Annotated in this window: 39 protein-coding genes and 1 pseudogene; 18 read left to right on the top strand and 22 right to left on the bottom strand. The window is 59.8% G+C overall.

What is annotated here, in order from left to right; genetic code table 11:
* The 4 genes and pseudogenes from KGB23_RS26435 to KGB23_RS26420 form a co-directional block, all read right to left on the bottom strand.
* A pseudogene (locus tag KGB23_RS26435) lies at nucleotides 1-195 on the bottom strand (IS110 family transposase); the annotation flags it as partial.
* Nucleotides 196-336: 141 nt separating this feature from the next.
* A complete protein-coding gene (locus KGB23_RS26430) occupies nucleotides 337-666 on the bottom strand; it encodes an amidase (protein ID WP_223433166.1) in 330 nt (109 codons plus the stop codon).
* Nucleotides 663-1,757 (bottom strand): serine hydrolase domain-containing protein, encoded by a 1,095-nt coding sequence (locus KGB23_RS26425; protein ID WP_223433165.1) that lies wholly within the window; start codon nucleotides 1,755-1,757, stop codon nucleotides 663-665. The genes KGB23_RS26430 and KGB23_RS26425 overlap by 4 nt, the downstream gene beginning before the upstream one ends.
* A 77-nt stretch (nucleotides 1,758-1,834) precedes the next feature.
* Entirely contained in the window at nucleotides 1,835-2,713 is an 879-nt protein-coding gene (locus tag KGB23_RS26420) for an acyl-CoA dehydrogenase family protein (protein WP_223433164.1), read from the bottom strand.
* Between the two features lie 154 nt (nucleotides 2,714-2,867).
* Here KGB23_RS26420 and olsB point away from each other — a divergent pair, with 154 nt between their 5' ends.
* Nucleotides 2,868-3,623: an L-ornithine N(alpha)-acyltransferase gene (olsB, locus tag KGB23_RS26415; protein WP_149629023.1), complete on the top strand. Its 756-nt coding sequence runs from the start codon at nucleotides 2,868-2,870 to the stop codon at nucleotides 3,621-3,623.
* Nucleotides 3,623-4,414: a lysophospholipid acyltransferase family protein gene (locus KGB23_RS26410; protein ID WP_223433163.1), complete on the top strand. Its 792-nt coding sequence runs from the start codon at nucleotides 3,623-3,625 to the stop codon at nucleotides 4,412-4,414. Before olsB ends, KGB23_RS26410 begins: the two co-directional genes overlap by 1 nt.
* A 101-nt stretch (nucleotides 4,415-4,515) precedes the next feature.
* On the opposite strand, the gene KGB23_RS26405 is transcribed toward KGB23_RS26410, so the two are convergent.
* Entirely contained in the window at nucleotides 4,516-5,091 is a 576-nt protein-coding gene (locus tag KGB23_RS26405) for an ACP phosphodiesterase (protein ID WP_076030010.1), read from the bottom strand.
* A 170-nt stretch (nucleotides 5,092-5,261) separates the two neighbouring features.
* Here KGB23_RS26405 and KGB23_RS26400 point away from each other — a divergent pair, with 170 nt between their 5' ends.
* From KGB23_RS26400 to KGB23_RS26390, 3 genes are read left to right on the top strand one after another with little or no spacing between them, the layout of a single operon-like run.
* Nucleotides 5,262-5,582 (top strand): ArsR/SmtB family transcription factor, encoded by a 321-nt coding sequence (locus KGB23_RS26400; protein ID WP_129441841.1) that lies wholly within the window; start codon nucleotides 5,262-5,264, stop codon nucleotides 5,580-5,582.
* A 3-nt stretch (nucleotides 5,583-5,585) separates the two neighbouring features.
* Entirely contained in the window at nucleotides 5,586-6,752 is a 1,167-nt protein-coding gene (locus KGB23_RS26395) for an MFS transporter (RefSeq protein ID WP_223433162.1), read from the top strand.
* A 21-nt stretch (nucleotides 6,753-6,773) separates the two neighbouring features.
* Entirely contained in the window at nucleotides 6,774-7,823 is a 1,050-nt protein-coding gene (locus KGB23_RS26390; RefSeq protein ID WP_223433161.1) for an alkene reductase, read from the top strand.
* Between the two features lie 217 nt (nucleotides 7,824-8,040).
* Here the strand turns inward: KGB23_RS26390 and emhR are convergent, their stop codons facing one another.
* Nucleotides 8,041-8,673 (bottom strand): efflux system transcriptional repressor EmhR, encoded by a 633-nt coding sequence (emhR, locus tag KGB23_RS26385; RefSeq protein ID WP_223433160.1) that lies wholly within the window; start codon nucleotides 8,671-8,673, stop codon nucleotides 8,041-8,043.
* A 265-nt stretch (nucleotides 8,674-8,938) separates the two neighbouring features.
* Between emhR and emhA the strand changes: the two genes are divergently transcribed.
* The 7 genes from emhA to KGB23_RS26350 all read left to right on the top strand — a co-directional run bounded on the left by emhA (nucleotide 8,939) and on the right by KGB23_RS26350 (nucleotide 18,892).
* Complete coding sequence (gene emhA / locus KGB23_RS26380) at nucleotides 8,939-10,096, top strand: efflux RND transporter periplasmic adaptor subunit EmhA (protein WP_223433159.1); 1,158 nt, start codon at nucleotides 8,939-8,941, stop codon at nucleotides 10,094-10,096.
* 3 nt (nucleotides 10,097-10,099) lie between these two features.
* Nucleotides 10,100-13,264: an efflux RND transporter permease subunit EmhB gene (gene emhB, locus KGB23_RS26375; RefSeq protein WP_223433158.1), complete on the top strand. Its 3,165-nt coding sequence runs from the start codon at nucleotides 10,100-10,102 to the stop codon at nucleotides 13,262-13,264.
* Nucleotides 13,261-14,721, top strand: a complete 1,461-nt coding sequence (gene emhC / locus KGB23_RS26370) for an efflux RND transporter outer membrane subunit EmhC (RefSeq protein WP_223433157.1) — start codon at nucleotides 13,261-13,263, stop codon at nucleotides 14,719-14,721. Before emhB ends, emhC begins: the two co-directional genes overlap by 4 nt.
* 275 nt (nucleotides 14,722-14,996) lie before the next feature.
* Nucleotides 14,997-16,256, top strand: a complete 1,260-nt coding sequence (locus tag KGB23_RS26365) for an OprD family porin (protein WP_223433156.1) — start codon at nucleotides 14,997-14,999, stop codon at nucleotides 16,254-16,256.
* 197 nt (nucleotides 16,257-16,453) lie between these two features.
* On the top strand, nucleotides 16,454-17,644 hold the full coding sequence (locus tag KGB23_RS26360) for an FAD/NAD(P)-binding oxidoreductase (protein WP_223433155.1): 1,191 nt from the start codon (nucleotides 16,454-16,456) through the stop codon (nucleotides 17,642-17,644).
* A gap of 22 nt (nucleotides 17,645-17,666) precedes the next feature.
* The gene (locus KGB23_RS26355) at nucleotides 17,667-18,050 is read left to right on the top strand and encodes a DUF1641 domain-containing protein (RefSeq protein WP_223433154.1); all 384 of its coding nucleotides are present in this window, start codon (nucleotides 17,667-17,669) and stop codon (nucleotides 18,048-18,050) included.
* Nucleotides 18,051-18,070: 20 nt separating this feature from the next.
* Nucleotides 18,071-18,892, top strand: a complete 822-nt coding sequence (locus KGB23_RS26350; RefSeq protein ID WP_223433153.1) for a methyltransferase domain-containing protein — start codon at nucleotides 18,071-18,073, stop codon at nucleotides 18,890-18,892.
* A gap of 150 nt (nucleotides 18,893-19,042) precedes the next feature.
* Here the strand turns inward: KGB23_RS26350 and pcaC are convergent, their stop codons facing one another.
* The 11 genes from pcaC to pcaR form a co-directional block, all read right to left on the bottom strand.
* A complete protein-coding gene (gene pcaC, locus KGB23_RS26345) occupies nucleotides 19,043-19,435 on the bottom strand; it encodes a 4-carboxymuconolactone decarboxylase (protein WP_033060940.1) in 393 nt (130 codons plus the stop codon).
* Nucleotides 19,436-19,445: 10 nt separating this feature from the next.
* Nucleotides 19,446-20,252, bottom strand: a complete 807-nt coding sequence (gene pcaD, locus KGB23_RS26340; RefSeq protein ID WP_223433152.1) for a 3-oxoadipate enol-lactonase — start codon at nucleotides 20,250-20,252, stop codon at nucleotides 19,446-19,448.
* A gap of 11 nt (nucleotides 20,253-20,263) precedes the next feature.
* A complete protein-coding gene (locus KGB23_RS26335) occupies nucleotides 20,264-21,628 on the bottom strand; it encodes a 3-carboxy-cis,cis-muconate cycloisomerase (protein WP_223433151.1) in 1,365 nt (454 codons plus the stop codon).
* A gap of 45 nt (nucleotides 21,629-21,673) precedes the next feature.
* Nucleotides 21,674-22,978: an MFS family transporter gene (locus KGB23_RS26330; RefSeq protein WP_223433150.1), complete on the bottom strand. Its 1,305-nt coding sequence runs from the start codon at nucleotides 22,976-22,978 to the stop codon at nucleotides 21,674-21,676.
* Nucleotides 22,979-23,168: 190 nt separating this feature from the next.
* Nucleotides 23,169-23,735 carry a protocatechuate 3,4-dioxygenase subunit alpha gene (pcaG, locus tag KGB23_RS26325; RefSeq protein WP_033060947.1) on the bottom strand — a complete coding sequence of 189 codons (567 nt, stop codon included), beginning with the start codon at nucleotides 23,733-23,735 and terminating at the stop codon, nucleotides 23,169-23,171.
* Between the two features lies 1 nt (nucleotide 23,736).
* The gene (gene pcaH / locus KGB23_RS26320) at nucleotides 23,737-24,441 is read right to left on the bottom strand and encodes a protocatechuate 3,4-dioxygenase subunit beta (protein WP_223433149.1); all 705 of its coding nucleotides are present in this window, start codon (nucleotides 24,439-24,441) and stop codon (nucleotides 23,737-23,739) included.
* Nucleotides 24,442-24,478: 37 nt separating this feature from the next.
* Entirely contained in the window at nucleotides 24,479-25,684 is a 1,206-nt protein-coding gene (pcaF, locus tag KGB23_RS26315; RefSeq protein WP_191623471.1) for a 3-oxoadipyl-CoA thiolase, read from the bottom strand.
* Nucleotides 25,681-26,463, bottom strand: coding sequence for a CoA-transferase subunit beta (locus tag KGB23_RS26310; RefSeq protein ID WP_223433167.1), 783 nt, complete (start codon nucleotides 26,461-26,463; stop codon nucleotides 25,681-25,683). The genes pcaF and KGB23_RS26310 overlap by 4 nt, the downstream gene beginning before the upstream one ends.
* On the bottom strand, nucleotides 26,460-27,317 hold the full coding sequence (locus KGB23_RS26305) for a CoA transferase subunit A (RefSeq protein WP_123719760.1): 858 nt from the start codon (nucleotides 27,315-27,317) through the stop codon (nucleotides 26,460-26,462). The genes KGB23_RS26310 and KGB23_RS26305 overlap by 4 nt, the downstream gene beginning before the upstream one ends.
* A gap of 173 nt (nucleotides 27,318-27,490) precedes the next feature.
* The gene (locus KGB23_RS26300) at nucleotides 27,491-28,837 is read right to left on the bottom strand and encodes an MFS transporter (protein ID WP_111450928.1); all 1,347 of its coding nucleotides are present in this window, start codon (nucleotides 28,835-28,837) and stop codon (nucleotides 27,491-27,493) included.
* Between the two features lie 141 nt (nucleotides 28,838-28,978).
* Nucleotides 28,979-29,821: a pca regulon transcriptional regulator PcaR gene (gene pcaR, locus KGB23_RS26295; RefSeq protein WP_008147316.1), complete on the bottom strand. Its 843-nt coding sequence runs from the start codon at nucleotides 29,819-29,821 to the stop codon at nucleotides 28,979-28,981.
* Between the two features lie 493 nt (nucleotides 29,822-30,314).
* Here pcaR and KGB23_RS30180 point away from each other — a divergent pair, with 493 nt between their 5' ends.
* From KGB23_RS30180 to KGB23_RS26285, 3 genes are all read left to right on the top strand, one after another.
* On the top strand, nucleotides 30,315-30,443 hold the full coding sequence (locus tag KGB23_RS30180) for a hypothetical protein (protein ID WP_263288751.1): 129 nt from the start codon (nucleotides 30,315-30,317) through the stop codon (nucleotides 30,441-30,443).
* A 47-nt stretch (nucleotides 30,444-30,490) separates the two neighbouring features.
* Complete coding sequence (locus KGB23_RS26290; protein WP_007935837.1) at nucleotides 30,491-30,691, top strand: hypothetical protein; 201 nt, start codon at nucleotides 30,491-30,493, stop codon at nucleotides 30,689-30,691.
* A gap of 376 nt (nucleotides 30,692-31,067) precedes the next feature.
* Nucleotides 31,068-32,543: an inorganic phosphate transporter gene (locus KGB23_RS26285; protein WP_223433148.1), complete on the top strand. Its 1,476-nt coding sequence runs from the start codon at nucleotides 31,068-31,070 to the stop codon at nucleotides 32,541-32,543.
* Nucleotides 32,544-32,714: 171 nt separating this feature from the next.
* Here the strand turns inward: KGB23_RS26285 and ccoM are convergent, their stop codons facing one another.
* From ccoM to KGB23_RS26275, 3 genes are all read right to left on the bottom strand, one after another.
* Nucleotides 32,715-32,828 (bottom strand): cytochrome c oxidase subunit CcoM, encoded by a 114-nt coding sequence (gene ccoM, locus KGB23_RS30280; RefSeq protein ID WP_010462558.1) that lies wholly within the window; start codon nucleotides 32,826-32,828, stop codon nucleotides 32,715-32,717.
* A 143-nt stretch (nucleotides 32,829-32,971) separates the two neighbouring features.
* Nucleotides 32,972-33,133: a hypothetical protein gene (locus tag KGB23_RS26280; RefSeq protein WP_095128014.1), complete on the bottom strand. Its 162-nt coding sequence runs from the start codon at nucleotides 33,131-33,133 to the stop codon at nucleotides 32,972-32,974.
* Nucleotides 33,134-33,233: 100 nt separating this feature from the next.
* Entirely contained in the window at nucleotides 33,234-33,575 is a 342-nt protein-coding gene (locus tag KGB23_RS26275) for an aspartate-semialdehyde dehydrogenase (protein ID WP_095128015.1), read from the bottom strand.
* Nucleotides 33,576-33,793: 218 nt separating this feature from the next.
* Between KGB23_RS26275 and rapA the strand changes: the two genes are divergently transcribed.
* On the top strand, nucleotides 33,794-36,640 hold the full coding sequence (gene rapA / locus KGB23_RS26270) for an RNA polymerase-associated protein RapA (RefSeq protein WP_223433147.1): 2,847 nt from the start codon (nucleotides 33,794-33,796) through the stop codon (nucleotides 36,638-36,640).
* 195 nt (nucleotides 36,641-36,835) lie between these two features.
* On the opposite strand, the gene KGB23_RS26265 is transcribed toward rapA, so the two are convergent.
* A complete protein-coding gene (locus KGB23_RS26265; RefSeq protein WP_223433146.1) occupies nucleotides 36,836-38,185 on the bottom strand; it encodes a spinster family MFS transporter in 1,350 nt (449 codons plus the stop codon).
* Nucleotides 38,186-38,473: 288 nt separating this feature from the next.
* Between KGB23_RS26265 and KGB23_RS26260 the strand changes: the two genes are divergently transcribed.
* A complete protein-coding gene (locus KGB23_RS26260) occupies nucleotides 38,474-40,756 on the top strand; it encodes a putative bifunctional diguanylate cyclase/phosphodiesterase (protein WP_223433145.1) in 2,283 nt (760 codons plus the stop codon).
* Here the strand turns inward: KGB23_RS26260 and KGB23_RS26255 are convergent.
* Nucleotides 40,647-41,543, bottom strand: coding sequence for an NAD(P)-dependent oxidoreductase (locus tag KGB23_RS26255; RefSeq protein WP_223433144.1), 897 nt, complete (start codon nucleotides 41,541-41,543; stop codon nucleotides 40,647-40,649). The genes KGB23_RS26260 and KGB23_RS26255 overlap by 110 nt on opposite strands.
* Before the next feature lie 198 nt (nucleotides 41,544-41,741).
* On the opposite strand from KGB23_RS26255, the gene KGB23_RS26250 reads away from it, so the two are divergent.
* A complete protein-coding gene (locus KGB23_RS26250; protein ID WP_223433143.1) occupies nucleotides 41,742-43,937 on the top strand; it encodes a hypothetical protein in 2,196 nt (731 codons plus the stop codon).
* The last annotated feature ends 166 nt before the right edge of the window (nucleotides 43,938-44,103 follow it).

Below are 44,103 nucleotides of genomic sequence, written 5' to 3'. Positions count from 1 at the left end.
TCGTGCCCATGCCTGAGCGCCTGGCCCGGTTTCCACCAACACCGTCACGCTCGCTGAAAGCTTATGAAGAAATGCCTGAAAGGCCTCACGTGACTTGATTCGATTCTCGAACAACACCTGACCGAGAGCATCCTCCCCGGCCAACTGAAAGACTCTTTTGGCAAGATCCACCGCAACTGTGGTGCATGCCGCCAGATCGGCTGACAAAAACTGATTGATCGTCGTATGCTTTTTCATGGCCTCGCCCTCGCTGTCGTTGGCTTCTATAAGAATGCCACCGTGGCGCACAGACGCCTCGGCTTGGGCGAGTCCATTCAATTACAGGGAAAGTGTCGTTCAGGGTGATAGGCGACAGCCTTGGCGCTCGCCGTCCCAGGTGGCGCTGTTGCTGCGGCCCATGCCGCTGACCGAAACGCGCTTGCTGGCGGGGTCATCGCTAAAGCCACTGCTCGGCAGCCACTGTTTCACATAGCCGTGGCAGTATTCGGCCGGGTTGTTCATCACGTAACGACACGAACAATATTCCTTGGCGGTATAGGCGCTGATGATGTCCGGGAACGCCCACAGCGCCACCCGTTCCTGCCAGATCCAGCCGAGCAAGGTGATCAGCAAGATCAACGACAGCGTACTGAACGGTCGCCGACGAACAATGTTGCGACGCTTCATGGCTGCCCCTTCGCGGCAAAGGCCTTGAGCGCGAGGTTGAGCAATTCGTTGTGCTGGTAGCTGCCGTCGCGATCATCGCCGTAGCGCACGATCACCAGGTTTTCGCCGGGAATCACGTACATCGCCTGACCCCAATGGCCCAGCGCGGCGAAGGTGTCGGCGGGTGCATCGGGCCAGGGTTTTGCGGCGCCTTCCACCGCGCGGTTAAGCCACCAATGGCCGCCGGGCACGGCGTCGTCCTGATTGGCTTGATAGTGGGCGAACGGTTCGCGGTTGAACGTCACCCAGTCCTTGGGCAGCAATTGCCGCTCGCCCCAGCGGCCGTCGCGTGCCATCAGCAGACCAACTCGGGCCAGATCCCTGGCGGTGAGGTAGGCATAGGACGAAGCGACGAAGGTTCCCGTAGCATCGCTTTCCCAGACGGCGTGGCGAATCCCCAAGGGCTCGAACAGAGCAGTCCATGGATAGTCCGGATACCGGCTCGGGCCGACGATGGTTTTCAACGCAGCAGCCAACAGATTGCTGTCGCCACTGGAATAACGGAATGCCTGACCGGGCTTGGCGTATTCACCGTGATCGGCGGTAAACGCGGCCATGTCCAGGTGACCGCGGGTGTAGAGCATCGCGACCACCGAGGATTTCAACGGCGCGTATTCATAGTCTTCCTGCCAGTCCAGGCCCGAGGCCCAGTGCAGCAGGTCGGCCATGGTCATCGTCGGGTGTTTTTCCAGCGGTGGATAAAATCTCTGCACCGGATCCTGAAGCTTGAACAGACCTTCGCCATAGGCCACGCCGAGGACTGTGGCCATCAGGCTTTTGCTGATGGACCAGGTCAGGTGCGGGGTGTTGGCCGTGGTCGGGCCGGCGTAGCGCTCGTAGATCAGTTGGCCGTCGCGGATCACAAGCAAGGCGTCAGTGCGGATGCCTTTTCGGGTGGCCTCATCACGGGGTGGGAAGGCGTAAGTCTCCAGCGCTTGAAGCGCCGGCCCAGTGACTGTCGGGCCGGTCGGCCATTGCTCGGCAGGCCAGTATTCGGCGTGGGCCGTGAGGCTGAGCAGGAGCATAAAAACCAGGGACAAGCCTTTGGACATGGAGGGTGCTCGGAAGGATGGACCTGCTGAGCCTAGTCGCAGTTGATGACAGTCTCTCAGCTCCTACATTGGGCGCTTCAAGCGCCAGCGAGTGCCTTTGCCAACCGCTTCCCCCGCGCACCCGCCGCCAAATCCAACACGCCCTGATCACGTTGCCACATAGCGGCCCAATGCTGCGGACCATCGGCCAGTGCCTGAGCCACCTCGGCCTTCAACCCATCGAACTGCGCAAACAAGCCACCGAGCAACACATGCCCGGACGGATTATTCGGCGCCTGCCGGCTGACTTCCGCACACCCGGCCAGCAGCGCCAGTAAACGCAGTTGCAAGGCTTGCGGCCAGTCGCTGTCCTGACCGACGCCGTACAGCCAGGCGGTCATGGCGCTCAGCACATAGATGTCTTCAAGGGTGCGGAACGGTTTGATGTAAGCATCCCAGCCATCCCCCGCCAACAGTTCGCACTGAGCGTTATCGAGAAACAGCCGACCATGACTGATGTCTGGCATCAACGGGATCGCCGGCAGTTTCTCCAGACGCACACCCGGTTCATCGGGATAAACCACCGCCAGACTCAGGCGCGGTTTTTCGTCGGGAGCTTCACTGCGGGCCGCGATCAGCAGCCAATCGGCGGCATCGCCTGCGGTGACAAAATCCTTGCGTCCGCTCAGACGCAAATCGTGCAGACGGGTCTGCATGTCCGTCACCCGCAGGCTGCGCTGTTCGGTCGCGCACAAGGCGCCGAGGCTCAGCGGCGCGCTCGGCCAGAGCATGCGCAACGCCGCCTGATAGCCCACCAGAAACGCCAGTCCCGGCGTCGACATCAAACGCCCGCCGGCCACCGCCAGTTCGAACGGTGTGACGTTGCCCAACTGGTGCAACAAGGTCGCGAAACCCTCGCCCAGGTCCGGGTTGGCGGGCAGACGATCGCGGCGGCGCAGCAGGTTTTGCCAGGGCATAAGAGGCTCCTCGTGGGCTGTCATATAAGCATCACCAAAGCTTCATGGCGATGACACCGGGGCTACATAGCCTGACTTTGCACAACACGGCTGCATAAAGAAAGTCGATCGGCTGCAACCCAAGACGGGTGACCGGCCCGTACGGAGATTCGCAATGACTCAGATCGCCCGCATCAGCGACACCGGCAATGAACGCCGCCTGCAAGCCGAACGCCTGGTGGGCGCCGAGGCCTTGCAGGAAGCCCAGGCCTTGCGCTTCAACGTGTTCAGCGGCGAATTCAACGCCAAGCTGAAAGGCGCGGAGCTGGGTCTGGACATGGATGACTATGATGTTCACTGCGCCCACATCGGCGTGCGTGACTTGAACACCGGGCGACTGGTGGCGACTACCCGTTTGCTCGACCATACGGCCGCCAGCAGCCTGGGCAAGTTCTACAGCGAAGAAGAATTCAGCTTGCATGGCCTGCTTCATCTAAAAGGCCCGATTCTGGAAATCGGCCGCACTTGCGTCGACCCGGCTTACCGCAACGGCGGCACCATCGCCGTACTCTGGGGCGAACTGGCCGAAGTGCTGAACCAGGGCGGCTACAGCTACTTAATGGGTTGCGCGAGCATTCCGATGCAGGACGGCGGCATTCAGGCCCACGCGATCATGCAGCGCCTGCGCGAACGTTATCTGTGTACGGAACACCTTCGGGCCGAACCGAAAAAACCGCTGCCGAGCCTCGACATCCCGTCCAACGTCATCGCCGAAATGCCACCGCTGCTCAAGGCCTACATGCGTCTTGGCGCGAAGATCTGCGGCGAGCCGTGCTGGGACGAAGACTTCCAGGTCGCCGACGTGTTCATTCTGCTCAAGCGCGACGAACTCTGCCCGCGTTATGCCAAGCACTTCAAGGCGGCCGTGTGATGAGTCGGTTACGGGTGTACGCGCGGATTGCACGAGTGTTGGTGGTGGTGGCGCTGGGTTTGAGCATGGCCAGTCTGTTCGGGTTGTTCGAACGTCTGGGGATTGCTCATTCGATGGTCCGTCGCCAGCGCTGGTCGCGATTTTTCATGGCGCGCCTGAGCAATGCCTTGCCCTTTCGCGTGACCGTACACGGTGAATTGCCGAAGGCGCCGATGCTCTGGGTCAGCAACCATGTGTCCTGGACCGACATTCCGCTGCTGGGCATGCTCACACCGCTGTCGTTCCTGTCCAAGGCCGAAGTGCGCACCTGGCCGGTGGCGGGCTGGCTGGCGGCCAAGGCCGGCAGTTTGTTCATTCGTCGAGGGTCGGGCGACAGCCAGTTGATTCGCAAACAGATGACCCGTCATCTGGAGCAGGAACATCCGCTGCTGATGTTCCCGGAAGGCACCACCACTGATGGCCGTTCGTTGCGCACTTTCCACGGTCGATTGCTGTCTGCGGCGATCGACTCCGAAGTGAAGTTGCAGCCGGTGGCGATTCGTTATCTGCGTGACGGAGCACTCGATTCACTGGCGCCGTTCATTGGCGATGATGATTTGCTCTCGCACTTGATGCGCTTGTTTGCCAATGATCGGGGTGAGGTGGAGATTCATTTGCTCAAGCCGATCGCGTGTGAAGGTCGAGAGCGTGCGGCACTGGCGTTCGAGGCACAGCAAGCGGTGCAGAAGGCGTTGTTTGGGGCGATTCCGCAGGCGCAACCGGAACCGCTGCGCCCCGCGATCGCGGCTTGATACAAATCCCCTGTGGGAGCGGGCTTGCTCGCGAATGCGGTTTGACAGTCAGCACATGTGTTGAATGTGAAGCAGCCTTCGCGAGCAAGCCCGCTCCCACATTAAATTCGCGGTGTCGCAGCGAATGCCTGCAACTCGGGATAAAACAACCGGAAGTCATCGCTCAACGGTTCATACAACACCCGCAATTCCTGCATCGCTGCGGCCAGTTCCTCGGGTCGCGTCAGCCGCCGTGAAATCCCTCGCAGCACCTGCTCAAGCACCGCGAATTCCCGATAAGAACCCAACCAGTCATTGGCCACCATGTGCGGCGCGATCTGCGCCAGCCGTTCCGGCAATTGCGCCTCGGCGGACAGCACCCGGTACACGCCCGAAGTGAATTGTTCCAGTGGCTGATCGGCGTACAGCGTCCAGTCACGCGCCAGGCAATGGTCGAAAAACACGTCGAGCACGATCCCGGCGTAACGCCGGCGGGTCATGGAAAACCGTGACAACGAGACGTCCACCAACGGATGGCGGTCGGTAAAGACATCGATGCTGCGATGCAACTGGATGGCCGCTTCGATCTCCGGATCGAACTGCCCTTGCAGCCGCCCTTTGACGAAATCGCCATACAGACTGCCGAGCAATTGACCGGGGCGCTGGCCACCGAGGTGCAGATGTGCGAGATAGTTCATGCGCGCAGCTTAGCACTGCGCCTTTGTATCGTTACACCCAGCATATCGTTATAACCCGATATACCGAATTACTCGGTCGTCAGACCAAAATCATATTGGTATATCGCGAAATACCGATTTAAAGTTCGCCTCATCGCGATATAGCGTTTTACTCATCACGAGCCCAAACCATGACCATCGACCTCGACGAAATAATAAAAGCCCTGGCACACCCAGTACGCCGAGACATCCTCATCTGGCTGAAAGACCCCAAAGCCCAGTTCCCGGAACAGATCCACAACCACGAGTACGGCATTTGCGCCGGACAGATCGATCAACGCTGCGGCCTGTCGCAGTCGACCGTGTCCGCCCATTTGGCGAACTTGCAACGTGCGGGACTGATCAGCAGCCAGAAAGCCGGTCAATGGCACTTCTTCAAACGCAACGAGGACGTGATCCAGGCGTTCCTCGATGCCATCGTCAAGGAGCTCAGTGCTCCGACAAGGAACTGAACAATGCCCCTCTCGCTACTCATTCTGGCCTTGAGCGCTTTCGCCATCGGCACCACCGAGTTCGTCATCATGGGCTTGCTGCCCGATGTAGCGGCCGACCTCGGTGTGTCGATCCCCGGTGCCGGCTGGCTGGTGACCGGGTACGCCCTGGGCGTGGCCATCGGTGCGCCGTTCATGGCACTGGCCACCTCTCGATTGCCGCGCAAGGCCGCGCTGGTAGCGTTGATGGGGATTTTCATCGTCGGCAACCTGCTCTGTGCAATGGCGACCGACTACAACGTGCTGATGTTTGCCCGTGTGGTCACCGCCCTCTGCCACGGTGCGTTCTTCGGCATTGGTTCGGTGGTGGCAGCAGGTCTGGTGCCGGCGAACAAGCGCGCTTCGGCCGTGGCTCTGATGTTCACCGGCCTGACCCTGGCCAACGTGCTCGGCGTTCCGCTGGGCACTGCGCTCGGTCAGGAAGCCGGCTGGCGTTCGACCTTCTGGGCGGTGACCGTGATTGGTGTGATCGCGTTGATCGGCCTGATCCGCTTCCTGCCGGCCAAGCGCGATGAAGAGAAACTCGACATGCGCGCCGAACTGCGTGCCCTCAAAGGCGCCGGGATCTGGCTGTCCCTGAGCATGACCGCGTTGTTCGCAGCTTCCGTATTCACCCTGTTCACCTACGTCGCCCCGCTGCTCGGCGATGTCACCGGCGTCTCGCCCAACGGCGTGACCTGGACCCTGATGCTCATCGGCCTGGGCCTGACGGTCGGCAACATCATCGGCGGCAAGCTGGCTGACAAAGGCATGGCCGCAACGTTGATCGGCGTCTTTATCTCGATGGCCGTGATCTCGACCGTGCTGACCTGGACCAGCGTTGCGCTGATTCCTACCGAAATCACCCTGTTCCTCTGGGCCACCGCGTGCTTTGCCGCCGTGCCCGCCCTGCAAGTGAACGTGGTGACCTACGGCAAGGCCGCACCGAACCTGGTGTCGACCCTGAACATCGGCGCTTTCAATGTCGGCAATGCACTGGGTGCCTGGGTCGGTGGCAGCGTCATCGCCCACGGTTTCGGCTTGACCAGCGTTCCTCTCGCGGCAGCTGCACTGGCGGTACTCGCCCTGCTGGTGACCCTGATTACTTTCCGTCAGAACGGTGATCCCGAACTGGCCCCTGCTACCAACTGATCTCTACAAGAGAGCTATTTCATGACGACTATTTTCGATCCGATCAAACTGGGCGACCTTGAGTTGGCCAACCGCATCATCATGGCGCCGCTGACCCGCTGCCGCGCCGACGAAGGCCGCGTGCCAAACGCGCTGATGGCCGAGTACTACGTACAACGCGCCTCGGCCGGCCTGATCCTCAGCGAGGCCACCTCGGTCACGCCGATGGGCGTCGGCTACCCGGACACCCCGGGTATCTGGTCCAACGATCAAGTGCGTGGCTGGGCCAATGTGACCAAGGCTATTCACGGCGCGGGCGGCAAGATTTTCCTGCAACTGTGGCACGTCGGCCGTATTTCCCACGGGTCGTACCTGGGTGGTGAAGCGCCGGTCGCACCGAGCGCCATTCAGCCAAAAGGCCATGTCAGCCTGGTTCGCCCACTGGCCGACTTCCCAACCCCACGCGCCCTGGAAACCGCTGAAATCGCCGACATCGTCGACGCCTACCGCGTCGGTGCCGAGAACGCCAAGGCGGCCGGTTTCGACGGAGTGGAAATCCATGGCGCCAACGGTTACCTGCTCGACCAGTTCCTGCAAAGCAGCACCAACCAGCGCACCGACAACTACGGCGGTTCCGTGGAAAATCGTGCGCGCCTGTTGCTGGAAGTGACCGATGCCGCGATCGAAATCTGGGGCGCGGGCCGTGTGGGTGTGCACCTGTCACCCCGTGCCGATCTCCATGACATGGGCGACGACAACCTGTCCGAGACCTTCACTTACGTCGCTCGCGAACTGGGCAAACGTGGCATCGCCTTCATCTGCTCCCGCGAGAAAGAAGATGGCGACAGCCTGGGTCCACAATTGAAAGAAGCGTTCGGCGGCCCTTACATCGTCAACGAACGCTTCACCAAGGACAGCGCCAACGCCTGGCTGGCCAGCGGCAAGGCTGATGCAGTCGCTTTCGGCGTGCCGTTCATTGCCAACCCGGACCTGCCGGCACGTTTGAAGGCCGATGCGCCGCTGAACGAGCCACGTCCTGAGCTGTTTTATTCCAAGGGCGCGGTCGGCTACATCGACTACCCGGTGTTGTAAGCGCCCCCCTTTGAAACGCAAAAGCCCCGACTCGAAAGAGCCGGGGCTTTTTTGCAACCGGGTTACTCACAAAATCGCTACAAATCAGGTAGCTCACTACCTATCAACCTGGCGAGCGTACGTATATAAAAGCAACCCATTGCAATCAGGCGAGCGTCAGGATGTTCCTCATCCGCCTCAAGTGTTGACACAACCGGATCCAATTACGCATTTTGTTTCATTTGCGCAGGCTGGGGCTGAAGCGCAGCATGTCCAACCCTGTATCGACCCAACGCTCGGCTTCGATGTGCAGTTCAAAGCTGTCGGGCGCCAAGAGCCACTGGTACAGGATGCCGTCAATGTACGCATGCAGGCTGATGGCTGCGCGGGCCGTATCGAGGCTTTCCGGTAACTGCCCCCGATTGACCGCATTACTCAGCGCCAGAGCGATTCGCACATTGCAATCAAGGCTGACCGCTCGGCGCTGCTGGCGCAGGTCGCACATTTCATCGGTGAATTCGCACTTATGAAACAGAATCTCATTGATGCGTCGGGTTTTCGGATCCAGGGCAACTTGATGAAACAAATGAATCAGCAGCTTGCGCATGCAGCCCAAGGGGTCGAGTTCATCTTCGCTTTCACTGGCCTTGGCCATTTCATCCAGCGGTTCATGCAAGGTATCAAGCATGGCCTGCACCAGATCCGCCTTGTTGCTGAAATGCCAGTAGATGGCCCCGCGCGTGACCCCGGCCAAAGTAGCGATATCCGCCAGTGTCGTGCGCGCCACGCCCCTTTCGTAAAAGGCTTTTTCTGCCGCTTCCAGTATCTGGCTGCGGGTTTCTTGAGCTTCCTCTTTGGTACGACGGACCATGGCAATACAACCTCAATCAGGATGCTTCAGCGATGCCTGAACATCCGCTGAATAAAAGTGGGGCGAGCGTTCTTGGGCGTCGTCCCCGGCCTACAATTCGAACCCTTGAACGGCTTTTGTAATGGTGTGGATACGCGGCCAAGGTATTTACAAACAACCATGAACGTAAGTATATTCCTTAGCAAGCTACTTATCCACTCAGCGCACATTTTTTACCTTTCCACATTTCTAGTGCGCAATTTGCGCGCCTGACCCGAGGATTTTCATGCAATTCAAGCCAGCTGTTACCGCTCTGGTCACCGCCCTCGCCTTGGCATCGCTGCTCAGCGGATGCAAAAAGGAAGAGGCGGCACCTGCCGCACCACCCCCTCAGGTCGGCGTCGTTACTCTGCAACCTCAAGCCTTCACCCTGACCTCCGAGCTTCCGGGCCGTACCAGCGCGTACCGCATCGCCGAAGTTCGCCCTCAGGTTAACGGCATCATTCTCAAGCGCCTGTTCAAGGAAGGCGGCGACGTCAAGGCCGGCCAGCAGCTGTATCAGATCGATCCGGCCGTTTATGAAGCCACCCTGAAAAGCGCCGAAGCCAACCTGCAACAGACCAAATCGATTTCGGATCGCTACAAGCAACTGGTCAGCGAACAGGCTGTGAGCCGTCAGGAATACGACACGGCCCTGGCCAACCGCTTGCAATCGGAAGCCGCCCTGCAAAGCGCCCAGATCAATGTGCGTTACACCAAGGTTTACGCGCCACTCTCCGGCCGCATCGGCCGCTCGACCGTGACCGAAGGCGCGCTGGTCACCAGCGGCCAGGTCGACGCGATGGCGGTGATTCAGCAACTGGACCCGATCTACGTCGACGTGACCCAGTCTTCGGTAGAGCTGCTGGAACTGCGCCGCGAACTGGAAAGCGGTCGTCTGCAAAAATCCGGCGACAACGCGGCCAAGGTCAAGCTGACCCTCGAAGACGGCAGCCAGTACAAACAGGAAGGCAATCTCGAGTTCTCGGAAGTCTCGGTAGACCAGACCACCGGTTCCGTGACCTTGCGTGCGGTATTCCCAAACCCTGATCACACCCTGCTACCAGGCATGTTTGTACACGCCCAATTGCAGGCCGGGGTGAACAGCGCGGCGATCCTCGCCCCGCAACAAGGCGTGACCCGTGACCTCAAAGGCACCCCGACCGCGCTGGTCGTCGGTCCGGACAACAAGGTCGAACTGCGTCAGCTCAAGGCCAGCCGCACCGTCGGCAACCAATGGCTGATCGAAGACGGCCTGAAGGCCGGCGATCGCCTGATCACCGAAGGGCTGCAATTCGTCAAACCTGGCGTCGTAGTAAAGGCCAGTGAAGCGACTAACGTTGGCGCAAAGAACCCGGCCCCCGCACAGGTAGCTAACAAGGCTTCCAGCGGCAAAGGGGAGTAAACCATGTCCAGATTTTTTATCGACCGTCCGATTTTTGCCTGGGTAATTGCCCTGGTCATCATGCTGGTCGGGGCACTATCGATCCTCAAACTTCCGATCAACCAATACCCGAGCATTGCGCCTCCGGCCATTGCCATCTCGGTGACCTACCCGGGCGCGTCTGCACAAACCGTGCAGGACACCGTGGTGCAAGTGATCGAGCAACAGCTCAACGGTATCGATAACCTGCGTTATGTCTCGTCGGAAAGTAACTCTGACGGCAACATGACTATTACCGCGACCTTCGAGCAGGGCACCAACTCCGATACCGCGCAGGTTCAGGTCCAGAACAAGCTGAACCTGGCCACCCCGCTGCTGCCGCAAGAAGTGCAGCAACAGGGTATCCGCGTGACCAAGGCAGTGAAAAACTTCCTGATGGTGATCGGCGTTGTGTCGCGCGACGGCAGCATGACCAAGGACGACCTGTCCAACTACATCGTGTCGAACATGCAGGACCCGATCTCGCGCACCGCCGGTGTCGGTGACTTTCAGGTCTTCGGTGCGCAGTACGCGATGCGGATCTGGCTCGACCCGGCCAAGTTGAATAACTTCAACCTGACTCCGGGCGACGTAAAAACCGCCATCGCCGCGCAGAACGTTCAGGTGTCGTCCGGCCAACTCGGTGGTTTGCCTGCTGTCGCCGGCCAACAGCTGAACGCGACGATCATCGGCAAGACCCGCCTGCAAACTGCCGAGCAGTTCAAGGCCATCCTGCTTAAGGTCAACAAGGACGGTTCACAAGTACGTGTCGGCGATGTGGCGGATGTTGGCCTGGGCGGCGAAAACTACTCGATCAGCGCCCAGTTCAACGGCGCCCCGGCCTCCGGTCTGGCGGTGAAACTGGCGAACGGCGCCAACGCCCTCGACACCGCAAAAGCCCTGCGCAAGACCATCGAAACCCTCAAGCCGTTTTTCCCGGAAGGGATGGAAGTGGTGTTCCCGTACGACACCACGCCAGTGGTGACCGAGTCGATCAAGGGCGTGGTTGAAACCCTGGTCGAAGCGATCGTGCTGGTGTTCCTGGTGATGTTCCTGTTCCTGCAAAACTTCCGCGCCACCGTCATCACCACGATGACCGTGCCAGTCGTATTGCTGGGTACCTTCGGGATCCTCGCGGCGTTCGGCTTCAGCATCAACACCCTGACCATGTTCGGCATGGTGCTGGCCATCGGTTTGCTGGTGGACGACGCCATCGTCGTGGTGGAAAACGTCGAACGGGTCATGAGCGAAGAAGGCCTGTCACCCAAGGAGGCCACCAAGAAATCCATGGGGCAGATCCAGGGTGCACTGGTCGGTATCGCCCTGGTGCTGTCGGCGGTACTGTTGCCGATGGCATTCTTCGGCGGTTCCACCGGTGTGATCTACAAACAGTTCTCGATCACCATCGTCTCGGCCATGGCCCTGTCGGTACTGGTCGCACTGATCTTTACCCCGGCGCTCTGCGCCACCATGCTCAAAGCGATTCCCAAGGGTGAGCACGGCGTCCCGAAACGCGGATTTTTCGGCTGGTTCAACCGCAACTTCGACCGTAGCGTGAAAAGCTACGAACGCGGCGTTGGCAACATTCTGCGCAACAAGGTGCCGTATCTGCTGGTGTACGTGATCATCGTCGTCGGCATGATCTGGTTGTTCCTGCGTATTCCATCCGCGTTCCTGCCGGAAGAAGACCAAGGTGTACTGTTTGCCCAGGTGCAAACCCCGGCCGGTTCCAGTTCCCAGCGCACGCAAGTTGTCGTGGACGAGATGCGTGAGTTCCTGCTGCGTCCGGGCAAGGACGGCGGTGAAGGTGACGCGGTGGCCTCGGTGTTTACCGTAACCGGCTTCAACTTCGCCGGCCGCGGTCAGAGTTCGGGTATGGCGTTCATCATGCTCAAACCGTGGGACGAACGTAACGCCGACAACAGCGTGTTCAAAGTCGCGGCCCGTGCCCAACAGCATTTCTTCACCTTCCGTGACGCCATGGTGTTTGCGTTCGCACCTCCGGCGGTGCTGGAACTGGGTAACGCCACCGGTTTCGACGTGTTCCTGCAAGACCGTGCCGGTATCGGTCACGAAGCACTGATGGCTGCACGCAACCAGTTCCTCGGCATGGCGGCGCAGAGCAAGGTGCTGTCGCAGGTCCGCCCGAACGGTCTGAACGACGAACCGCAATACCAACTGGAAATCGATGACGAGAAGGCCAGTGCCCTGGGCGTTACCATCGCCGACATCAACAGCACCCTGTCGATTGCCCTGGGCAGTAGCTACGTCAACGACTTCATCGACCGCGGTCGGGTGAAGAAGGTGTACGTGCAAGGCCAGCCGGGCGCGCGCATGAGTCCTGAAGACGTCAAGAAATGGTATGTGCGCAACAGGGCCGGCACCATGGTTCCGTTCTCGGCGTTCGCCAAAGGTGAGTGGATTTACGGCGCACCGAAGCTGTCGCGTTACAACGGCGTAGAAGCGATGGAAATCCTCGGTGCCCCGGCACCCGGTTATTCCACCGGTGAAGCCATGCTCGAAGTCGAAGCCCTGGCCAAGAAACTGCCGGCCGGTGTCGGTATTTCCTGGACAGGCCTGTCGTACGAAGAACGACTGGCGGGTTCGCAGGCTCCGGCGCTGTTCGCGTTGTCGATCCTGATGGTGTTCCTGTGTCTGGCCGCGTTGTATGAAAGCTGGTCGATTCCGATTGCGGTGGTGCTCGTGGTGCCGCTGGGGATTATCGGTGCGTTGATGGCGACCAGCTTGCGCGGTCTGTCCAACGACGTGTACTTCCTGGTGGGTCTGTTGACCACCATTGGTCTGGCGGCAAAAAACGCCATTCTGATCGTCGAGTTCGCCAAAGACCTGCATGAACAGGGCAAGAGCTTACAGGAGGCCGCCATCGAGGCTTGCCGCATGCGTTTGCGTCCGATCATTATGACCTCCCTGGCGTTTGTCCTCGGCGTCGTGCCTCTGGCCATTTCCACTGGCGCCGGCTCGGGTAGCCAACACGCCATCGGTACAGTGGTGATCGGCGGTATGATCACCGCCACCGTATTGGCGATATTCTGGGTCCCGCTGTTTTTCGTCACCGTGTCGGCCATGGGGCAGCGCAAAATCGCTGACCAGGACGACGCTCTAGAACCTTCTAAAGAGGCTGGCTTATGAGCAAGTCGCTACTCTCCTTGGCTGTTGCCGCCTTCGTGCTCGGTGGCTGCTCGCTGATACCCGATTATCAGCAGCCTGAAGCACCGGTGGCGGGCCAGTACCCGCAAGGTCCGGCGTATTCGCCGGCCCAGGCGCCTGCCCAGGCTGCCGCCGAACAGGGCTGGAAGCAGTTTTTCCATGACCCGGCGCTGCAACAGCTGATCCAGGTCGCCCTGGAAAACAATCGTGACCTGCGTGTCGCGGCGCTGAACATCGACGCGTTCGCGGCTCAATACCGCATCCAGCGTGCCGATCTGTTCCCGGCCGTGTCGGCAAACGGCACCGGCAGCCGCCAGCGGGTCCCGGCTCGGGCCTCGCAGACAGGCCAAGCGGACATCACCAGTTCCTACTCGGCCACGGTCGGCATCAGCGCGTATGAACTCGACCTGTTCGGTCGGGTTCGCAGCCTGAGCGAAGAAGCGCTGCAGAAATACTTCGCCACTGAAGAAGCGCGCCGCAGCACCCAGATCAGCCTGGTGGCCAGTGTGGCCAACGCCTATCTGACCTGGCAGGCCGACAAGGAACTGCTGAAACTGACCCAGGACACCCTCGCTGCGTTCGAGGAGAGCTACAAGCTCACCGCCCGCAGCAACGAAGTGGGTGTGGCCTCGGCCCTGGACCTGGCCCAGTCGCGTACCTCGGTGGAAAACGCCCGCGCACAAATGGCCAAGTACACCCGTCAAGTCGCCCAGGATGAAAACATCCTGGTGTTGCTGCTCGGCACTGGCGTCCCGACCAATCTGCAAGCAGCCAAGCCATTGGCTGACGACCTGCTGAGCGACGTGCCGGCCGGTCTGCCATCGGACTTGCTGCAACGTCGTCCGGACATCCTCCAGGCCGAATACAACCTGAAAGCCGCCAACGCCAACATCGGCGCGGCGCGGGCTGCGTTCTTCCCGAGCATCAGCCTGACGGCCAACGCCGGGACCCTGAGCCCGGACCTGTCCGGTCTGTTCAAGGGCGGTTCGGGCACCTGGCTGTTCCAGCCGCAGATCAACCTGCCGATTTTCAACGCCGGCAGCCTGCGCGCCAGCCTGGATTATTCAAAAATCCAGAAAGACATCGGCGTGGCGAACTACGAGAAGTCCATTCAAACGGCCTTCCAGGAAGTCGCCGACGGCCTGGCCGCCCGCCAGACCTACACCGATCAGTTGCATGCCCAGCGTGATTTCGTCAGCGCGAACCAGGACTACTACCGTCTGGCCGAGCGTCGTTATCGCATTGGTGTCGACAGCAACTTGACCTTCCTCGATGCCCAGCGCCAGCTGTTCAGTGCCCAACAAGTACTGATCACCGACCGTCTGGCGCAACTGGTCAGTGCCGTCAATCTGTACAAGGCACTGGGCGGTGGCTGGAACGAGCAGACGGCGAAGAACGAGCCGTTGAAAGAAGAAGCGCCGAAGATGAAGTTGTTCTGATAGCGCTGTAAAACAAGAAGCCCACCTTTGGTGGGCTTTTTGTTTTGGCGTTCGATAATCGCCCACAACCCGCTTTAGCTGATTGAACCATCTGGTACATTCCCCGCACCATTCGTCGCACAAGACCAATAACAACAGGTTCGACACCATGCCCCCGCGCCCTGCCCTGTCCGGCTGATCCCCTTCGTTTTTGCCCTGATTTCAAATTTTTGTCTGCAACCCCAGGTTGCGGCAGCGCCCCGTTTCACGCCTAAAAACTAGAGAGACCCGAGCACATGACACCTTCCACCACGCAATACTGGTTCCCCAGCCTCATCGCCGTTGCACTGGCCAGTACGGCTCTGCCCGCCATGGCCGAGGAGTCAGGCTTTGTCGAAGGTGCCAAGGTCAACCTGAACCTGCGCAACTTCTACATCAATCGCAATTTCACCAACCCGACCAAAGCTCAGGGCAAGGCTGAAGAATGGACACAAAGCTTCATCCTCGACGCCAAGTCCGGGTTCACTCAGGGCACCGTCGGGTTCGGCATGGATGTGCTGGGGCTGTACTCGGTGAAACTCGACGGCGGTAAAGGCACGGGTGGTACGCAGTTGCTGCCGCTGGATCACGACGGTCGCCCGGCGGACAACTTCGGTCGCACCAACGTGGCGTTCAAAGCCAAGCTGTCGCAGACCGAAGTGAAGGTGGGCGAATGGATGCCAGTGCTGCCGATCCTGCGTTCGGACGACGGCCGCTCCCTGCCGCAAACCTTCCGTGGTGGCCAGATCACCTCGAAGGAAATCGACGGTCTGACGCTCTACGGCGGCCAGTTCCGCGCCAACAGCCCGCGTGACGACAGCAGCATGAACGACATGTCGATGACCGGAAAACCGGCGTTCACTTCCGACCGTTTCAACTTCCAGGGCGGCGAATACGCCTTCAACGAGAAGCGCACCCAGATCGGTGTGTGGAACGCCGAACTCAAGGACATTTACAGCCAGCAATACGTGAATCTGATTCACAGCCAGCCCATCGGCGACTGGACCCTGGGCGCCAACCTCGGTTTCTTCTACGGCAAGGATGACGGCAGCGCCCGGGCCGGCGAGCTGGACAACAAGACCTGGTCAGGCCTGTTCTCGGCCAAATACGGCGGCAACACCTTCTATGTCGGCCTGCAAAAACTCACCGGCGACAACGCCTGGATGCGAGTCAATGGCACCAGCGGCGGCACCCTGGCCAACGACAGTTACAACGCCAGCTATGACAATGCGAAAGAAAAATCCTGGCAGGTACGTCATGACTACAACTTCGTCGCCCTCGGCATTCCCGGCCTGACCCTGATGAACCGCTACATCAGCGGCGACAACGTCCACACCGGCACCATCACCGACGGCAAGGAGTGGGGCCGCGAAAGCGAACTGGGCTACACCGTGCAGAGCGGCGCGCTCAAAAACCTCAACGTCAAATGGCGCAACTCGACCATTCGCCGCGACTTCAGCAACAACGAGTTTGATGAGAACCGGTTGATCGTCAGCTATCCGATCAGCCTGCTATAACCGCGTTCAGGCAGCGACCGCAGGATTAAGGCGGTCGCGTGCCTCTCACCGCTGGTCGGTACAAACTGGCGCTTTGTGTGTTCACAGATACAGTCAGGAAGCGTGTTTAGTTCTCCATCCTGATGTAGGAGCCCCTTTTTTTCTTCCGTTATCTCCGGATGCTGTACGCGAAGCTGCCATGACCACGGAGGTCAGGTATGAGCAAGCGAATAGTTATCGTCGGTGGCGGCGTAGGTGGAACGATGTTGGCCAATCAACTGGTCAGCAAGCTGTATCCAGAAATCCTGCGCGGCGAAGTCTCGATTGCACTACTGTCCAATTCCCCCGATCACTACTACAAACCTGCGTTCATGTACGTGGCGTTCAATCAGTTCTTTGAAGAAGAACTCAAGCGCCCGGAACGTTCACTGTTGCGCCCGGAAATCAGCTTTTACGTCGAAGAAGTCACGGGTTTCGATTTCCCCGGACAATGCTTGAAAACCCGCAGCGGCAAGCGCTATGGCTATGACTTTCTGGTCATTGCCACCGGTTGCGTGCCCGCGCCGGAGCGCATCGAAGGCTTGAAAGAAGCCGGCGACCACTTCTACCAATATCAGCCCGCCCGGCAGTTGGCAGAACGGCTGAGCACGATCAAAAAAGGCCGGATCTTCATCACGGTGTCTTTCCCGCAGACACCCAACGTGCCGCACCAATGCGGCATTGCGCCGGTAGAAACGACGTTGATGCTCGACGACTTCCTGCGTCGTCGGGGCGTGCGGGACCAGGTGGAAATCGTCTACACCTACCCGACCACGGCTCAGTTACTGCGTAACTGCCTGTTCCTGCAACGCCCCACCGGGGAAATCCTGCCCGGCATTTTCGAGCAGAAGAACATCCGCTTCCAACGCGGCTTCACCCTCAGCCGTGTCGATCCCGAGCGAAAAATTGCCTACTCCGAAGAAGGCGAAGAGCAACCCTTCGACATCCTGATGGCGACTCCGCCGATCCGCGCTGTCGATGCCGTACTTGAGTCCGGTGTTTCAAAAGCGCCCAACAACGAAGGTTGGCTGCCGACCCACCACGAGACCCTGCAGGTCTACGGCCTGGAACACGTCTACGTGATTGGCGACACCGTCGATCTGCCGGTGAGCAAGGCCGGTGGTGCCTGCCATAACCAGGCGCCGGTCATCGCCAACAACATTGCCGCCGAGATTCGCCTCGGCGCGCCCAACAGCGTCTACGACGGGCGGGTTCAGGCCGTGGCACAGATGGGTCTCAACGCCGGTATGCCGCTGTGGTACGACTACGCCCATGACGTCCTGCCGACACCGCCGACCAAACTCGGCGGTCTGCTGAGAAATGGCTTCAATCGTGGCCTGTACTGGGCGGTTGCCCGTGGAATGCTTTGATCCGCTCAGGGAGGCGTAAACAATGACGAACCTATCAGATGAAACGCTGGCGACCAGCGCTGCCGGCATGCCAGCGACGCCGGGACTCGTCGCCTTGATGGCAAAACTTCAGCCACTGATCGACGACGGTCGGCTGGACAACATTGTCGATGTGCTATCGCTGGTCTCGGACATGTCCGACCTGCTGGACGCAGCGATGGTGGAAAAACTGGCGCGGCTGTTCGAAAACGCTACGGCGGCCACCTGGACAGTCAGTAACGCCGTGCGCCTGGCCAAGGCCGAGGTCGCCGCCGCCCCCGAGCCGCCGGGGGCCTATGCGTTGATCAAACTGCTGAACGACCCGGACACGCGCAAAGGCGTGGCGGTTGTCCTGAAAACACTGAATGTCATCGGAAGACAACTGTAACCGCCAGAGAGGATCACCTCATGAGCGTCAAACTTGAATCGGCAGGGAAAGCCTGTACCGACTGGGACGCCAAGGCGTACCAGCAGTTTTCCCGCCTCAGGCAACGACCGGTCAATGAATTGCTCGACCGTGTCGAACTCAAACAGCCCAAGCGCATCTACGACCTGGGATGCGGCACCGGCATCGCCACGCAACTATTGGCCAAGCGTTGGCCTCGAGCGCAGTTGCAGGGCATCGACAGTTCGGAGCAAATGCTGGACGAAGCCCGTTGCCTGCCGATCAAGACGTTGTGGAAACAGTGCGATCTACTCGACTGGCAACCCGAACAACCGGCGGACCTGCTGTTCGCCGCCGCCGTACTGCACTTCGTCAGTGGTCACGAACAGTTGTTGCCGCGACTGCTCGGCCAGCTCAATCCGGGTGGATGCCTGGCAGCGCACATGCCCGACTGGCGGGATGCGCTGTGGTATCAACTGATGCTCGACACCCTTGAGGATGCAGGCCCCGGTGGCAAACCACTCGGCACCCCGCTGTTGCGCGAGGCCATGGCTGCGCGGCCGCTGTTGTCTTTGGAAAGTTACTACCGGTTGCTCTCACCGATCACCCGGACACTGGATATCTGGGAGACAGAGCAGCTCCAGGTTGTCGACGGCAAGTCGCCCATCTATGACTGGGTCAAAGTCTCGGCGCTGCGGCCGGTGATGCAGGCGCTGAAGGATGATGAACAGGCGCGGTTCATTTACCACTACCTGATGCGCGTGCATGCGCATTACCCGCCGGAGAGCGACGGGCACACGTTGTTTCCGTTCAAGCGGATATTCATTGTCGCCACCGTTGATTAAGTATCAAGGCGACTACCGCCTTCGCGAGCAAGCCCGCTCCCACATTCGACCTCATTCTCCCAGGAGGAACTCGGTTAAATGTGGGAGCGGCGGTGCGACGATTCGACTTGCTCGCGAAAGCGTCAGCTCAGATACCGCAAATCGCCAGGATCACTCCCGCGATTCAACCCCCAACTCATCCCACACCGACTCCGCCAGATGGAACGTCGCATTCGCTGCCGGAATGCCGCAGTAGATCGCGCTCTGCATGATCACTTCCTTGATCTCGCCGCGGGTCACGCCGTTGTTCGCGGCGGCGCGCAGGTGCAGTTTGAGTTCTTCGTTGCGGTTCATGCCGATCAGCATGGCCATGGTGATCAGGCTGCGGGTATGACGCGGCAGCCCCGGACGGGTCCAGATGTCGCCCCAGGCGTGACGGGTAATCATTTCCTGAAACTCCGAGTTGAACTCGGTCAGCGCGTTCAGGCTGCGGTCGACGTGGGCGTCGCCGAGCACTGCACGGCGGACTTTCAGGCCTTCGTCGTAACGTTGTTTCTCGTCCACAAAATAACCCTCAATGACCTGACAAAAACGCCAACACGCGTTCGCTGAATGCAGCACCGGCCTGGACGTTGGACAGGTGCGCCGCATAGAACTCGGCGTACTCGGCGCCCTGCACATGTTCCTGAATGAAGTGCCCACCGGACGGTGGCGTGACCGCGTCTTCGGTGCCGGCGATGACCAGCAGCGGCACCTTGATCGAGGACAGCTGATCGCGGAAATCGGCATCGCGCACGGCGGCACAGTTCGCCGCATACCCTTCCGGCGAGGTGGCCGCGAGCATGTCAGTGATCTTCTTCGCGGCAGCAGGATTGGCTTGAGCAAAATCCACGGTGAACCAGCGCGCAATCGACGCATCACGCAAAGCGACCATGGCGGCCGGACCGTCACGCAGCACGGTTTCGATCCGCGGATTCCACACCGACGGATCACCGATTTTCGCTGCGGTGTTGCACACCACCAGTTTGTTCAGGCGATCACCAGCGTTGATCCCCAGCCACTGGCCGATCAAGCCGCCCATGGACAGGCCGCAGAAATGTGCGCGCTCGATGTGCAACGCATCCAGCAGCGCCAGCACGTCATGACCCAGTTGCTCGATGCTGTACGGCCCCGGTGTGACCAGCGATTTGCCATGGCCACGGGTGTCGAAACGCAGCACGCGGAAATGCTCGGTGAACGCCGCAATCTGCGCGTCCCACATGTGCAGGTCGGTGCCCAGCGAGTTGGACAACACCAGCACCGGCGCATCCGCCGGGCCATCGAGTTGCGGCCCTTGAATTTGGTAGTGCAGTTCGCCCTCGGCGAGTTGTACGAAAGCCACAGCAATCTCCTTCAGGCAGTCAACGCAGAATGTTCAGCCACCGCTCGCTCGACCCAGGTATGGGCCTGACCGAGGTAATGGGCGGGGTCCAGCAGATGATCGAGTTCAGCATCCGACAGTTCGGCGGTCACTTGCGGCTCGTCGCCGAGTACCGCTCGCAGATGACGTTGTTCAGCCACTGCGCGCTTGCAGCATTGCTCCAGCAAATGGTGCGCTGTGTCGCGCCCCACTCGTTGGGCGAGGACGATGCTCACTGCTTCGGCAAGCACCAGGCCTTGGGTCAGATCGAGGTTGCGGGCCATGCGCTCGGCGTCCACTTCCAGTCCTTCCGCCACCAGCCGCGCCTGCTTCAGGCTGCCGGACACCAGGCAGCAAATCTCCGGCAGGGTTTCCCACTCGGCATGCCACAGGCCCAGACTGCGCTCGTGTTCTTGGGGCATGGCGCTGAACAGGGTCGAGAGTAAACCGGGTACGCGAGTCGCAGCACCGATCAACACCGCCGCGCCCACCGGGTTGCGTTTGTGCGGCATGGTCGAAGAACCGCCCTTGCCCGGCGCAGAAGGCTCGAACACTTCAGCGGCTTCGGTCTGCATCAACAGGCTGATGTCGCGGCCGAGTTTGCCGAGGCTACCGGCGATCAATCCCAGTACCGAGCCGAACTCCACCAAGCGGTCTCGCTGGGTGTGCCAAGGTTGATCCGGCAGTGTCAGTTTCAATTGTTCAGCCAGCGCTTGGGCTATCGGCATCGCCTGCTCGCCGAGGGCCGCGAGGGTTCCAGAGGCGCCGCCGAATTGCAGCACCAGCAGTCGCGGCTTGAGTTCCCGCAGACGCTGACGACTGCGAGTGACAGCGCCCAACCAACCGGCGATTTTCATGCCGAGGGTGACGGGCGTCGCGTGCTGCAACCAGGTGCGCCCGGCCAGCGGTGTGGCGACGTGACGCTGGGCTTGGGCCGAGAGGGTTTCGCCCAATTGCGCCAGATCGCTTTCGATCAGCTCCAGCGCACGGCGCAGTTGCAACACCAGACCGGTGTCCATCACGTCCTGGCTGGTCGCGCCCAGATGCACATAGCGCTCGGCTTCGGCATTGTTGGCCGCGATCTGCTTGCCCAACGCCTTGACCAACGGAATCGCCGAATTGCCGGCCGTGGCAATCGCCTCGCCGAGGGCGACAAAGTCGTAATGCCCGGCCTGACAGGCCGCTTCAATCGGCGCGACAGCCGTCTGCGGGATCAGCCCGACTCGCGCCTCGGCACGGGCCAGTGCTGCTTCGAAATCAAGCATCGCTTGAACCCGACCCTGATCGCAGAACACCTCACGCATATCGCGGGCAGTGAAATAGGCATCGAACAATTGATTGCCCGGTCGCTCGTTCATAAACAGTCCCTGGAGGCGTGGGCCGGTCAGGCCCACGGGTAAAGATCAAAGGTCGCTTTCCAAATACTTCGCCTGTTTCGGCAAGCGCAGGCTGAACAGGAACGCCACCGCCATCATCACCGTCACGTACCAGTAGAAGGAGTTTTCCATGCCCCCGGCCTTGAGGCTCAGAGCCACATATTCCGCCGAACCACCGAAGATTGCATTCGCCACCGCATACGCCAGGCCGACGCCCAAGGCGCGCACCTCCGGCGGGAACATTTCGGCTTTTACCAGGCCGCTGATGGAGGTGTAAAAACTGACGATCGCCAGCGCCACGGTAATCAGCACGAAGGCCAGGAACGGACTGCTGACGCTTTTCAGGCTCAGCAGGATCGGCACGGTGAACAACGTCCCCAGTGCGCCGAACCACAACATCGAGTTACGTCGGCCGATCTTGTCCGCGAGCATGCCGAACAGCGGCTGCATGCACATATAAAGGAACAGTGCGCCGGTCATGATGTAGCTGGCGGTCTTGGCGTGCATGCCGGCGGTGTTCACCAGGTACTTCTGCATGTACGTGGTGAAGGTGTAGAAAATCAGCGAGCCACCGGCGGTGTAACCGAGCACGGTAATGAACGCAGCCTTGTGGTCGCGGAACAGCGCACGGATGCTGCCGGCGTCCTTGTTTTCGCGCATTTCCTTGCTGGTGGTTTCCTTCAGCGAACGACGCAGGAACAGCGAAATCAACGCCGCCGCCGCACCGACGACAAACGGGATCCGCCAGCCATAGGCGCGCAAATCATCCTCAGTGAGGAACTGTTGCAAGACCACCACCAGCGACACCGCCAGCAGTTGCCCACCAATCAGCGTCACGTACTGGAACGAGGCGAAGAAACCGCGCTGGCCCTTGAGGGCCACTTCACTCATATAGGTCGCGGTGGTGCCGTACTCACCGCCCACCGACAGGCCCTGCAACAAGCGGGCGAACAGCAGCATGATCGGCGCCCAGACGCCGATGTCCTTGTAGGTCGGCAGGCAAGCGATGAGCAACGAGCCGAAGCACATCATCAGAATCGAGATCAACATCGAATTCTTGCGCCCGTGCTTGTCCGCCAGCCGGCCGAAGATCCAACCGCCGATGGGCCGCATCAGGAACCCAGCGGCGAATACGCCAGCCGTATTCACAAGCTGCACGGTCGGGTTATCGGACGGGAAAAAGGCAGGGGCGAAATAGATCGCGCAGAAGGCGTAGACGTAGAAGTCGAACCATTCGACGAGGTTGCCGGACGAGGCGCCGACTATCGCGAAGATCCTTTTGCTGCGTTCTTCGCCGGTGTAGAGCGCCGTAGTAGCAGTGTTAGTTGTCATTGTTTTTCACTCAATGGGGACTGTGAGAGTCTAGACATACTTTGCAACAGTCCCGTTCCACAGATAGATCAGTAACGCGATCCCTGTGGGAGCGGGCTTGCTCGCGAAGGCGTCGTGTCAGTCGATATCAATGCTGCCTGATACACCGCCTTCGCGAGCAAGCCCGCTCCCACAGGTGAAGGGTGTTCACTCAATAATCAAAGAACACCGTCTCGGCATCGGTGCCCTGCAGGATCACATTCCACTGGTACACACCGGACGCATCCTTCTTCGCCAGCAAGGTGCTACGGCGTTCAGCCGGCACACATTCCAGCAGCGGATCCGCCACGTTGGCCGGTTCGCCATCAAAGTAAATCCGCGTCAGCAAGTGCTTCACCAACCCGCGAGCAAACACCAGCACCACCAGATGCGGCGCCTGAGTCGTGCCTTTCAAGCCTTCCACCGTGCCCGGCTTGATCGTGGTGAAACGGAAGCGCCCTTCTGCATCCACCGGCACCCGGCCAAACCCTTCGAAGTTCGGGTCCAGGGGTTTGTCCTGATCGTCTTCGGGGTGGTCGTACTTGCCGGCGGCGTTGGCTTGCCAGACTTCCAGCATCGCGTCGTTGACGACGTCGCCGTTGCCATCGATGACTTGCCCGGTGATCGCCACGCGCTCGCCCAGGGTTTGTTCGACGGTCAGGTCTTCGCGGTTCAGCCAGGTCAGGCCGATGTGGTAATACGGCCCGACGGTGTGGGACGTGGTCGCGTTCAGCGTCATCTTATTTCTCCATCGGCGTGGCTTCGCGGCCGCGCAAGACGATGTCCCAGCGATAACCGAGGGCATAGGAAGGGATGGTTTTTTCCAGGTCGAAACTGGCGATCAAACGCTCTTTGGCGCTGGTATCGGGTACGCAGTTGTAGATCGGGTCGTAGGCCAGCAACGGATCGCCCGGGAAATACATCTGCGTGACCAGGCGCGTCAGGATGCTCGGCCCGAACAGTGAGAAATGGATGTGCGCCGGGCGCCACGCATTGTGGTGGTTGCCCCACGGATAGGCGCCGGGTTTGATGGTCTGGAACTGGTACCAGCCATCGGCGTCGGTCACGGTCCGGCCGGTACCGGTGAAGTTCGGGTCCAGCGGTGCGTCGTGCAGGTCGCGATCATGGTTGTAGCGACCGGCGGCGTTGGCCTGCCAGATCTCCACCAGAATACCTGGCACCGGCAAGCCATCTTCATCCAGCACGCGGCCGTGAATGATGATGCGCTCACCCAGTGGCTCGCCCTTGTGCTGGGCGGTCAGGTCGTTGTCCTTCTCGTGCACACGCTCGGCACCGATGGTCGGACCGGTAATTTCCGACAGCGAATGGGGCAAAAACACCAACGGCTTGGACGGCGAGCGACGGTTGGTGGATTGATAGGCCGGGTGCAGGTATTCCGGCTGGGTGCCCTCTTGCGGGCGGCGGTAACCAGGCTTGTCAGTCATGAAGCATTCCTCAGTTCTTATTCATCAACGCTGCGCGTCAGACCCGTTCGATCGCCAAGGCCAGACCCTGGCCCACGCCGACGCACATGGTCGCCAGACCTTTCTTGCCACCGGTCTTTTCCAGCTGATGCAGCGCGGTCAGTACCAGACGCGCGCCACTCATGCCCAACGGATGGCCCAAGGCAATGGCGCCACCGTTCGGGTTGACCTGGGCCGCGTCGTCTGCCAGTCCCAGTTCACGCAGCACCGCCAAGCCTTGGCTGGCGAACGCTTCGTTGAGTTCGATCACGTCGAAATCGCTGACGGCCAGGCCGAGGCGCTCGGTCAGTTTGCGCACCGCCGGCACCGGGCCGATGCCCATTACACGCGGTGCGACACCGGCACTGGACATGCCCAGTACTTTGGCGCGAGCCGTCAGGCCGTGCTTTTTCACGGCGTCGCCGGAGGCCAGAATCAACGCCGCCGCACCGTCGTTCACCCCGGAAGCATTGCCGGCGGTCACGGTTTTGTCGGGACCGTTGACCGGTTTCAGTTTGGCCAGGGTTTCCAGGGTGGTGTCGGCGCGAGGATGCTCATCCTGGCTGACGACACTTTCACCCTTCTTGTGGGCAATGCGCACTTCAACGATTTCTTCGGCGAAAAATCCTGCGGCTTGCGCGGCGGCTGTCCGTTGCTGACTGCGCAGTGCGAAAGCGTCCTGATCCTCGCGGGAAACTTCGTAATCGTCAGCCACGTTGTCGGCCGTCTGCGGCATCGCATCCACGCCGTATTGGGCTTTCATCAACGGGTTGATGAAACGCCAGCCGATGGTGGTGTCTTCCAGCTTCATGTTGCGCGAGAACGCCGCATCAGCCTTGCCCATCACGAACGGCGCGCGGGACATCGACTCGACGCCGCCAGCAATCGCCAGCTCCATCTCGCCACTGGCGATGGCGCGGAAGGCGGTGCCGATGGCGTCCATACCCGAGGCGCAGAGGCGATTGAGGGTCACGCCCGGAATGGTTTCCGGCAGACCCGCCAGCAACAGCGCCATGCGCGCCACGTTGCGGTTGTCTTCGCCGGCCTGGTTGGCGCAACCGAGGAACACCTCGTCCACCGCGTTCCAGTCTACCGACGGGTTGCGCTCCATCAGCGCCTTGATCGGCACGGCGGCCAGGTCGTCGGCGCGAACCGCCGACAGACCACCGCCGAAACGGCCGATGGGGGTGCGAATCGCGTCGCAGATATAAACGTCACGCATCAGGCTTCTCCGGGTGCTTGGCCGTGGGCCGCGGCAGTGCGGGCTTCCAGATCCCTGAGTGCCTTCAGTTCGACATCCGTTGGCTCGGCTGTGTTTTCAACATTTTCTGCAAAACGAACAGCCCAACCGGTAGCCGCGGTCACTTGTTCACGGGTCACGCCTGGGTGCAGCGCGGTGACCACGAATTCATGGGTGCCGACTTCCGGTTCCATGATGCACAGGTCAGTGATGATGCCGACCGGACCGGCGCCCGGCAGGCCAAGACGCTTGCGCGAATCACCGCCCTCGCCATGGCCGACCGAGGTAATGAAGTCGAGTTTGTCGACAAAGGAACGCGCCGACTGCTTGAGGATGATCAGCACGCTTTTCGCCGAGCCAGCGATCTCCGGCGCACCGCCGGCACCCGGCAGGCGGACTTTCGGCGCGTGGTAATCGCCAACAACCGTGGTGTTGATATTGCCGAAGCGGTCGACTTGCGCGGCGCCGAGGAAACCGACGTCGATGCGCCCGCCCTGCAACCAGTAGCGAAAAATCTCACCGGTCGGGACGACGGTGTCGGCGGTTTCCGCCAGTTCACCGTCACCGATCGACAGCGGCAGTACGCTCGGCTTGGCACCGATCGGACCCGATTCGTAGATAAGGACTACATCCGGCGAGGAAGTCAGACGCGCCAGGTTGGCGGCTTTCGACGGCAGGCCGATGCCGACGAAGCACACCGAACCGTTTTTCAGACGGCGGGCAGCGGCAACGGTCATCATTTCATTGGTGGTGTAAGTCATTATTTGGCCTCCGAAGCAGCGGCCAGTTTGGCCTGGAACTCGCTGAAGTCAGCGCAGCCGTGGATGTACTCGTTGATCCACGCGGTGAAGGTTTCACGGTCGCGGGCAATCGGGTCCCAAGCCTGGTAGAAACGGTTATCACGCTCGTTGTAGCCGTGAGCGTAGGACGGATGCGCACCGCCGGGAACGTGGCAGACAGCGCTCAACGCCCAAGTCGGCAGAACGCAGGAGTTCATCGGTGCATTGAGGTCGTCGACGATTTCTTCGACAGTAACGATGCAGCGCTTGGCGGCCAGTGCCGCTTCTTTCTGCACGCCGAGAATGCCCCACAGCAGCACGTTGCCTTTGCGGTCGGCTTTCTGTGCGTGAATCACGGTGATGTCCGGACGCACCGAAGGCACGGCCGCCAATACTTCACCGGTGAATGGGCAGGTGACAGTTTTGATCAGCGGGTTGACCTTCGGCAGGTCGGAGCCGGCGTAAGCACGCAGTACCGCGAACGGTAGGCCGGAAGCGCCAGCGACGTAGGCATTGGCCAGGTCGGCATGGCTGTGTTCTTCGATTTCCAGCGCGTGTGGCCACTGCCTCTCGACGGCGTCACGCAGGCGGTGCAGCGAACCGACGCCCGGGTTACCGCCCCAAGAGAAAATCAGCTTGCGAGCACAACCGGCGCCGATCAACTGGTCGTAGATCAGGTCAGGCGTCATCCGCACCAGGGTCAGGTCTTTCTTGCCCTGGCGAATGATTTCGTGACCCGCCGCCGTAGGGATCAGGTGAGTGAAGCCTTCGAGCGCGACCGTATCGCCGTCGTTAACGAATTGCTTCACCGCGTCGTGCAGCGAAAGGATTTCAGCCATGGGGCAGGCTCCCGTTTTGTTATGAACCGACAGTGGAAGAAAAAGGCGCGATGCGCAGCGCCGGAATGACTGAAGAGTAAGCCCCTGAAAATCGTCAAACAATCCGATAATCGACTGAGTGTTCGTTTATCGAACAGATTGTTATCTGCCTACCGATCCTCTGAACCCTGGATTCAGGTCGCATCCGCATGACTGACCATGCCTTTGATCACCACCGCCGTGGTCGCCAATGCCGCTGGAATCACCAGCGCTGTCAGCACCTGCTCGAAGTTCCAGCCCAGCCCCAGTAACGTTGCGCCCATCCACGCACCAAGGATCGCGCCAAAGCGGCCAATCCCGAGCATCCACGACACCCCGGTCGCCCGCCCCTGCGTCGGATAAAACCGCGCCGCCAGTGAAGGCATCGCCGATTGCGCACCGTTGACGCACATCCCGGCCACCAGCACCAACGTCGCCAATAGCGTGATGTTGCCCAGGCTCTGCCCTACCGCGTAGGCAAACACCCCGGCGAATAGATAGAAAATGCCGATAACCTTGTGCGGATTGAATCGGTCCATCGCCCAGCCCACGCCCACCGCGCTCAATACCCCGCCAAACTGGAACAACGCGCCGATGAACGCCGCCTGCTCCATGCTCGCGCCACTGTCACGCATCAGCGTCGGCAGCCAACTGGTCAGCAGATAAACGATCACCAGCCCCATGAAATAGGTCAGCCACAGCAACAAGGTGCCGGTGCTGTAAGTGCCGGAGAAGATCACCGCGAACACGTTGCGGGCCTTCACGGTTTTCTGTTCCGGCACGCTGAAGCTGGAAGCCTGGGCGACGACGGTTGGGTCGATGGGCGCCAGGGTCTTGCGCACTTTGTCAGTGCCGCGATTGCGGACGACGAGGTAGCGCGCCGATTCCGGCAGCCAGAACAGCAATACGACGGCGAGGATCAGCGGCAAAATCCCGCCGATCATCAGCAGACTGTGCCAGCCAAACGCCGGGATCAGTTTGGCGGAAATGAAACCGCCGCCCGCCATGCCGAGGTTGAAACCGCAGAACATGCTGGTCACCAGCAGGGATTTCTTGCGCTCCGGGGTGTATTCGGACAGCAGCGTCGTGGCGTTCGGCATGCCGGCGCCAAGGCCCAGGCCAGTGAGGAATCGCAGCACCAGCAGCTGATCGACGTTGGTGCTGTAAGCCGAAGCCAGGCTGAACGCGCCAAACAACAGCACCGCGCCCACCAGTACGATTTTTCGCCCGAAGCGGTCAGCCAATGGGCCAGAACCCAGTGCGCCAAAAACCATGCCGATCAACGCCGCGCTCATCACCGGGCCGAGACTGGCGCGGTCGATGCCCCAATCCTGTGACAGGGCGGGCGCGATGAAACCCATGGCCGCCGTGTCGAGGCCATCGAGGAAAACAATCAGGAAACACAGGATCACCACTCGCCATTGGTAGCGCGAAATGGGTTGAGCATTGATGAAGGACTGCACGTCGAGGCAGTTTCCTACAGCAGACTGGGGCTGGTTCATTATTTTTATTCCACGCAAAGAACGCAGTCGAACAGGTGCCAGCCGAGGCTGGCGCTGCCGCGACATTAGTGATCTTGGGGAAAGAGCGTCAATTCGATAAACGCAAGTCTGTGCGTTTATCGAACAGCTTAGGCAAATGGCTTACGCAAAGAGTTGCGCGCTGAGGTCGCGACTCGCGCTCAGGAGGCCGGGCAGGAAACGTTGTTCCAGCTCGTTGCGGCTGACTCGGCCGGCGTGGGTACTGACGTTTAGCGCCGCGACCACTTGGCCGGAAGCGTCGTACACCGGAACGGCAATCGAGCGCAGGCCTTGTTCCAGTTCCTGATCGACGATGCACCAGCCTTGCTGCCGCACCTCTTGCAGGCATTCGAGCAACGCCTCGGGGGTGTGCAAGGTTCGGCTGGTCTTGGCTTGCAGCTCTGCATGGTCGAGGTACTCGCGCAGTGACGTATCGTCCAGCGCCGCGAGAAGAATCCGCCCCATCGAAGTGCAATAGGCGGGCAGACGACCACCCACCGACAGGTCGACGGAAATCAGTCGCTGGGTGGTGGCCGAACGAGCGATGTACAAGATGTCATCGCCTTCCAGAGTGGCCATGTTGCAGGCTTCATGAAGTTGCTCGCTCATGCGGTCCAGGTAGGGCTGGGCGGAAACCGCCAGCGGCGTCGAGGACACATAGGCATGGCCAAGCGTCAGTACTTTGGGCAGCAGCGAATACGTGCGGCCGTCGGTGGTGGCGTAACCGAGTTTGATCAGCGTGTGCAGGCAACGTCGCACAGCGGCGCGGGGGATTTCCGTGCGGTGACTGATCTGAGCGATGGTGAGATGACGTTTGCGCTCCTGGAACGCTTGCACCACGGCCAGGCCACGGGCCAGGGAGGTCATGAAATCCGGGTCGCCGGTCAGTGCCTGGATCCGCTTGGCGGGCGAGGCAACGATCGGCGGCGCCACTGAAGCGAAGGAATTGCGCATTTGATCGTTCATATAAGGTCCTTTTCCCACACGGTTCAGCGGCTATTACAAGCGGCAGCCGGTCCCTCACACAACCCCGGGCAGCCAAGACTGTTCGATTATCGAACCATCGACCGATAATCGCAATCTGACCAGCCGATTATTGAACGGGCTCGCACCTGTTTTTACACGGGCTCTGACGCAGACTAGAAGTGTCGATGTAATTGTCCTAACTTGTTCGACTTGATGGCGTCAGAAAGGCATCACTGTAACGTCGTGCCGCCGAGCGACCTAGTTAGCCGTATAAAGTTGCGAGTAACAAAACAATCACACATCAAGACCTACTTTTAACTCTTTGGCGATAGTGTTCTTCGAATCGACCGCTATAATGAAATTCAGTGGTGACCGGTTTTTAATTGCCGATTCCGCCACCCGGTAGCGCGATGTTCCATCGCCGTTGCCCGCAACAAACGCGTGACACTCACTTCATATGCTTCGCCAAGGTGTTCGCTGAAACAGGAAACTGATGCTACGTCAGCTGTTTATCTCTGGTGTCGTGGCCGCCTGCAACATGGAAGTAATTGATCGCAACGCCGTAAAAAATGATGCCTTTGCGGGCCTTGTCCTTTCGGCGAGCGTGGTCAAATACATTTGATGCAGCGCGTTTCACCAGAATTTATCTCAACTCAATCAGGTAGCACTGTGACGAAAGACGAACTGCGCGCGGAACTTGAGCGCCAGGAACAACGTTACAAGGAAGTTTACGGCGGGGAAGTCACCACCTACGCCGCTCAGCCCGAACCGGAACGCAAACCCTGGCGTAAACGCGCCACCGTTCAGGATCAGGCTTTCACTCAAGAATTGCAAAAAATGGAAAAGGAACTCAAAGCCGAAGAGCCATAAGCCCTCGGCCTGAATCCTTTCAAGGGTCTGCGTCTGCACCCGTTAAAAACGGGATGTATCGATGATGCCTTTCGCGCCCGCTACGAGCGGGCAGCGGCCACCTCACCCACCGGATGAGGCAAATGGCTCATGTCTGGCCCTCTTTTCAGATATTTCACACAAGCGTTAAAACCTCTTGGTCCTACGAGAGGACGCCTTGTGGTTGCGGCCTTTTCAAAGAAATTCAATGACTTGCAAAACCCAGTAAAAACCTGGGGTTTTGGCTGCTGCCACAAATTAATTCGTTGAAGAATGTTACCGATGAGCAGCAAGTGCATTGATTAGCAGTCTTTTCTGGCATAATCGCGCCCCCTTACGACCGGGTCAGAAAACCTTCATGATCGATTTATTCAGCGGACTAGATGCTTGGGTGCTTGTGAGCCTCTTGCTCGCCCTGGCCTTTGTCCTCGCCTTCGAGTTCATCAACGGCTTTCATGACACCGCTAACGCGGTGGCCACTGTTATCTACACCAAAGCCATGCCGCCCCATCTGGCGGTGTTCTTTTCCGGTGTGTTCAACTTTCTTGGCGTGCTGCTGGGCGGTGTCGGCGTGGCGTATGCCATCGTCCACCTGCTGCCGGTAGAGCTGTTGATCAATGTGAACACCGGTCACGGGCTGGCCATGGTGTTCTCGCTGCTCGCCGCCGCCATCACCTGGAACCTGGGCACCTGGTACTTCGGTATCCCGGCTTCCAGCTCCCATACGCTGATCGGGTCGATCCTCGGTGTCGGCCTTGCCAACGCCTTGATCAACGAAATTCCGTTGGCTGATGGCGTGAACTGGCAGAAAGCGATCGATATCGGTGCGTCCCTGGTGTTCTCGCCAATGGCGGGCTTCCTGGTCGCCGCTCTGATATTGATCGGCCTTAAATGGTGGCGTCCACTGTCGAAGATGCACAAGACACCGGAACAGCGCCGCAAGATCGATGACAAGAAACACCCGCCGTTCTGGAACCGCCTGGTGCTGGTCATTTCGGCCATGGCCGTGAGCTTCGTGCACGGCTCCAATGATGGCCAGAAAGGTATCGGCCTGATCATGCTGGTGCTGATCGGCATCGTTCCGGCGCAGTTCGTACTCGACCTGGGCAGCACAACCTACCAGATCGAACGGACTCGCGACGCGACCCTGCACCTGAGCCAGTTCTACAAGCGCAATGCCGATACGCTGGGTGAATTCCTGGCCCTGGGCAAAAGCGTGGAAGGCGACCTGCCGGAGAAATTCCGTTGCAATCCGCAACAGACCGAACCGACCATCACCGCCCTGCTCGGCACCCTTAAAGGTGTAGCGGACTACCACACGCTGCCGGCGGAAAGCCGCATCGAAGTGCGTCGCTACCTGCTCTGCCTGGACGACACGGCGAAGAAAGTCAGCAAGCTTCCTGGTCTCGCGGCCCGTGAAAAGGCTGACCTGGACAAGCTGCGCAAAGACCTGACCACGACCACCGAATACGCCCCGTTCTGGGTGATTCTGGCGGTCGCCCTGGCCCTCGGCCTGGGTACCATGGTGGGCTGGAAGCGCGTGGTTCTGACCATCGGCGAGAAGATCGGCAAACAGGGCATGACTTACTCCCAAGGCATGTCGGCACAGATCACTACCGCGAGCCTGATCGGCATGGCCAACATCTTCAGCCTGCCGGTTTCCACCACCCACGTCCTGTCCTCGGGCGTGGCCGGCACCATGGTCGCCAATAAAAGCGGCCTGCAAGGTGGCACCGTCAAAACCATCCTGCTGGCCTGGGTCCTGACCCTGCCAGCCACAGTAGCCCTGTCGGCCGGCCTGTTCTGGTTGGCGTCGAAGGCGCTGGGCAGCTGATACATCGCTGCAACGAAAAAGGCGCGTTCCGTGAGGTTCGCGCCTTTTTTATTGCCGAGTATTCATGCTGAACCGGTGGGGCTTTATTTTCAGTTAGATATTCGCAGGCAAAAAAAAAGGGCAACCGAAGTTGCCCAAAATGCCTTGCGTGCTCATTGCTTCCAGAAAGACCTACGGTTTGCGCTTATGCGAATCCTTCCAGATAAAAAATCCAAACCCTGCAAAAAACAGAACCATGAGGCCGACTGTCAGCACTCCGGCGATCACCACGTTGTCGAAAAACATGACTGGCCTCCTGCACTTGCCTTGTTGCGATGGGGCTAAGTTAACCAATCAGGCAGGAGAAAGAATTGACCGGGATCAATGTCGCCCGAGACTGGGCGTAAAGGAGGGGAATAACTGACCTGCATCAACCAATGCAGGGTGTTTCAACGCTTTTTCGGTTTGTTCTTCGGCTTCTTCTTCGCTTTACCCAGTGGCATGGCGTGCTCGAACGCCTGGCGTACTTCGTTCAGGCGCTTTTCATTAAGGTCATGAACCCGCTTGGCGCGTTCGGCGTTGAGGTCAATCAGCTTGTCGTCTTGGCTCATGGTGCTCAGTGCATCGCTTGGAATGAAATTCAGTTGCCGTGTCTGCAGGCAAGGATGTGCCAATAATGCGGTCTGACGGCAGCGCTGACCAGCCGTGACCTCAAATCTGGATATCGACCCACAAACCCTGACGTGGCTGATCTTCCATCAATGGCGCCACCGGCACGGTATTGTCGGCGTTGAGCTCGTCACCAGGAATCGCCAAGTGTTCTTCAGGATCTTCATCGGCTTCGCGGCGGCGCCTTTGCTGTTCCTGCTTGCGGCGCTGTTCCTCGCGCAGCTGAAATGCCGCCTCTTCCGGATCGCGCTGTTGCAGATCTATGGTGCTTTCGTTGGAGCTTTCCTGCACCGGCACCACGGGAGGAATATCCGGCCGCTGGCGAATCGGATCCTGCTGTGAGGTGATTGGCACGGCACTCAAGGGGAGCATCGGTGGCAGCATAATTATTAGTCTCCTGTCAGCAGGCTGTCGGCTGCGGGGATGGCGACTTGAGCCATCGGTCGCAAACTGTGACCCGTTTGGCACGAATAGGTGCCCCGACCTGCAAGCGCTGCATCGCTGTACTAACGTAAGACTTCGGGTTTTTATGAGAGTCCTTTGGCCCTGAAGCCCTCATTCCGTTAAGATAGCCCGCTTTTTCAAGGTGGGAGTCAGGCAGCATGGCGCAGCAGTATCAACCGGGGCAACGCTGGATCAGTGACAGCGAAGCCGAGCTGGGTTTAGGCACCGTTCTGGCACAGGACGGCCGCTTGTTGACCGTGCTCTACCCGGCCACTGGCGAGACTCGCCAGTACGCGCTACGGAATGCGCCCCTCACCCGCGTGCGGTTTTCGCCGGGTGACTCGATCACTCACTTCGAAGGCTGGAAACTGACCGTACAAGAAGTCGACGACGTCGACGGCCTGCTGGTTTACCACGGCCTCAACGGGCATAACGAAGTGGTTACCTTGCCGGAAACCCAACTGTCGAACTTCATTCAGTTCCGTCTGGCCAGCGATCGTTTGTTCGCCGGGCAGATCGACCCGCTGGCCTGGTTCTCCCTGCGATACAACACCCTGGAACACACCAGCCGCCAATTGCAGTCCGCGCTTTGGGGCCTCGGTGGCGTGCGTGCGCAACCGATCGCGCACCAGCTGCACATCGCCCGTGAAGTCGCCGACCGCATTGCACCGCGAGTTCTGCTGGCGGACGAAGTGGGCCTGGGCAAAACCATCGAAGCCGGTCTGGTGATCCATCGCCAACTGCTCTCGGGCCGCGCCAACCGCGTGCTGATCCTGGTTCCGGAGAACCTGCAGCACCAGTGGCTGGTCGAGATGCGCCGCCGCTTCAACCTGCAAGTCGCGCTGTTCGACGAAGAACGCTTCATCGAAAGCGATGCCGCCAACCCGTTCGAAGACACCCAGCTCGCGCTGGTTGCACTCGAGTGGCTGGTGGAAGACGAGAAAGCCCAGGACGCACTGTTCGCCGCCGGTTGGGACCTGATGGTCGTCGACGAAGCGCACCACCTGGTGTGGCATGAAGACAAGGCTAGCCCTGAGTATTCGCTGGTCGAGCAACTGGCCGAAGTCATTCCCGGCGTCCTGCTGCTGACCGCGACCCCGGAACAACTGGGTCAGGACAGCCACTTTGCGCGTCTGCGCCTGCTCGATCCGAACCGTTTCCATGACCTGCACGCCTTCCGCGCCGAGAGCGAAAACTATCGCCCGGTGGCCGAAGCTGTTCAGGAGCTGCTGGACAAGGGACGCCTGTCGCCTGAAGCACACAAGACCATCCACGGTTTCCTCGGCAACGAAGGCGAAGCGCTGCTGGCCGCCGTCAACGATGGCGACATCGAGGCCAGCGCCCGCCTGGTCCGTGAACTGCTTGACCGCCACGGCACCGGCCGCGTGCTGTTCCGCAACACCCGCGCCGCCGTGCAAGGTTTCCCGGAGCGCAAACTGCACCCGTACCCGCTGCCGTGCCCGGACGAATACCTCGAACTGCCATTGGGCGATCACGCCGAGCTGTACCCGGAAGTCAGCTTCCAGGCCCAGCCGGACGCCAACGAAGAAGAACGCTGGTGGAAATTCGACCCGCGCGTCGAGTGGCTGATCGATCAGCTGAAGATGCTCAAGCGCACCAAAGTGCTGGTGATCTGCGCTCACGCTGAAACCGCCATGGACCTGGAAGACGCACTGCGCGTGCGTTCCGGCATCCCGGCCACGGTCTTCCACGAAGGCATGAACATCCTCGAGCGTGACCGCGCCGCAGCCTACTTCGCCGACGAAGAATTTGGCGCGCAAGTGCTGATCTGCTCGGAAATCGGCAGTGAAGGTCGTAACTTCCAGTTCTCGCACCACTTGGTGCTGTTCGATCTGCCGTCGCACCCGGACCTGCTGGAGCAGCGTATCGGTCGTCTGGACCGGATTGGCCAGAAGCACATCATCGAACTGCACGTGCCGTACCTGGAAACCAGCCCGCAAGAGCGCCTGTTCCAGTGGTACCACGAAGCGCTGAATGCGTTCCTCAACACCTGCCCGACCGGTAACGCCTTGCAGCATCAGTTCGGCCCGCGCCTGCTGCCGCTGCTGGAAAATGCCGACGACGGCGAGTGGCAAGCGCTGATCGACGAAGCCCGCGCCGAGCGCGAACGCCTGGAAGCCGAGTTGCACACTGGCCGCGACCGCTTGCTGGAGCTCAACTCCGGCGGCGCTGGCGAAGGTGATGCGCTGGTCGAGGACATCCTCGAGCAAGACGATCAGTTCGCCCTGCCGATCTACATGGAAACCCTGTTCGACGCCTTCGGCATCGACAGCGAAGACCATTCGGAAAACGCGCTGATCCTCAAGCCGAGCGAAAAAATGCTCGACGCCAGCTTCCCGCTGGGCGACGACGAAGGCGTGACCATCACGTACGACCGCAACCAGGCGCTGTCTCGCGAAGACATGCAGTTCATCACCTGGGAACACCCGATGGTGCAAGGCGGCATGGACCTGGTCTTGTCCGGTTCCATGGGCAACACCGCCGTGGCGCTGATCAAGAACAAGGCGCTGAAACCTGGCACCGTGTTGTTGGAACTGCTCTACGTCAGTGAAGTGGTTGCCCCGCGCTCGCTGCAATTGGGCCGTTACCTGCCGCCGGCCGCCCTGCGCTGCCTGCTCGACGCCAACGGTAATGACCTGTCGGCCCGGGTGTCGTTCGAAACCCTTAACGATCAGCTGGAAAGCGTGCCGCGTGCCAGCGCCAACAAGTTCATCCAGGCCCAGCGCGATCAGCTGACGCCACGGATCAACGCCGGCGAAGAGAAAATCTTCCCGCGTCACGCCGAGCGCGTGGCTGAGGCGCAGCGTCGTCTGGCCGCCGACACCGACGAAGAACTGGCGCGCCTGACTGCCTTGCAAGCGGTCAACCCGACCGTGCGTGACAGCGAACTGGTTGCCCTGCGCAAGCAACGCGAGCAAGGCCTGGCCATGCTCGACAAGGCTGCGCTGCGACTGGAAGCGATTCGGGTGTTGGTGGCGGGTTAACTCCCCCTGCTCTGCCCCGCTAAAACAAAAGGCCCGCAGCGATGCGGGCCTTTTTTATGACATTCAACACAGAACAATGTGGCGAGGGAGCTTGCTCCCGTTGGGGCGCGAAGCGGCCCTAAAATCTAAGGCCACGACTGCTTCGCAGCCGAACGGGAGCAAGCTCCCTCGCCACAGGTTTTGCGCTCTCTCCTCTTATGCGGTGACCGCAGGAATCTGTGGCTCAACCACCGCCACCAACCCTTCCTTCATCCGCTTGGCATCGCGCACAAAACACCGCGAAGCCAGGAACAGAAACACCATGGTGAAAAACAGCGCCACCGGGATCAAATACATCGCGTCGTGCAAGCCGACAGCCTTGAACGCCTCGGTCATCTGTTCAGCACCGGCCGAGAGCATCGCCGTATGCGCAAAGTGGTCGGACAATGCGCCCACCACCACCGGCCCCAAACCACCACCCAGCAAATACAACCCGGCAAAGAACAGCGCCATGGCCGTAGCCCGCAAGCGCGGCTCGACTACGTCCTGAATGGCGGTGTAAACGCAGGTGTAAAAGTTGTAGGCAAACAACCAGCCCACACTGAACACCGCCACAAACACGCCGATCTCGATCCGCCCGGAATGCAGCGCCCAAGCCGTACACACCGTCGAGATGATCAAGCTGAACGCGGCAAACAGCAGTCGCCCATTGGCCACCCGCTGGTGAATCTTGTCCGCCACCCAACCGCCCAGTGTCAGGCCGAACAACCCGGTCACGCCGACGATCACCCCGGTCGCCACCGCCGCTTCCTGCAACGGCATCAGGAAATAGCGCTGCAGCATCGGCACCAGAAACGAGTTGCAGGCATACGTGGCAAAGTTGAAGCACAGCCCCGCCATCACCAGCCACAGGAAAGTCGGCACCGCCAGCACCCGACGGATTGGCCGGTCTACGCGCTCCTGCGAGACTTGCACACTCTCTGCGGCGCCGCGTTTAGGTTCCTTGATGAAGAACATGAAGATCGCCAGGATCAGCCCCGGCACTGCCGCGATAAAGAACGGCGCGCGCCAGCTGTCGAAGGCCTTGACCATGGCGCCGATGGTGAAGAACGCCAACAGCAACCCCAGCGGCAGGCCGAGCATGAAGATACCCATCGCCCGCGCCCGGCGGTGGGCCGGGAACAGGTCGCCGATCAGCGAGTTGGCGGCCGGTGCGTAACTGGCTTCACCGATGCCGATGCCCATGCGCACGATCAGGAAAGCCCAGAAACTCCCCACCAGTCCGTTGACTGCTGTCAGCCCGCTCCACGCCGCCAGGCCCCAGCCCATCAATTTGCTGCGTGAACCGGTATCGGCCATCCGTCCCAGAGGCAGGCCGGCAATGGCATAAACGAGGGTGAATGCGGTACCGATGATCCCCAGCTGAAAGTCGCTGAGGTGCCATTCCATGCGGATCGGTTCGATGATGATGGCTGGAATGGTGCGGTCGAAGAAGTTGAACAGGTTGGCCAGGAACAGCAGGAACAGAATGCGCCAGGCATTCGCCGCTTGGGTCGAGTTCTGCATGGGTCCGTCTCTTTTATTGTTATTGGGGCTTCACTGCCAACGCATCCGAGCCCGGAACCTGCAATCTAGTCAGGCCCGCCAGAGCTGTCTGTCATTATTTGTAAAGCTGATATCCGCCCATGGAAGATGTCGCAGCTGATACACCATTTATTTCCAAACGCTCTAACGCTCATTCCAAAATGGTTAGGGCCGATGTGCCACTATCGTTTGCACTCTAAACATGCCTTCTATACTCCAAAGCATTCGCCAGCGTTCATGGCGCCAGCCAGGATGACAATGGGGCATGCTATGGAGTGGCTTGGTTTGCATTTCATTACCGAGCTGCCGGCGAGCGGCCAGGTAATACTCAACTGCACACATGACCCTTTTCTGGTACTGCTGGCCTATTTGGTCGCCTGTGTCGGCAGCTTTGCCACATTGGACATGGCCGAACGGGTCGGTCACGTGGAAAAACCCGCCTCGCAGTGGCTCTGGCGCTGGGTCGGCGCCAGTTGTCTGGCAGGCGGGATCTGGGCCATGCACTTCATCGGCATGCTAGCGTTTCAGGCGCCGATCGACATTCAATATGAATTACCCATCACCCTCCTTTCTCTGTTGATCGCCCTGCTCGCCTCGTGGCTGGCCATGCATGCTCTCAGTCATCCCCGCCTGAGTTTTTGGCAATATCTCCAGGCTTCGATTTGCATCGGTCTGGGCATCGCCACCATGCATTACGTGGGCATGAGCGCCATGCGTTCGAGTGCAATGGCCTATTACCAACCCACGCTGTTCGCCCTCTCCATTGCGATCGCCATCGGTGCCAGCCTTGCAGCCCTGCTGATATCAAGTCATCTGCGCGACGGCACCGGTCTGTTCCATCAACTGCTCAAATACATCGCCAGCCTGGTACTCGGGGCCGGTATCGTCAGCATGCACTTCACCGGCATGGCAGCGCTCAATCTGGTGCTGCCCGCCGACAGCCTTCAGCCGCTACCCGGCGAAAACAATCATCTGCAACTGGGTCTGACGGTGGCGGTCATGACGCTGCTGATCATCGGCAGCAGTATCAGCGCGGCGCTGGCGGACAAGAAGCTGCAAAACAAGGAGCGCGACCTGCAACGGGTCAACGCCCTGCTCAGTCAACTGGACCAGGCGAGGATGTCGTTACAACAAGTGGCGCACTATGACCCCCTGACCAACCTGATCAACCGCCGTGGCTTCAACCAGATCTTCGCCGAGAAGCTCATGGAGAAAACCAACGAAGGCGGCATGCTGGCGGTGTTGTTCCTGGACATCGACCATTTCAAGCGGATCAACGACAGCCTCGGCCATGATGCCGGCGACGAATTGCTAAAAGTATTGGCCAGCCACATCAAGGGCTCGGTGCGCAGCCACGAAGACGTCGTGGCGCGTTTCGGCGGTGACGAATTCTGCATCCTCATCGGCTTGCACGATCGTGAAGAAGCGCGGTACATGGCCCAACGCATCATGCTGAAAATGCAGGAGCCCATCGAGCTGTCCGGGCGACGCATGGTCATGACCACCAGTATCGGCATCAGCTTGTTTCCGGAAGATGGCAAGACCTGTGAAGAGTTGCTGAAAAACGCTGACCTGGCGCTGTATCAGTCCAAGGACACCGGGCGCAATGGCCTGAATTTCTTCAGCGAAGACCTGAAAACCCGCGCAACGCTGGAACTGCAGCTGGAAGAAGAACTGCGCCACGCCCTGCGCGAAAACACCGGGCTGATGCTCTATTACCAACCGATCTACGACCTGAAAACCGGCCAAGTCAGCAAGCTTGAAGCGCTGATCCGCTGGCAACATCCGGTTCACGGACTGCTGGCACCGGACCGGTTCATTGCCATCGCCGAGGCCAACGGCCTAATCGCCGAACTGGACCACTGGGTCCTGCGCAAAGCCTGTGAGGATCTGGGCGAGTTATCGCGTCAGGGTTGCGAAGAACTCCACATCGCCGTGAACTGCTCGCCCCTGAACCTGGCGCGCGAAGAATTGGCCGATGAAATCGAACACGCACTGCGGCGTGCCGGAGTGGCGCCGCAACGGCTGGAACTGGAAGTGACCGAGAACGCGTTGATGGGCAACATCGCCAACACGGCGGTGTTGCTGCGCCAGATTCGCGCCCTCGGCGTTTCGCTGTCGATTGACGACTTCGGCACCGGTTATTCCTCTCTGGCCTACCTCAAACGGCTGCCACTCAACACGCTGAAGATCGACCGCTCGTTCATCCAGGACATTCCCAAGGCCACCCAGGACATGGAAATAGTTCAAGCGATCATCGTCATGGCCCACACGCTGCATTTGCAGGTGGTGACCGAAGGCGTCGAAACCCTTGAGCAATACGAGTTTCTGGCGCGTAACGGCTGCGACTTCGTGCAGGGCTACCTGCTCAGTCGTCCGGTACCGCTGGCGCAATTGCGTCCCGTTCTGAGCGAAATCAACCAGCGCAAGCACCCGCACACTGTCAGCCCGTTGAGTCTGGCTCGCGGTACAACTGCACTAGCGTCGACGGATCTTTTTCCAGGAATCCCTGGCTCCCATGCAGTCGCATCAATTGTGCGGCCAGTCCACTGATCGGCGTGGCCGAGCCTTGCTCACGGGAAAACTTCACCGCGGTATCGAGGTCCTTGAGCAGCGTGCGCACATGCCATTTCACCGGTTCGAAACGGCTTTCGGCCATTTGCGGACCCAGGATCTGCAAGGGTTTTGAATCGGCAAACCCGCCTGCCAGAGCCTCGGCGATCAGACTGGCCTGCACCCCGGAACGTTCGGCCAACGCCACCACTTCGGCGATCACCAGCGCGTTACAGGCCACGATCATCTGATTACAAGCCTTGGTCACTTGCCCCGCTCCGACGGCGCCCATGTGGGTCACGCGCTGGCCGAGGCTCAACAGCACAGGCCTGACGCGCTCAAGATCCGCCGTTTCACCGCCCACCATGATCGCCAGGCTACCGGCCTCGGCGCCGACCACTCCGCCGGACACAGGTGCATCCAGCCAGCTCATGCCGGTTTGGCTGACCAGCGCTGTCGCCATTTCCCGCGTCGCGGTAGGTTCCAGGCTGGAAAAATCCACCAGCAGTTGACCGCTTTTCGCACCTTGCGCGATCCCTGCCGCGCCAAACACCACCTCACGCACCACCGACGTATCCGCCAAGCACAACATCACTACGTCGGCGTGCTGGCACAGCTCAGCTGGCGTGGCAACTTGTCGGGCGCCGGCCTCTACCAGCGGCGCGCACTTGGCTGGATTGCGGTTCCACACCGTCAGCGGATAACCCGCTGCCAACAAGCGCTGACACATCGGCAAGCCCATCAGGCCGACCCCGGCAAATCCGAGTGAAGGTAACGCTGCCATCATCTGGCCTCCTTTTGATTAAAGATTGGCGAATATTGGCCGATTCATCATGACTTAGGAAAGGATTCCCCCGAGTGATGCTCAGGCCAAGGCCCTGACGCTTGGGCCAAATACGCGCTGAAAAAAAGACGCGAGATCCCATCCGTGATGGTTCGACGACATCGTGTCGCTCAACCAACCAGCCCAGGTACATGGCGCACAATGACTTCTAAAAACAATCCGGCCCCTGCGATATCCGATCTGACGTTGAGCCCCGCGGCAAACAGCCCCGCACCGTCGAAGCCATTGACGCCATCGCGCCCGTTATCGACTCAGCAATACCTGTACTTCACCGAAACCAATACCGATCGCATCCTCGATAATCTCGACGGCCTGCGCGACATGGTGTTCCCGCGCCCACCGCATCTGGAAGGCGACAGTGAACATCACAGCGATCAGGAATTCCCGTCGGTGTGCCTGATCGGCCTGGGCCGCTGTGGTTCGAACATCGCGCTGGACGTTGCCGAGCTGGTGTACAACGCCCGCAAGTTCTACCTCAATGAATTCAATAACGAAGATCGCCTGTCGCCGGACAAGCGCTTCGCCGAAAAGGGCTACAGCCCGGCACAGTGGATTCGCAACAACCTGCGTCTGGGGCCGAACAAGGCCACCAAACCGGTGTTCCTGGTAGAACCGCTGGTCATGCTCGGCGACTTGGACAAAGACATCGCCGGCCGCATCCGTTTCTCGCGCAAGGGCGAAAAAAGCGGTTTCCTGCGCGACTACAGCAAAATGAAAATCATGGACTTGTCGGAAGTCCACGCCGGTGGCGCCGGTAACGCGCCGATCCTTGGTCAGTACCTGGCCAAGATCATCCTGAACAAGGACACCCAGCGTTTCTCCAGCCCTGACTGGAAGATGATTCACTCGTACCTGATCGACAGCTGCGGGATCAAGGCCAACCAGTCGCGCCTGTACTTCTCGATCTTCAGTGCCGGCGGCGGTACCGGCTCGGGCATGGCCTCGGAATTCGGCCTGGCCCAACAGCACTCGTACATGAACAAGACGTTCGACACCAAGCCGATGGACGAGCACGACGGAAAAAGCGGTCATTCCTTCGTCTTCGAGCCGATCTTCACCAGCGGCATCTGCGTGTTGCCGAACATCTCCGATCACCGCAGCGAAATGTCCGAGGCGCTGCACATCAATGCCGGTCGCCTGCTGTGCAAATACCTGTCGGAAGAGTGGGATTTCTCTTACAACTTCGCCAACGAAGACAGCAGCGAAGCCAGTGTCATGGGCCGTATTCGCCCATGGAACGCCATGATGCTGATCTCCAACGACATCATGCGTTACGCCGAAGAAAGCGATGACGGCAACATCCAGAACATCGACGTCAACGCGATGGAAAAGCACGCTAACCAATACATCTCACAGCAGATCTTCAACATTCTGACGGCGCAGGCGGTGACCACCGACTACGACCAGAACTATTTCCGTCGCGCCGGCATCGACATTGGCGAAACCATTCGCCTCGACGCCAACGACCTGTTCATGAGTCTGGCCGGCCCCGTAGCCATTGCCTACGCAGAGTCCGTGGTGCCGGAAACCCCGCCGCCGAGCAGCGACAAGTTCAAGGTGTTCGAGAAAGAACCGCAGCGCCTGAACATCGACGACCTGTTCTTCCGCTCCATCGACTTGCCGCACTTCAACAAAGTGACCCAGGCGATCGAAGGCATCAGCCTGTTGCCGATCGAATCCAAGCGCTATCGCGCCTCGCTGGAGCAGTACAAGAATTCGGGGTATGACGCGGCCGCCTTGCACGACCTGCACTTCTTCAAGAACTGCTCGTCGGTGGTGTCGATTGTTTCGTTGCCGAAGGACTACAAGCTGTCCTACATGGACCTGAACCGGCTGAAGACCCACCTCAACAGCCTGTTCCCGAACACCACGCTCAAGCGTTATGCGCTGGTCATCGGCGCCTCGGCCAACCTGTCGCTGACCACCCTGATCGCCAAGAGCCCGTGCCTGTCGGACGACTTCCTGACGCTGATCGTGGCCTTCATCAAGCGTTGCTTCGCGAAAAACCCGTACCGCTTTGACGAGACCCTGGATAACTCGATCCTGGACTTCATCATTAATGAAGAGTTCGACGAGGACCGGATCGACGAACTGCTGAATGAGTTCGAGAACCCGGCGAAGATCCTCGACACCAACTGGTACGCGATCAAACCGATGTACGAGAAGAAGTACCGCGAGCTGATCAACGACAAAGACAAGTTCGTCTCGATCAATGACATTCGTCTGTCTCGGGATTGCGTGAAGAAGGCGATCAAGTACTTGCGCGAGATTTATCGTCACCGGATTGGCAAGACCAAGGTTATTTCGCTGAACAACCATACCGGCAAGACTGCCTGAGACCGGCTCAGCACCGCGTCGCACCAATCGCGAGCAGGCTGTAGTGGTTCAGTTTTTTTGAACCGCTCTGTAGGAGCATTAAGCCGCTTGCTGCTCAAACAGCGCAGGCGGCAGGTGGTTCGAAGCGGAATGGCAACGGCGATGGTTGTAATGTGAGATGAAGCCC

Source organism: Pseudomonas sp. GL-B-26 (assembly GCF_019947405.1).
GTDB lineage: Bacteria > Pseudomonadota > Gammaproteobacteria > Pseudomonadales > Pseudomonadaceae > Aquipseudomonas.
This window is presented reverse-complemented; position numbering and strand designations above follow the sequence as displayed.

What these genes read in the sequence shown, in the direction of transcription:
- KGB23_RS26430 (WP_223433166.1), bottom strand. Translation starts at nt 666, where the DNA reads ATGAAGCGTCGCAACATTGTTCGTCGGCGACCGTTCAGTACGCTGTCG.
- KGB23_RS26425 (WP_223433165.1), bottom strand. Translation starts at nt 1,757, where the DNA reads ATGTCCAAAGGCTTGTCCCTGGTTTTTATGCTCCTGCTCAGCCTCACG.
- KGB23_RS26420 (WP_223433164.1), bottom strand. Translation starts at nt 2,713, where the DNA reads ATGCCCTGGCAAAACCTGCTGCGCCGCCGCGATCGTCTGCCCGCCAAC.
- olsB (WP_149629023.1), top strand. Translation starts at nt 2,868, where the DNA reads ATGACTCAGATCGCCCGCATCAGCGACACCGGCAATGAACGCCGCCTG.
- KGB23_RS26410 (WP_223433163.1), top strand. Translation starts at nt 3,623, where the DNA reads ATGAGTCGGTTACGGGTGTACGCGCGGATTGCACGAGTGTTGGTGGTG.
- KGB23_RS26405 (WP_076030010.1), bottom strand. Translation starts at nt 5,091, where the DNA reads ATGAACTATCTCGCACATCTGCACCTCGGTGGCCAGCGCCCCGGTCAA.
- KGB23_RS26400 (WP_129441841.1), top strand. Translation starts at nt 5,262, where the DNA reads ATGACCATCGACCTCGACGAAATAATAAAAGCCCTGGCACACCCAGTA.
- KGB23_RS26395 (WP_223433162.1), top strand. Translation starts at nt 5,586, where the DNA reads ATGCCCCTCTCGCTACTCATTCTGGCCTTGAGCGCTTTCGCCATCGGC.
- KGB23_RS26390 (WP_223433161.1), top strand. Translation starts at nt 6,774, where the DNA reads ATGACGACTATTTTCGATCCGATCAAACTGGGCGACCTTGAGTTGGCC.
- emhR (WP_223433160.1), bottom strand. Translation starts at nt 8,673, where the DNA reads ATGGTCCGTCGTACCAAAGAGGAAGCTCAAGAAACCCGCAGCCAGATA.
- emhA (WP_223433159.1), top strand. Translation starts at nt 8,939, where the DNA reads ATGCAATTCAAGCCAGCTGTTACCGCTCTGGTCACCGCCCTCGCCTTG.
- emhB (WP_223433158.1), top strand. Translation starts at nt 10,100, where the DNA reads ATGTCCAGATTTTTTATCGACCGTCCGATTTTTGCCTGGGTAATTGCC.
- emhC (WP_223433157.1), top strand. Translation starts at nt 13,261, where the DNA reads ATGAGCAAGTCGCTACTCTCCTTGGCTGTTGCCGCCTTCGTGCTCGGT.
- KGB23_RS26365 (WP_223433156.1), top strand. Translation starts at nt 14,997, where the DNA reads ATGACACCTTCCACCACGCAATACTGGTTCCCCAGCCTCATCGCCGTT.
- KGB23_RS26360 (WP_223433155.1), top strand. Translation starts at nt 16,454, where the DNA reads ATGAGCAAGCGAATAGTTATCGTCGGTGGCGGCGTAGGTGGAACGATG.
- KGB23_RS26355 (WP_223433154.1), top strand. Translation starts at nt 17,667, where the DNA reads ATGACGAACCTATCAGATGAAACGCTGGCGACCAGCGCTGCCGGCATG.
- KGB23_RS26350 (WP_223433153.1), top strand. Translation starts at nt 18,071, where the DNA reads ATGAGCGTCAAACTTGAATCGGCAGGGAAAGCCTGTACCGACTGGGAC.
- KGB23_RS26335 (WP_223433151.1), bottom strand. Translation starts at nt 21,628, where the DNA reads ATGAACGAGCGACCGGGCAATCAATTGTTCGATGCCTATTTCACTGCC.
- KGB23_RS26330 (WP_223433150.1), bottom strand. Translation starts at nt 22,978, where the DNA reads ATGACAACTAACACTGCTACTACGGCGCTCTACACCGGCGAAGAACGC.
- pcaG (WP_033060947.1), bottom strand. Translation starts at nt 23,735, where the DNA reads ATGACGCTGAACGCGACCACGTCCCACACCGTCGGGCCGTATTACCAC.
- pcaH (WP_223433149.1), bottom strand. Translation starts at nt 24,441, where the DNA reads ATGACTGACAAGCCTGGTTACCGCCGCCCGCAAGAGGGCACCCAGCCG.
- KGB23_RS26305 (WP_123719760.1), bottom strand. Translation starts at nt 27,317, where the DNA reads ATGGCTGAAATCCTTTCGCTGCACGACGCGGTGAAGCAATTCGTTAAC.
- KGB23_RS26300 (WP_111450928.1), bottom strand. Translation starts at nt 28,837, where the DNA reads ATGAACCAGCCCCAGTCTGCTGTAGGAAACTGCCTCGACGTGCAGTCC.
- pcaR (WP_008147316.1), bottom strand. Translation starts at nt 29,821, where the DNA reads ATGAACGATCAAATGCGCAATTCCTTCGCTTCAGTGGCGCCGCCGATC.
- KGB23_RS30180 (WP_263288751.1), top strand. Translation starts at nt 30,315, where the DNA reads ATGCTACGTCAGCTGTTTATCTCTGGTGTCGTGGCCGCCTGCAACATG.
- KGB23_RS26285 (WP_223433148.1), top strand. Translation starts at nt 31,068, where the DNA reads ATGATCGATTTATTCAGCGGACTAGATGCTTGGGTGCTTGTGAGCCTC.
- ccoM (WP_010462558.1), bottom strand. Translation starts at nt 32,828, where the DNA reads ATGTTTTTCGACAACGTGGTGATCGCCGGAGTGCTGACAGTCGGCCTC.
- KGB23_RS26280 (WP_095128014.1), bottom strand. Translation starts at nt 33,133, where the DNA reads ATGAGCCAAGACGACAAGCTGATTGACCTCAACGCCGAACGCGCCAAG.
- KGB23_RS26275 (WP_095128015.1), bottom strand. Translation starts at nt 33,575, where the DNA reads ATGCTGCCACCGATGCTCCCCTTGAGTGCCGTGCCAATCACCTCACAG.
- rapA (WP_223433147.1), top strand. Translation starts at nt 33,794, where the DNA reads ATGGCGCAGCAGTATCAACCGGGGCAACGCTGGATCAGTGACAGCGAA.
- KGB23_RS26265 (WP_223433146.1), bottom strand. Translation starts at nt 38,185, where the DNA reads ATGCAGAACTCGACCCAAGCGGCGAATGCCTGGCGCATTCTGTTCCTG.
- KGB23_RS26260 (WP_223433145.1), top strand. Translation starts at nt 38,474, where the DNA reads ATGGAGTGGCTTGGTTTGCATTTCATTACCGAGCTGCCGGCGAGCGGC.
- KGB23_RS26255 (WP_223433144.1), bottom strand. Translation starts at nt 41,543, where the DNA reads ATGATGGCAGCGTTACCTTCACTCGGATTTGCCGGGGTCGGCCTGATG.
- KGB23_RS26250 (WP_223433143.1), top strand. Translation starts at nt 41,742, where the DNA reads ATGACTTCTAAAAACAATCCGGCCCCTGCGATATCCGATCTGACGTTG.